Source organism: Paraburkholderia sp. BR14312 (assembly GCF_040948675.1).
GTDB classification, from domain to species: domain Bacteria; phylum Pseudomonadota; class Gammaproteobacteria; order Burkholderiales; family Burkholderiaceae; genus Paraburkholderia; species Paraburkholderia nodosa_A.
Genome location: NZ_JBFPKI010000008.1, coordinates 111,129 through 168,799 on the forward strand (window position 1 = coordinate 111,129; position 57,671 = coordinate 168,799).

General features: G+C 64.8%; 46 protein-coding genes (2 of these 46 cut by a window edge). 29 read left to right on the top strand and 17 right to left on the bottom strand.

The genetic code is table 11. The features are described 5' to 3' along the window. On the top strand, nucleotides 1–1,203 hold the end of the coding sequence (locus tag AB3X98_RS23075; RefSeq protein WP_368603602.1) for an efflux RND transporter permease subunit. Its footprint begins 1,962 nt before the window's first position; only the last 1,203 of its 3,165 coding nucleotides appear in the window; the start codon falls outside the window, past its left edge; it ends in the stop codon at nucleotides 1,201–1,203. Nucleotides 1,204–1,206: 3 nt separating this feature from the next. Then, nucleotides 1,207–2,658, top strand: coding sequence for an efflux transporter outer membrane subunit (locus AB3X98_RS23080; RefSeq protein ID WP_069269305.1), 1,452 nt, complete (start codon nucleotides 1,207–1,209; stop codon nucleotides 2,656–2,658). Between the two features lie 67 nt (nucleotides 2,659–2,725). On the opposite strand, the gene AB3X98_RS23085 is transcribed toward AB3X98_RS23080, so the two are convergent. From AB3X98_RS23085 to AB3X98_RS23100, 4 genes are all read right to left on the bottom strand, one after another. Beyond that, on the bottom strand, nucleotides 2,726–2,950 hold the full coding sequence (locus AB3X98_RS23085) for a hypothetical protein (RefSeq protein WP_368603601.1): 225 nt from the start codon (nucleotides 2,948–2,950) through the stop codon (nucleotides 2,726–2,728). 157 nt (nucleotides 2,951–3,107) lie between these two features. Continuing rightward, nucleotides 3,108–3,473, bottom strand: a complete 366-nt coding sequence (locus AB3X98_RS23090; RefSeq protein WP_028205078.1) for a hypothetical protein — start codon at nucleotides 3,471–3,473, stop codon at nucleotides 3,108–3,110. A gap of 256 nt (nucleotides 3,474–3,729) precedes the next feature. After that, complete coding sequence (locus AB3X98_RS23095) at nucleotides 3,730–4,305, bottom strand: ankyrin repeat domain-containing protein (protein ID WP_368603600.1); 576 nt, start codon at nucleotides 4,303–4,305, stop codon at nucleotides 3,730–3,732. A 190-nt stretch (nucleotides 4,306–4,495) separates the two neighbouring features. Beyond that, a complete protein-coding gene (locus AB3X98_RS23100) occupies nucleotides 4,496–5,887 on the bottom strand; it encodes a short-chain fatty acid transporter (protein ID WP_368603599.1) in 1,392 nt (463 codons plus the stop codon). A gap of 511 nt (nucleotides 5,888–6,398) precedes the next feature. On the opposite strand from AB3X98_RS23100, the gene AB3X98_RS23105 reads away from it, so the two are divergent. Then, a complete protein-coding gene (locus AB3X98_RS23105; protein WP_069269301.1) occupies nucleotides 6,399–7,055 on the top strand; it encodes a peroxiredoxin in 657 nt (218 codons plus the stop codon). Nucleotides 7,056–7,162: 107 nt separating this feature from the next. Here AB3X98_RS23105 and AB3X98_RS23110 read toward each other — a convergent pair whose 3' ends face one another. The 3 genes from AB3X98_RS23110 to AB3X98_RS23120 are packed head-to-tail and all read right to left on the bottom strand — an operon-like array spanning nucleotide 7,163 to nucleotide 9,893. Beyond that, a complete protein-coding gene (locus AB3X98_RS23110; RefSeq protein WP_069269300.1) occupies nucleotides 7,163–8,026 on the bottom strand; it encodes an ABC transporter permease in 864 nt (287 codons plus the stop codon). A 17-nt stretch (nucleotides 8,027–8,043) separates the two neighbouring features. Next, entirely contained in the window at nucleotides 8,044–8,838 is a 795-nt protein-coding gene (locus tag AB3X98_RS23115; RefSeq protein WP_069269299.1) for an ABC transporter ATP-binding protein, read from the bottom strand. Nucleotides 8,839–8,873: 35 nt separating this feature from the next. Continuing rightward, a complete protein-coding gene (locus AB3X98_RS23120) occupies nucleotides 8,874–9,893 on the bottom strand; it encodes an ABC transporter substrate-binding protein (protein WP_069269298.1) in 1,020 nt (339 codons plus the stop codon). A gap of 197 nt (nucleotides 9,894–10,090) precedes the next feature. Here AB3X98_RS23120 and AB3X98_RS23125 point away from each other — a divergent pair, with 197 nt between their 5' ends. The 8 genes from AB3X98_RS23125 (at nucleotide 10,091) to hutG (ending at nucleotide 19,296) form a co-directional block, all read left to right on the top strand. Continuing rightward, nucleotides 10,091–10,768 carry a response regulator gene (locus tag AB3X98_RS23125; RefSeq protein WP_069269297.1) on the top strand — a complete coding sequence of 226 codons (678 nt, stop codon included), beginning with the start codon at nucleotides 10,091–10,093 and terminating at the stop codon, nucleotides 10,766–10,768. A gap of 18 nt (nucleotides 10,769–10,786) precedes the next feature. Beyond that, nucleotides 10,787–12,208: a sensor histidine kinase gene (locus AB3X98_RS23130; RefSeq protein ID WP_342946306.1), complete on the top strand. Its 1,422-nt coding sequence runs from the start codon at nucleotides 10,787–10,789 to the stop codon at nucleotides 12,206–12,208. A gap of 95 nt (nucleotides 12,209–12,303) precedes the next feature. Further along, the gene (gene hutC / locus AB3X98_RS23135) at nucleotides 12,304–13,017 is read left to right on the top strand and encodes a histidine utilization repressor (RefSeq protein WP_069269295.1); all 714 of its coding nucleotides are present in this window, start codon (nucleotides 12,304–12,306) and stop codon (nucleotides 13,015–13,017) included. Nucleotides 13,018–13,415: 398 nt separating this feature from the next. Further along, entirely contained in the window at nucleotides 13,416–15,104 is a 1,689-nt protein-coding gene (gene hutU / locus AB3X98_RS23140; protein WP_368603598.1) for a urocanate hydratase, read from the top strand. Further along, nucleotides 15,101–15,790, top strand: coding sequence for a HutD family protein (locus tag AB3X98_RS23145; protein ID WP_342946304.1), 690 nt, complete (start codon nucleotides 15,101–15,103; stop codon nucleotides 15,788–15,790). Before hutU ends, AB3X98_RS23145 begins: the two co-directional genes overlap by 4 nt. Then, nucleotides 15,790–17,022, top strand: a complete 1,233-nt coding sequence (gene hutI, locus AB3X98_RS23150) for an imidazolonepropionase (protein WP_368603597.1) — start codon at nucleotides 15,790–15,792, stop codon at nucleotides 17,020–17,022. The genes AB3X98_RS23145 and hutI overlap by 1 nt, the downstream gene beginning before the upstream one ends. Before the next feature lie 14 nt (nucleotides 17,023–17,036). After that, complete coding sequence (locus AB3X98_RS23155; RefSeq protein ID WP_368603596.1) at nucleotides 17,037–18,455, top strand: formimidoylglutamate deiminase; 1,419 nt, start codon at nucleotides 17,037–17,039, stop codon at nucleotides 18,453–18,455. A 31-nt stretch (nucleotides 18,456–18,486) separates the two neighbouring features. Continuing rightward, nucleotides 18,487–19,296 carry an N-formylglutamate deformylase gene (gene hutG / locus AB3X98_RS23160; RefSeq protein WP_368603595.1) on the top strand — a complete coding sequence of 270 codons (810 nt, stop codon included), beginning with the start codon at nucleotides 18,487–18,489 and terminating at the stop codon, nucleotides 19,294–19,296. Nucleotides 19,297–19,370: 74 nt separating this feature from the next. On the opposite strand, the gene AB3X98_RS23165 is transcribed toward hutG, so the two are convergent. The 5 genes from AB3X98_RS23165 to AB3X98_RS23185 all read right to left on the bottom strand — a co-directional run bounded on the left by AB3X98_RS23165 (nucleotide 19,371) and on the right by AB3X98_RS23185 (nucleotide 25,282). Beyond that, the gene (locus AB3X98_RS23165; RefSeq protein ID WP_368603594.1) at nucleotides 19,371–20,429 is read right to left on the bottom strand and encodes a porin; all 1,059 of its coding nucleotides are present in this window, start codon (nucleotides 20,427–20,429) and stop codon (nucleotides 19,371–19,373) included. Between the two features lie 107 nt (nucleotides 20,430–20,536). Continuing rightward, nucleotides 20,537–21,964, bottom strand: coding sequence for a cytosine permease (locus AB3X98_RS23170; RefSeq protein ID WP_342946299.1), 1,428 nt, complete (start codon nucleotides 21,962–21,964; stop codon nucleotides 20,537–20,539). A gap of 127 nt (nucleotides 21,965–22,091) precedes the next feature. Then, nucleotides 22,092–23,654 (bottom strand): phospholipase D family protein, encoded by a 1,563-nt coding sequence (locus tag AB3X98_RS23175; protein ID WP_342946640.1) that lies wholly within the window; start codon nucleotides 23,652–23,654, stop codon nucleotides 22,092–22,094. A 205-nt stretch (nucleotides 23,655–23,859) separates the two neighbouring features. Then, nucleotides 23,860–24,165, bottom strand: coding sequence for a hypothetical protein (locus tag AB3X98_RS23180; protein ID WP_069267167.1), 306 nt, complete (start codon nucleotides 24,163–24,165; stop codon nucleotides 23,860–23,862). A 253-nt stretch (nucleotides 24,166–24,418) separates the two neighbouring features. Continuing rightward, nucleotides 24,419–25,282: a LysR family transcriptional regulator gene (locus AB3X98_RS23185; RefSeq protein ID WP_069267166.1), complete on the bottom strand. Its 864-nt coding sequence runs from the start codon at nucleotides 25,280–25,282 to the stop codon at nucleotides 24,419–24,421. A 154-nt stretch (nucleotides 25,283–25,436) separates the two neighbouring features. Between AB3X98_RS23185 and AB3X98_RS23190 the strand changes: the two genes are divergently transcribed. The 3 genes from AB3X98_RS23190 (at nucleotide 25,437) to AB3X98_RS23200 (ending at nucleotide 28,960) form a co-directional block, all read left to right on the top strand. Beyond that, nucleotides 25,437–27,074 carry a gamma-glutamyltransferase family protein gene (locus AB3X98_RS23190; protein WP_368603698.1) on the top strand — a complete coding sequence of 546 codons (1,638 nt, stop codon included), beginning with the start codon at nucleotides 25,437–25,439 and terminating at the stop codon, nucleotides 27,072–27,074. Between the two features lie 99 nt (nucleotides 27,075–27,173). Beyond that, nucleotides 27,174–28,502 (top strand): MFS transporter, encoded by a 1,329-nt coding sequence (locus AB3X98_RS23195; RefSeq protein WP_368603593.1) that lies wholly within the window; start codon nucleotides 27,174–27,176, stop codon nucleotides 28,500–28,502. A 209-nt stretch (nucleotides 28,503–28,711) separates the two neighbouring features. Beyond that, a complete protein-coding gene (locus AB3X98_RS23200; protein ID WP_069267164.1) occupies nucleotides 28,712–28,960 on the top strand; it encodes a hypothetical protein in 249 nt (82 codons plus the stop codon). 45 nt (nucleotides 28,961–29,005) lie between these two features. Here AB3X98_RS23200 and AB3X98_RS23205 read toward each other — a convergent pair whose 3' ends face one another. Then, the gene (locus tag AB3X98_RS23205; RefSeq protein WP_368603697.1) at nucleotides 29,006–29,965 is read right to left on the bottom strand and encodes a D-2-hydroxyacid dehydrogenase; all 960 of its coding nucleotides are present in this window, start codon (nucleotides 29,963–29,965) and stop codon (nucleotides 29,006–29,008) included. A 270-nt stretch (nucleotides 29,966–30,235) separates the two neighbouring features. On the opposite strand from AB3X98_RS23205, the gene AB3X98_RS23210 reads away from it, so the two are divergent. From AB3X98_RS23210 to AB3X98_RS23225, 4 genes are all read left to right on the top strand, one after another. Further along, nucleotides 30,236–31,426, top strand: coding sequence for a CaiB/BaiF CoA-transferase family protein (locus tag AB3X98_RS23210; protein ID WP_069267162.1), 1,191 nt, complete (start codon nucleotides 30,236–30,238; stop codon nucleotides 31,424–31,426). A gap of 15 nt (nucleotides 31,427–31,441) precedes the next feature. After that, on the top strand, nucleotides 31,442–32,419 hold the full coding sequence (locus AB3X98_RS23215) for a hydroxymethylglutaryl-CoA lyase (protein WP_368603592.1): 978 nt from the start codon (nucleotides 31,442–31,444) through the stop codon (nucleotides 32,417–32,419). 13 nt (nucleotides 32,420–32,432) lie between these two features. Then, a complete protein-coding gene (locus AB3X98_RS23220; protein ID WP_069267160.1) occupies nucleotides 32,433–32,825 on the top strand; it encodes a VOC family protein in 393 nt (130 codons plus the stop codon). 185 nt (nucleotides 32,826–33,010) lie between these two features. Beyond that, nucleotides 33,011–33,916, top strand: coding sequence for a LysR family transcriptional regulator (locus AB3X98_RS23225; protein WP_069267159.1), 906 nt, complete (start codon nucleotides 33,011–33,013; stop codon nucleotides 33,914–33,916). Nucleotides 33,917–33,985: 69 nt separating this feature from the next. Here AB3X98_RS23225 and AB3X98_RS23230 read toward each other — a convergent pair whose 3' ends face one another. Together AB3X98_RS23230 and AB3X98_RS23235 are read right to left on the bottom strand one after the other, a co-directional pair. Beyond that, nucleotides 33,986–35,431, bottom strand: a complete 1,446-nt coding sequence (locus AB3X98_RS23230; RefSeq protein ID WP_368603591.1) for an MFS transporter — start codon at nucleotides 35,429–35,431, stop codon at nucleotides 33,986–33,988. Between the two features lie 243 nt (nucleotides 35,432–35,674). Continuing rightward, complete coding sequence (locus tag AB3X98_RS23235; RefSeq protein WP_368603590.1) at nucleotides 35,675–36,526, bottom strand: hypothetical protein; 852 nt, start codon at nucleotides 36,524–36,526, stop codon at nucleotides 35,675–35,677. Between the two features lie 516 nt (nucleotides 36,527–37,042). Between AB3X98_RS23235 and AB3X98_RS23240 the strand changes: the two genes are divergently transcribed. The 8 genes from AB3X98_RS23240 to AB3X98_RS23275 all read left to right on the top strand — a co-directional run bounded on the left by AB3X98_RS23240 (nucleotide 37,043) and on the right by AB3X98_RS23275 (nucleotide 53,216). After that, nucleotides 37,043–38,611 (top strand): multicopper oxidase domain-containing protein, encoded by a 1,569-nt coding sequence (locus AB3X98_RS23240; protein ID WP_069267156.1) that lies wholly within the window; start codon nucleotides 37,043–37,045, stop codon nucleotides 38,609–38,611. A 180-nt stretch (nucleotides 38,612–38,791) separates the two neighbouring features. Continuing rightward, nucleotides 38,792–40,312, top strand: a complete 1,521-nt coding sequence (locus tag AB3X98_RS23245; protein ID WP_256094931.1) for a multicopper oxidase domain-containing protein — start codon at nucleotides 38,792–38,794, stop codon at nucleotides 40,310–40,312. 17 nt (nucleotides 40,313–40,329) lie between these two features. Further along, nucleotides 40,330–48,597 (top strand): Ig-like domain-containing protein, encoded by an 8,268-nt coding sequence (locus AB3X98_RS23250; protein WP_368603589.1) that lies wholly within the window; start codon nucleotides 40,330–40,332, stop codon nucleotides 48,595–48,597. Continuing rightward, on the top strand, nucleotides 48,594–49,088 hold the full coding sequence (locus tag AB3X98_RS23255; RefSeq protein WP_069267155.1) for a hypothetical protein: 495 nt from the start codon (nucleotides 48,594–48,596) through the stop codon (nucleotides 49,086–49,088). Before AB3X98_RS23250 ends, AB3X98_RS23255 begins: the two co-directional genes overlap by 4 nt. Nucleotides 49,089–49,131: 43 nt before the next feature. Next, nucleotides 49,132–50,058, top strand: coding sequence for an outer membrane lipoprotein-sorting protein (locus tag AB3X98_RS23260; protein WP_342946289.1), 927 nt, complete (start codon nucleotides 49,132–49,134; stop codon nucleotides 50,056–50,058). Between the two features lie 30 nt (nucleotides 50,059–50,088). Continuing rightward, complete coding sequence (locus AB3X98_RS23265) at nucleotides 50,089–50,925, top strand: hypothetical protein (protein WP_342946288.1); 837 nt, start codon at nucleotides 50,089–50,091, stop codon at nucleotides 50,923–50,925. Nucleotides 50,926–50,927: 2 nt separating this feature from the next. After that, on the top strand, nucleotides 50,928–52,640 hold the full coding sequence (locus AB3X98_RS23270) for a c-type cytochrome (protein WP_368603588.1): 1,713 nt from the start codon (nucleotides 50,928–50,930) through the stop codon (nucleotides 52,638–52,640). Nucleotides 52,641–52,706: 66 nt separating this feature from the next. Further along, entirely contained in the window at nucleotides 52,707–53,216 is a 510-nt protein-coding gene (locus AB3X98_RS23275) for a DUF1269 domain-containing protein (protein ID WP_368603587.1), read from the top strand. 149 nt (nucleotides 53,217–53,365) lie between these two features. Here the strand turns inward: AB3X98_RS23275 and AB3X98_RS23280 are convergent, their stop codons facing one another. Further along, nucleotides 53,366–53,998: a lytic transglycosylase domain-containing protein gene (locus AB3X98_RS23280; RefSeq protein ID WP_368603586.1), complete on the bottom strand. Its 633-nt coding sequence runs from the start codon at nucleotides 53,996–53,998 to the stop codon at nucleotides 53,366–53,368. 553 nt (nucleotides 53,999–54,551) lie between these two features. On the opposite strand from AB3X98_RS23280, the gene AB3X98_RS23285 reads away from it, so the two are divergent. Beyond that, nucleotides 54,552–55,331, top strand: a complete 780-nt coding sequence (locus tag AB3X98_RS23285; protein WP_083245472.1) for a response regulator transcription factor — start codon at nucleotides 54,552–54,554, stop codon at nucleotides 55,329–55,331. Between the two features lie 17 nt (nucleotides 55,332–55,348). Here AB3X98_RS23285 and AB3X98_RS23290 read toward each other — a convergent pair whose 3' ends face one another. Then, nucleotides 55,349–56,479: an ATP-binding protein gene (locus AB3X98_RS23290; protein WP_069267150.1), complete on the bottom strand. Its 1,131-nt coding sequence runs from the start codon at nucleotides 56,477–56,479 to the stop codon at nucleotides 55,349–55,351. 328 nt (nucleotides 56,480–56,807) lie between these two features. On the opposite strand from AB3X98_RS23290, the gene AB3X98_RS23295 reads away from it, so the two are divergent. Together AB3X98_RS23295 and AB3X98_RS23300 are read left to right on the top strand one after the other, a co-directional pair. Further along, nucleotides 56,808–57,389, top strand: coding sequence for an SCO family protein (locus AB3X98_RS23295; RefSeq protein WP_342946639.1), 582 nt, complete (start codon nucleotides 56,808–56,810; stop codon nucleotides 57,387–57,389). Between the two features lie 30 nt (nucleotides 57,390–57,419). Further along, nucleotides 57,420–57,671: the start of a response regulator transcription factor gene (locus AB3X98_RS23300; protein WP_342946286.1), read on the top strand. The gene runs 417 nt beyond the window's last position; 252 of the gene's 669 nt are visible here — the first part of the coding sequence; the start codon lies at nucleotides 57,420–57,422; the stop codon falls past the right edge of the window.

Sequence of the window (57,671 nt, forward strand, 5' to 3'; positions counted from 1 at the left end):
ACGTTCAAGGACGGCGTGGTCGTACCGCTCAATCCACCGTCGATTCCAGGCCTCGGCACAACGGGCGGCTTCGAGTTCTGGCTGCAGAGCACCGGCGACGGCAGCTATCAGCAGCTCGAAGAAAAGGTGCGCCAGGTGATTGCGAAGGCACGCCAGAATCCGGCGCTGCGCGGCGTGAATTCGACCATCAACACGAATTCGCGCCAATTGCTCGTGGAAGTGGACCGGGAGCGGGCGGAAACGCTCGGCGTTCCGGTTCAGGACATCTATTCTGCACTCCAGACGATGTTCGGTTCCTTGTACGTGAGCCAGTTCCCGAAGGGCAGTCGTCTCTTCCAGGTGATCATCCAGGCCGAGCCGCAATACCGCTTGAGCCCGGACGATATCCAGCAGCTCTATGTGCGCAACCGCAACAACGACATGGTGCCGATCAAGGCCGTGACGACATCGCGTTTCGTGCCCGGGCCTGACATCGTCAACCGCTTCAACAACTTTCCGGCGGCGAAGATCACCGGCGACGCGGCGCCGGGCCACAGCTCGGGCGAGGCGATCGCGGCGATGGAGCAGATTGCCAACGAAGTGCTGGGCGAAGGCTACAGCTTTGAATGGAGCGGCCAGGCGTACGAAGAGAAGAAGGCCGGCTCGACGGCCGCGCTCGTGTTCGGCTTCGCACTGCTGATGGTGTTCCTCATTCTCGCGGCGCAGTACGAGAAGTGGTCGCTGCCGGTCGGCGTGCTGCTGGCCGTGCCGTTCGCGATCTTCGGGGCATTAGTGGGCATCTTGTTGCGCGGCATGGAGAACGACGTGTACTTCCAGATCGGCTTGACGGTGCTGATCGCGCTCGCGGCGAAGAACGCCATCCTGATCTTCGAGTTCGCCGTTGAAATGCGCGAGAAAGAGAACATGTCGCCGTACGCCGCCGCGCTGCACGCCGCCAAGCTGCGTCTGCGGCCGATCATCATGACTTCGCTCGCGTTCATCCTCGGATGCGTGCCGCTCGCCATCGCCAGCGGCGCATCGGCCGCGAGCCGGCGCTCGCTCGGCACCGGCGTGATCGCGGGCATGCTCGGCGCCACAGTGATCGCGCTCTTCTTCATTCCGATGTTCTTCTGGGGACTCGAAACGCTCTCGTCGCGCAAGAAAGCGAACGCCGCGCCGCATCCCGGCACGCCCCCCGTGGCGCCGCCTTCGCAGGAGGGCTGAGCGATGAAGACCCGTTCGAATTTGACGAATCGCGCGCTGCGTCCGCTTGGGCTCGCCATCGCGACGGCTTGCCTTGGCGCCTGCGCGGTCGGGCCCGACTATCATCGTCCGGCGGTGGAGACGCCGTCGACGTTTCGCTACGCCTCGCCGCAGGCGGAAGCCGTCGATACGACGCTCGACTGGTGGACGCAGTTCAACGACCCGGTGCTCAACGACCTCGTCGCCAGGGCGCTTACGCAGAATAAGGATCTGCGGATTGCTGCGGCACGCGTCGAGGAGTTCTACGGACGCTACGTCGTGACGCGCGCGGGCCTGTTCCCGCAGGTTTCGGCGAACTTCGGTGCGTCGCGTAGCCGTGGTGTGCCGGCGCCCGGCTTCCCGCCTGTGGTCGGCAACCAGGTGGAGCTGAACGGCACGGTATCCTGGGAACTCGATTTATTCGGCCACTTGCGCAGGCTCACCGAAGCCGCGCGTGCCGATTATCTGAGTACGCAGTCTGCGCAGCAGGCCACGCGCATCGCCATCATCGCGAACGTGGCCACGTCGTATCTGCAGCTGCGCGACTTCGACAATCAGCTCGTCATCGCGCAGGACACGCTCGAAAGCCGCAAGGGCGCGCTCGATCTCTTCAACGAGCGTTATGCGGGCGGTGTCGTTTCGCGGTTGCAGGTGAGCCAGGCGCAGTCGGAGTACCAATCGGCGCAGACCTCCGTGTACTCGATCCAGCAGCAGATCGCAACGCAGGAAGACGCCATCTCGCTGCTGCTGGGGCAGAATCCGGGGCCGATTGCGCGCGGCAAGTCGATCACCGAGCTCACGGCGCCCGCCATTCCCGCCGGCCTGCCGTCGACGCTGCTGGAGCGCCGGCCCGATATTCTGCAGGCCGAACAAACGCTCATTTCGGCGAATGCATCGATCGGCGCAGCGCGTGCGTTGTATTTCCCGCAGATTTCGCTCACGGGACTGTTCGGCGCCGCGAGCACGGCGCTTTCGGGGCTCTGGACTGGCCCCGCGCGCGTTTGGTCATTCGCGGGCGCGGTCACGCAGCCGATTTTCGAGGGCGGTGCGATCGCGGGTGGCGTGCATCAGGCCGAAGCCGTGCAGCAGGAAGCGCTTTTCACTTACGAGCAGACGATCCAGCAGGCGTTCGCCGATGTCGAAAATGCGCTCGTGGGCGTCGCGCGCACACGCGATCAACTGGATTCGACGACGCGCCAGGTGGCCGCGCTCACGGAATACACATCAGTCGCGCGCGATCTGTATGAAGGCGGCTATACGAGCTATCTGGAGGTGCTAGACGCCGAGCGCAGTCTCTTCAACGCGCAGTTGCAGCAGTCGTCGCTGCAGGACCAGGAACTCGCGCAGATCGTGAGCCTGTACAAGGCGCTCGGCTATGGCTGGACGCCGGCAGCGCCGCCGCCGGCGGCAGACAGCGCGAAGCCGTCGCAGTCCTGAGCCGCGACGGCTGCGCTTCGAGGCGGGGTGGCGAAGCGCGAACCCGGCGCGGGCGCGCCGGTTCGTTTCATGGAGATTCAGACATCAGCCAGCGCAGCGATTGCGGAGCGGGCTTGGTGGCTTTGGCGGTTTGCGGGGCTTTGGACGCCGGCTTCGCGACTTTTTGCAGCTGGATGGGTCGGGCGGCGTTGACGGCGGTTGCGTGGCCGCTGGTTTGCGCGAGCGCAGCGGGGCTCGCCGACGCCAACGCGAAGAGCGCGGCGGCGAATATCGGGGCGAGGGGGCGAGTCATTTGGGTTCTCCCGCGTGGGCGAGCGGCCGGCGAAGGGGAAAGGGCCGACGCTGCAAGCGGGAGTATGTTCTGAGGATAACCACCACGCGTCCATCATTTGATGGAGAAACGCGTGGCCTGTGTGGGGAACCCCGCTTATGGAGTTCCGGTTTGATCCCTAGTCGGCGGGGCGACGGTCGGCGAGCGCTCGTTCGCAGTCCTTGAGCACTTGCAGGACGAGCTTGGCCTGGTAGTTCAGGTCGTCGGTGTCGAGAATTTCCTCGACGGCGTCGCGCGCCCAGACCGCGTCCACGAACCACGCGTGCTGCTGCGCGATATCCTGCGCCATGGCGGCGAGGCGCGCGATCGCGAGCCAGTCGGCCTCGCGCGCGTGACGGTCGAGCCACTTGTGCGCCGCCTGGACGTGAAAGGCCGCATTGGGCCAGGATTCGTTGAGATAGTAGGCCCCGAGGCTCCCGCAGGTGAGCCAGCAGAGCAGCTCCACGCGATCGCGCGGACTCAGATGGTGGCGTACATCACTCATGGCGACGCTCGCGAAAGTAACAGAGTTCGATTGACGGGTGCGTGCAGACTTCGAATCCGATGACAAAACGATATCACGGCTCGTGGAAAATCGCCTGCCCCGCACTGGCGCTGCACGCACGGGTGTTACATGGATAGCGTCGCCTGGCGGCGCGTTGTATGCAAACCAGGAGTGACACCAGGGCGCTGCGTGCCGTTATGCGCTTTGCAGCGTTTCGCGTGCCTGCCCATCGCGCCCCATGATTCACGCGTTCTTTTCACGCGCTTTTGCCGCCGGCTTTCCCGGCGAGCAGGGTGGCCGCGTCCACCGCGCCCATCGCGTTCGCCACGTCGAGCGCGGTGTTGCCCGCGGCGTCGTGCGCCGCCGGGTTCGCGCCGCGCGCGAGCAGCAGGTCGACGATATCGGAGCGGTTGAACATGGCGGCGATCATCAGCGCCGTGCGGCCGTCGGGAGAGGCACCTTCCACGTCGGCGCCGTTTTCCAGCAGGGCGCTGATCACGTCGGCAAAGCCCTTGAAGGCCGCGCCCGCGATCGGCGTTTGCCCGTTGTCGTTGCGCAGGTTGGGGTCGGCGCCGTGCTGCACGAGCGTGCGCACGGCGGCGGCGTGGCCGTGATAGCTCGCGAGCATCACGAGGCTGTCGCCTTTTTCGTTGCGCAGATTCGGCGGCAGGCCCTGTTCGATGAGCGTGGCGAGCGTGTTGGATTCGCCGCGGCGCGCGGTGTCGAATACCTGGCGCGCGAACTCGACGAAACGCGGATCGAGCTCGCCGCCGTCTTCGCCGGAGCCTGACGAAGACGATGAGGGTGGGGTAGGCGGCGCGCTGGCGGTCATGGCAGTCTCCTGGTTCGGATCGCAGATCGATTCGGGGCGGCGTGCCGCCGTCGAGGCTTGCCCATTGTCGCCGATCTTAGCGCGCCGCGAGGCCAGCGCGGCTCACGCGCGCCGCATGAAAAAAGGCGCTGCCGAACCGCTGTAAAGCGGCCGGCGCAGCGCCTTCCTTCGCGGCGGAACCGCTCGACGCTCAGGGCACGAGCCAGAGCGCCCCGGCGTAGATCACGAGCGACACGGCGAACGTCACGGCGGTATAGCCCATCACGCGCTGGATGCGAATGCCCGCGATCGCGACGATCGGCACGGCCCAGAACGGCTGCAGCATGTTCGAGACGTTTTCGGCCATCGCCACGCCCATGGCAGTGCGCGGCACCGAGGCGTGCAGGCTCAGCGCGGCGGGCAGCACGAACGGCCCTTGCACGGCCCAGTGGCCGCCCGCGCTCGGCACGAGCAGCGTGATGATGAGCGAGCTCAGATAGCTCCAGAGCGGCAGCGAAAGCGGCGTGGCGATCGTGACGAAGGCCTTGGCGATCATCGAGGCGAGGCCGGTGCCCTTCATCACGCCCATGATGCCGCCGTACACGGGGTACTGCAGCAGCATGGAGCCGGTCTGGCGCGCGGCGCGGCGAATGGCGTTCGCGTAGGCGATAGGCGTGCGCTGCAGTGCGAGGCCGATCAGCAGGAAGATCAGGATTGTCGTGTTGATGTCGAGATCGAAACCTTTTTCGCTCCATTCCATCGCCAGATAACCTGCGCCGAGCACGATCAGCAGCAGCGTGCCGAGCATCGACTGCTCGAGGCGCGACGCGAACGAAGGCGTGCCGTTGCCGACGCGCGCGTGCGGGTCGTCGCTGGCGCCGGCGTCGTTCGCTTCGGCTTCGGCCGCCTCGCTGAACGGCGCCACGTGCTCGGGCTTCGGATGCATGCGGATGAAGATGAACGTCATCACGACCACCACGAGCACGGTGGGAATGAAGACGAACGGCGCGAAGACGGTCTGGCTGAGCGGAATCACGTGGCCGGTCGCCTTTTCCACGAGATTGAGCGCGTTGCCGTGCGAGGCCTGCGAAAGGGCGATCGAGCTGGAGAGCCCGCTATTGCAGATCGACCATGCGGAATAGCTGCCGGCTACGAGCCACGCGAAATCCACGTTCACGCGCTTCGCGATTTCACGCGAGAGCAGCGCGCCCACGATCAGGCCCAGGCCCCAGTTCAGCCACGCGGCGATGGCCACCACCGGAAACACCAGCAGCGCGGCGCGCGCCGGCGTTTGCGCCCTGGCCGCGAGCGCGCGCAGGACGCGCTGGATCACGGGCGCTTCGGCAATGGCGTAGCCCGTGGCGAGGATCAGGATCATCTGCAGCGCGAAGCCGAGAATGCCGAACGTACCTTCGTACCAGGCGCTGAGCAGCGTGGGGAGATCGCCGTGCGGCGCGATGACGAGCGCGAGCACGGCGACAAAGAAGGTGAGGCAGATGGACAGAACGAAGGGGTCGGGCATGACCCGCTCGAAAACATACACGAGGGCGGCGACGACACCCTGGCGGGAATCGCGCGTTTCAGTCTGGAGGTCTCTTTTCATGCTCTTTGCGCTAGTTCGTAGCGTGTCGCTACTGGCTGGCCGGAGCGGACAGGAGGCGTTGCTTGCGGGTAGTCCCGGCACCGTGCGGCTGGCGGGGCCAGGCGCGTAGGGGGCGGGGAGGCAGGTGCGGCTCCTCCATCAGCGAGAGGCGATGCCGCCCCGGCGCAGCGGGTTCATATCACGCCTTGCACGCGGGTATTTGCACGGCAAGACGACCAGCCCGTTATTGTTGTTCTCGTGTTCGCAACTCGAACACGGTTTCGATTATCGAACGACGCATTATTCGCTTCATGCCAAGTGGATGTCAAGGCTGCGATAGCGCGCCGATGCAGGTTTTAGCGCTAAATGATGGATAAATGTATGGCGTATGTAATGCTAATGAAATAGCAAAGATTTTCATAAGCGTCACGGAGACTACCTAAAATGCAAAAGCGGGAGGCACTTTCGCACGCACGCAGACCCCTCACGATCACCTCACGAGCTGTAAATCACTGCATTCAGGAGACAGAAGATGACGATTCGTCTTGGAGAAGATGCACCCGATTTCACCGCGGAGACCACCGAAGGCAAGATCCGTTTCCACGAATGGATCGGCGACCAATGGGCCATTCTGTTTTCGCATCCGAAAGACTTCACGCCCGTTTGTACGACGGAACTCGGCTATATGGCGAAGCTCAAGCCGGAGTTCGACAAGCGCAACACGAAGATCATCGGTCTGAGCATCGACCCGGTGGACGACCATGCGAGGTGGGCGAAGGACATCGAGGAAACGCAGGGGAGCGCCGTCAATTATCCGATGATCGGCGACCCGGATCTGCACGTCGCGAAGCTCTACGACATGATCCACCCGAACGCGAGCGGCGCCAGCCCGCGCACGGCGGCCGACAACGCCACGATACGCGCGGTGTTTCTCATCGGGCCGGACAAGAAAGTGAAGGCGATGTTTGTCTACCCGATGAGCTCGGGCCGTAATTTCGACGAGGTGCTGCGCCTGCTCGATTCGCTGCAGCTCACCGCGAAGCATTCGGTGGCGACGCCGGTGAACTGGAAGCCGGGCGACGACGTCATCATCCCGACTTCGGTTTCCGACGATGCGGCCAGGCAGAAGTATCCGCAGGGCTTCAAGACGCTCAAGCCGTATCTGCGTACCGTTGCGCAGCCCAAGTAGCGTTTGGCAGGCCCAAAAAAAACGCGGCGCACTGGCAGTGCGCCGCGGATCACGGACCAGGCAAGCTCTCGCGTCTTACGCGGTCCGGACAGGGGAAGCTGACTGAATCAGTTCGAAGGCGTGGGCCGCCACTTGAGCAAACGATGCTCGAGCGCGGTGAGCACATAGTCGGCGGCCAGCGCGACTACGGCGAGCACGATCATCGCGGCGAACACGCCGCTTGCGTTGAACGCGCCCTGCGCCGTCGAGATCAGCAAACCGATGCCTTGCTTCGAACCCAGGAATTCACCCACCACGGCGCCGACCAGCGCGAAGCCGAAGCTCACGTGCAGGCTCGCGAGAATCCACGAAAGCGCTGAGGGAATCACGACCGAGGTCGTCACCTGGCGGCGCGACGCGCCGAGAATCTGCGCATTGGCGATCATGTAGCGGTCCGCTTCGCGCACGCCCTGGAACGCATTGGCGAACACGACGAAGAACACCATCACCACGGCGAGCGCCACTTTCGACGCCATCCCGAGCCCCAGCGCGATTACGAACACCGAGCCGAGCACCACGCGCGGAATCGAGTTGGCGATCTTGATGTAGAGGCTGAATACGTCGGAGAGCAGCTTGTTGCGGCCAAGCACGATGCCGCAGAACACGCCGGCCACCGAGCCGATGATGAAGCCAAGGCCCGTCTCTTCCAGCGTGACCCAGACCTGCGTGAGCAGGGGCCCTTGCGAGGTGCCGTTCACGAACCAGTCGATGATCTGATCAAAGATGGCCGTGGGCATCGAGAAGAAGAACGGGTCGATCCATTTGAGGCGCGCGGCGAGTTCCCAGCCGCCGAGCACGACGACGAGCACGAGAATACGCAGCGAAATGACGAGCAGATTGCGCTGACGAATGCGCTTTTGCGCAGCGCGCTCGACGGCGTCGAGCGAGGCGGCATCGAGGCCTTGCGGCAGGGTTTGTTGCGGGGTGGACATAGTGAACGGCTCCGGTGTTAGGCGATCTGCACTTCTTCGCGCAGGTCGTGCCAGATCTGGCGCGACAGTTCGACGAAGTGCGGCGCGTAGCGGATTTCGGACGTCACGCGCGGGCGCGGCAGATCGATCTCGTAGACCTTCTTGAGCGTGGCCGGGCGCGCGGTGAGCACGAACACGCGGTCGGCGAGCGCAATGGCTTCTTCGAGGTCGTGCGTGACGAATACGACCGACCCCGTGCCGCCCCACAGCTGCAGCAGCTCGTCCTGCATGAGCGTGCGCGTTTGCATGTCGAGCGCCGAGAACGGCTCGTCCATCAGCAGGATTTCGGGCTTGTTGATGAACGTCTGCGCAAGCGCCACGCGCTTGCGCATGCCGCCCGAAAGCTGATGAGGATAGTGCTTGCCGAAGTTGGCGAGGCCCACGCGGCGCAGCCATTCGTTGGCTTCGTCGTAGGCGGCCGATTTCGAGCGGCCGCGATAGAGCGGACCGGCCGCCACGTTGTCGAGCACCGAGCGCCACGGGAACACCGCGTCGGCCTGGAACACGAAGCCGATGCGCGGATCGATGCCGTTCACGGGCGCGCCCATCACGCGCACTTCGCCCGTGGTGGGTTTGAGCAGGCCCGTGATCATGCTGAGCGTGGTGGACTTGCCGCAGCCCGTGGGCCCGACGATCGCGACGAACTCGCCGCGCGCGACCGACATGCTGAAGTCGCGCAGGGCGACCGTCGCCTTGCCGTCCGGTGAAATGAAGCGGCACGAAACATTGCGCAGCTCGATGGCCGGCGTGCCTTGGGAATGGGAGGAAGTCATTATTTCAGTGGGCTGAACGTGGGGCCGATTGCGTTTTACTTCGACGCCGTGGCGGTCGGAGCCGGCAGATAGTCGTTCGAGTAAGTCTTCGCGAGGTCGATGTGCTTGCCCTTCACCGAAGGATTGAACGCCGAGAGCACCTTGAGCACCGTATCCGGGCCGTCGGCGGGCATGCGGCCGTCCTTCGTGAACATCGGCAGCGAGGACTTCAGCGCGGCCACGTAGAGATCCTGGCTGTTGCCGTAGTAGTCCTTCGGCATCTTCGCGGCGATTTCATCGGCGCTATGCGTGGCGATGAAGTTGAGCGTGCGCGAGAACGCGTGCGCGAGCTTCGTCGCTTCTTCCTTGTGCGACTGCGCCCAGGCGCGCTGCACGTAGAAGCTCGAAGCGGGGTAGGTGCCGCCGAGCGCAGCGCGCGTGCCTTCGAGCGTGCGCATGTCGACGAGCACCTTGGCGTCGCCGGTTTGCAGCAGACGCGAGACGGTGGGTTCCGTCGTCATGCCCGCGTCGATGCGGTTCTGCTTGATCGCCGCGATGAAGGTGTTGTCTGCGCCCACCGGCAGCAGCGTGTACTGGTTGGAGGGCACGCCCGAGCGCTGTGCGAGGTACTGCGTGAGGAAGCTCGTGGAGGAGCCAAGGCCCGTCACGCCGAGCGTCTTGCCCTTCACGTCGGCCATGCTCTTGACCGTGCCGGCTGCCGCGTTCGACACCATTTCCACTTCGCCGGGCACCTGGCCGAACACTACGAGCGTTTGCACTTCCTTGCCCTTGCTCTGCAGGTCGATCGTGTGATCGTAGAAGCCCACCACGCCTTGCACCGCACCCGCGAGCAGTTCGTTCTCCGCGTCCACGCCGGCCGGCTGCGACTGCAGTTCGACGTCGAGGCCTTCGTCCTTGAAGTAGCCGAGCTGCTCGGTCAGTTTGGCGGGGAGATAGATGATCTTGGTTGCGCCGCCAACCATGATCGTGATCTTTTCCGCGTGGGCAGCCGTGGAACCGGCGGCGAGGGCGAACGCGACACTCGATACGGCGGCGATCTGGCGCAAGGTAGGCATCGTGGAGTCTCCTGAGGGTGGTGCGCCGTGCATGCGGCGCTTTTTGGTGGATGGAGCCGATTATAAAAACCGTAAGCCTTCTGCCAGCCTTCGGGCGCCGTGCAAAATCGTCCGTGTTAACCCGCAGGGCGGCGATGCGCCGGCAACGGCACAATCGATTCCCCTGAAACGGCCTTCGCCTTTGCCCGTACCCGCCCATGAAGTTGCTGCTGATCGAAGACAATCCGACGCTTGCACACTGGCTCGTCAAGACGCTGGAGGAGCAGGCGTTCGCCTTCGACGCCGTGCAGGACGGCGAAGCCGCCGACCATTTGCTGCGGTCCAATCACTACGATGTGGTGCTGCTCGACCTCAATTTGCCGAAGCTCTCGGGCAAGAACGTGCTGCGGCGGCTGCGCCAGCGCGGCGACGCGACACCCGTGATGGTGCTTACGGCAAGCGGCTCGATCGACGAAAAGGTGGAGCTGCTCGGCGCCGGCGCCGACGACTATCTCGTCAAGCCCTTCGAGGTGCGCGAACTGGTGGCGCGCATCAAGGTGCTGATTCGCCGGCAAACGCCCGCGCGCGCGAATGAAATCGGCTGTGGGGACCTCGTGTTCGACCTCAACACGCGCCAGTTCACGCTGAAGGGCGCGCCGCTGAACGTCACGCCGCGCGAGCGCACGGTGCTCGAAACGCTGGCACTGCGCCTCGGCCAGACCGTGTCGAAGGCCGCGCTCGTCGACGCGATCTTCACGCTCGCCGACGAACCCAGCGAGGACGCCATCGAAATCTACGTGTCGCGGCTGCGCAAGAAGCTCGAAGGCAGCTCGGCCGTGATCGTGACACTGCGCGGCCTGGGCTATTTGCTGCGCAGGAAGGATGAGACGCTATGACGACTTGCGCGTGCCGACATGACGGGTAGCCTGCGCGTTCGCCTGCTTTGGTGGATGCTCGTGCCGCTCGCGCTCTACGTGAGTTTTACGGCGACCTCCGAGTATCGCGCTGCGCGCCATACTGCCGATCTGGTGCAGGACGGCGGGCTGCTGTCGTCCGCACGCATGATCGCCGGTTCCGTGCAATGGGCCGATGGCGCGTTGCGCGCCGACGTGCCGCCCGCGGCGCTCGAACTCTTCGCCTCGCCGCAGCAGGACCAGGTGTTCTACAACGTGCACGTGGAGGGCGGCTCGCTGCTCGCGGGCATGCCCGACTTTCCGCATGCGGCCTCGGCGCCCGCCGTCGATTCGCCCGTCGCGTACGACGCCGGCCTGCGCGGCCAGGCCGTGCGCGCCGTGAGCGTGGTGCGCTCCATGTACGACAACGGCCACGTATGGCGCGTGCGCGTCTCGGTGGGCAAAACCGAGCGCTCGCGCGACGCGATGGTGGAGGCGCTCTGGCGTCCCCAGCTCTATCGCCAGATCGGCATGGTGATGCTGGCCGTGGCGCTCGCCTGCATCGGTCTCACGTTCGAGCTGCGGCCGCTCATGAAGCTCAAGAACGACGTGGCGGACCGCGATCCTTCGCACCTCGAACCCATTCGCGCCGAAGGGCTGCATGCCGAACTGCGGCCCGTCGTGGACGCCATCAATCAATGCATTGCGCGCCTTTCGGCACAGACGGCGGCGCAGCGCCGCTTCATCGCCGATGCCGCGCACCAGCTGCGCACGCCGCTCACGCTGCTCGGCACGCAGTTGCAGTACGCGCGCCAGCAAAAAGCCGTCGATCCCGCGCTCGACGAAGTGCTGGCGGCCATGCACGTGAGCAACCGCTCGATGGTCGCGCTCACGAACCAGTTGCTGCTGCTCGCGCAGGCCGAGGCGCTCGACCCCGCGCAATTGCCGGCCGCGCCCGTCGACATGGCGCAGCTCGCGCGCGAAGTGGTCGAGGCGCTCGCGCTGCTCGCGCAGACGCGCGGCATCGATCTCGGCGCGGAGTTGCCGCGCGAGACGGGCGAGGCGGTGGTGCAGGGGCATCGCGAGCTGTTGCGCGCGATGGTCAGCAATCTCGTGGACAACGCGCTGCGCTACACGCCGGCTGGCGGGCACGTCACGGTGTCGGTGCGGGCGAGCGGCGAGATGGTCGCGCTCGAAGTGCTCGACGACGGCCGCGGCATTCCCGCGGAAGCGCGGGCGCGCGTTTTCGAGCCTTTCTTCCGCGCCGCCGTCGGGACCGAAGGCACGGGCCTTGGTCTTGCGATCGTGCGCGAGATCGCGCAGTCGCATCGTGGCGCGGTGAGCCTGAGTCCGGGCGCGGACGGGCGGGGCGTGCGCGCCTGCGTGGTGCTCGCGCGCTGGCAGCCCGCGCTCGTGGCGGAGCCGGAAAAGGAGCCGCTTTAAGGGGCGGTACAATGTGGCCGCCTGAAGCTGCAAGCCCGCGCCGCGCCCGGCGGCCATCGCTGCGGCGACCTCCCGTTCATTCGAAGATCGAGACCATGCAAAAGAAGACGGTCAGCAGTGCCCCGTTGCCCGCCTATGAGCAGATCAAGCGCCATGTGCTCGCGCAGATCGAAAGCGGCGCCTTGCGGCCCGGCGACGTGGTGCCTTCCGAAACGGAACTGGTGAAAGAGTTCGGTGTGGCGCGCATGACGGTGTCGCGCGCGCTACGAGAACTGATGGCCGAAGGCGTGCTGAACCGGGTGCGCGGCTCGGGCACGTACGTCGCGCCGCGCCAGTACGAATCGACGGTGCTGCAGATCCGCAATATCGCCGACGAAATCGCGGCGCGCGGCCATCGGCATGCGGCGCGTGTGCTGGGGCTGGAGGCGAGCGACGATCCGAACGCGATCGCCGCGCTCGAACTCGACGCCGGGCCGGTGTTCCACTCGCGCATCGTGCACAGTGAAGAGGGCGAGCCGATCCAGTACGAGGACCGTTACGTGAACCCCGAGGTGTTCCCCGACTACCTCGCCCAGGACTTCACGGTCGAAACGCCGAATCACTACATGGTGCGCCTCGCGCCGATCCAGCGCGCGGAGTTCCGCATTTACGCGCAGAAGCCCGATGCACGCGTGCGGCAGTATCTGGAGATGGAAATCGGCGAGCCTTGCCTGCTGTTGCTGCGGCGCACGTGGGTGGGGCGTCATGTGGCGACTTCCGTGCGCCTGTGGCATCCGGCTTCGCGGTTTCATCTGGCGGGTACTGTTTGAGCCTGGGCGGCGAGGCCGCTCACTTCCTGCTTACTTGCTGAACTGCAGTCCACCGGACGCTCGAGCGCTCCGTCCCTCTTGATCCCTGCCCGCATCAAGCCCGCCACTTTCGTTTGCGTGGGCGGTCTGGCCGCGTCTACAGACCATGCACTGTGTCGGGCTGTTTGCAGACATCTTGTCTAGACAAAGCTTCACGGCTCGCCTGCCCGTTTCTTCGCTCCGATAGGCCGAACTCGGCGAGTTTTGTCAGGGTAACTACTAACCCACGTTTTTTTGAAACGAGTTGTATATACAACTTGGCGGCGGTAGACTTAACCCACGTTGCAGCGCTCATTGCATCTCCGCGGGCGCAGCCCTCCACCTCCAGCTTGCTATCCAGACTCGACGGACTCGAACAAATGAACCAACCGAACTTCACCGACCCGCGCCTCGACCCGACCCGCACGATCCGCGCGCCGCGCGGCAGCGAGAAGGTCTGCAAGACCTGGCTGGCGGAAGCCGCCTACCGGATGCTCCAGAATAATCTGGACCCCGAGGTCGCCGAGCATCCGCATGCGCTCGTGGTGTACGGCGGCATCGGCCGCGCGGCGCGCAACTGGGAGTGTTTCGACCAGATCCTCGCGTCGCTCAAGGACCTGAACGAGGACGAGACGCTGCTGATCCAGTCGGGCAAGCCCGTGGGCGTGTTCCGCACCCATGCCGACGCTCCGCGCGTGCTGCTCGCGAACTCGAACCTCGTGCCGCACTGGGCCACGTGGGAACACTTCCACGAACTGGACCGCAAGGGCCTGATGATGTACGGCCAGATGACCGCGGGCAGCTGGATCTACATCGGCTCGCAGGGCATCGTGCAGGGCACCTACGAAACGTTCTATTCGGTCGCGAACCAGCACTTCAACGGCGACCCGAAGGGCCGCTGGATTCTCACGGGCGGCCTCGGCGGCATGGGCGGCGCACAGCCGCTCGCGGCGACGATGGCGGGCTTCTCGATGATCGCGGTGGAATGCGACGAGACGCGCATCGACTTCCGCCTGAAGACGCGCTACGTGGACCGCAAGGCGAAGACCATCGACGAGGCGCTGGCCATCGTCGAGGAAGCGAAGCGCACGGGCAAGCCGGTTTCGGTGGGCCTGCTCGGCAACGCCGCCGATGTCTTCGCCGAGTTCGTGAAGCGCGGCATCACGCCCGACTGCGTGACCGACCAGACGAGCGCGCACGACCCGATCAACGGCTACCTGCCGCAGGGCTGGACCGTGGAGCAGTGGCGTGAAGCGCAGAAGGTCGCGCCGGAAAGCATCGTGAAGGTCGCGAAGGAATCGATGGCCCACCAGGTGCGCGCGATGCTCACGCTGCAGGAGCGCGGCGCGGCCACGCTCGACTACGGCAACAACATCCGCCAGATGGCGCTCGAAATGGGCGTGGAAAACGCGTTCGATTTCCCGGGCTTCGTGCCGGCATATATCCGTCCGCTGTTCTGCGAGGGCAAGGGCCCGTTCCGCTGGGTGGCGCTTTCGGGCGATCCTGAGGACATCTACAAGACGGACGCCAAGGTCAAGGAGCTGATCCCCGACGATCCGCACCTGCACAACTGGCTCGACATGGCGCGCGAGCGCATCGCGTTCCAGGGCCTGCCCGCGCGTATCTGCTGGGTGGGCGTGAAGGATCGCTATCGTCTCGGCCAGGCGTTCAACGAAATGGTCAAGAACGGCGAGCTGAAGGCGCCGATCGTGATTGGCCGCGACCACCTCGACACCGGCTCGGTGGCGAGCCCGAACCGCGAAACGGAATCGATGAAGGACGGCTCGGACGCGGTGAGCGACTGGCCGCTGCTCAATGCGCTGCTGAACACGGCGGGCGGCGCGTCGTGGGTGTCGCTGCACCACGGCGGCGGCGTGGGCATGGGCTTCTCGCAGCACTCGGGGGTGGTGATCGTGGCGGACGGCACGCAGGCGGCGCACGAGCGTCTGGGCCGCGTGCTGCTCAACGATCCGGCCACGGGCGTGATGCGCCACGCGGACGCCGGCTACGAACTCGCGCAGCAGACCGCGCGCGAGGCGGGTCTCAAGCTGCCGATGCTCGGCCGATGAGCGGCGCGAAAGCGATAGGGGGCGCGGTGCAGGCTGCCAGGCTCACGCTGCTGCGTGGCGCGGCGCTCGTGGCGTCGCCGTGGAAGAACGGCGGCGGCGTCACGCGCGAAATCGCGGTGGCGCACGTGGCATCGCGTGCCGACGCGTCACTGGACGCGTTCGCGTGGCGCGTGAGCGTGGCCGATGTCGCGCAGGCGGGGCCGTTCTCGCGCTTCGAGGGCGTCGATCGGACGCTGGTGCTGCTCGACGGCGCGGGCATGCTGCTCGACGAAGCGGGGCGTACGCATGTGCTCACGCAGCCCCTCGACGTCGCGCATTTCGCGGGAGAAGCCGCGATCGACGCGCGCCTCGTGAACGGCGCCACGCGCGACTTCAACCTGATGGTGCGCCGCGATGCGGCGCGCGGCACGCTCGAAGTGTGGCGCGCAAACGAGCGGCGCAGCATGCATGCGCAAACGGTATTGCTCTACTGCGCGCAGGGCGGGCAGGATGTGCGCGTGGATAACGAACGTCACGTGCGCCTCGAAGCGGGTGACACGCTGCGCATCGATACGCTCGATGCGCAACGCTCCTTGAACATCGACACGCGCGGCGCGGGCGCCTTGCTCGCCGTTGCGCTAGATGTGCTGCAAGAGCCGCCGCAAGACACTACGGAAACGGCATCGCGCGATGCTGTGCATACCTGATGAAACGCACACTCTGGCAAAACCTCAACCTGTGCCCGCATGGCGATCCGGGCCACGTCGTCGAGAACGCGGCGATTGCTGTGGAAGACGGCAAGATCGCGTGGCTCGGCGCCGCTGCCGAATTGCCCGCGCCATTCACCGATTGGCCGTGCGAGGACCTGGGCGGCGCCTGGGTCACGCCAGGCCTCGTGGATTGCCACACACACCTCGTCTATGGCGGACAGCGCGCCGATGAATTCGCGCAGCGCCTTGCGGGCGTGAGCTACGAAGAAATCGCGCGGCAGGGCGGCGGCATCGTCTCGACGGTGCGCGCCACGCGCGCGGCCGACGAAGCCGCGCTGTTCGCGCAGTCGGCAACGCGCCTCGAAGCGTTGCTCGCCGAAGGCGTAACGGCAGTCGAGATCAAATCGGGCTATGGCCTCGATCTGGCGAGCGAGCGCAAGATGCTGCGCGTCGCGCGTCAGCTTGGCGAGCGTTATCCGGTCACGGTGCGGACGACGTTTCTCGGCGCACATGCGTTGCCGCCCGAGTTCGCCGGCCGTGCCGACGACTATATCGACGAAGTGTGCGAACGTATGCTTCCTGCGCTGGCCGACGAGGGGCTCGTGGACGCTGTCGATGTGTTCTGCGAACGAATCGGCTTTTCGCTCGCGCAGAGCGAGCGCGTGTTCGAGGCGGCCGCGCGGCGCAAGCTTGCGGTCAAGATGCACGCCGAGCAGCTTTCCAATAGCGGCGGCGCAGCGCTCGCGGCGCGTTACAACGCGTTGTCCGCCGACCATCTCGAGTTTCTCGACGAAGCGGGCGTCGCCGCCATGAAGCAGGCGGGCACGGTGGCGGTGCTGCTGCCGGGCGCCTACTACTTCATCCGCGAAACGCAGCTGCCGCCGCTCGACTTGCTGCGGCGCTACGAGGTGCCGATCGCCATTTCGACCGACAGCAATCCGGGCACGTCGCCCGCCACTTCGCTGCTGCTCATGATGAACATGGCGACCACGCTGTTTCGCATGACCGTGCCCGAGGTGTTGCAGGGCGTGACGCGGCATGCCGCGCAGGCTTTCGGCGACGCAGAGCGTCATGGCACGCTCACGGCTGGCCGTCCCGCAGACTTTGCCGTTTGGTCGGTGCAGTCACTCGCGGAGCTGGCTTACTGGATTGGCCGTCCGCTCTGCGCGCGCGTGGCGCGCGGCGGCGAGACCGTCTTTGAGCGTCGCGCATTTGAGCGTCGCGTTTGAGCGCAATTTTCAGCATGAATCACACCATCGAAACGAATCCGACTTCGCGCGCGCTCTTCGCCGAGTACGCTTACTTGACTGACGGCTGGCGCCGCAACGTGCTGCTCGAATGGGACGCCGCGGGAACGCTGCGCAACGTGACGCCCGATCTGGCGCAAGCGCCTGAAGGCGTCGCGCGTGCGTCGGGCCCGATCACGCCTGGCATGCCTAACCTTCATTCGCATGCGTTTCAGCGCGCCATGGCGGGCCTCACCGAATATCGCGCGAACCCCACCGACAGCTTCTGGAGCTGGCGCGACCTCATGTACCGCTTCGCGGCGCGCATCACACCCGACGATCTCGGGGCGATTGCGCGCTGGCTGTATGTCGAGATGTTGAAGGCGGGCTACACCTCTGTTTGCGAATTCCACTACGTGCATCACGGCAAGGATGGCCAGCGGTATGCGAGCCCCGCCGAACTGGCGCAACGCGTGGTGGACGCAGCGAACGTGACCGGCATCGGCATGACGATGCTGCCCGTGCTCTATCAATACAGCGGCTTCGGCGCGCAAGCGCCGCGCGACGATCAGCGGCGCTTCATCAATACGCCGGAACAGTTGCTCGGCATCGTCGAAGCGCTGCGTGCGTGGCAGCCCGAGCACGGCGCGTTGCGCTACGGCGTCGCGCCCCATTCGCTGCGCGCCGTCTCGCACGACTCCTTGCGCGCGCTGCTGGAAGGCCTGGATCGAGCGCTTCCCGGTGCACCGGTGCATATTCACATCGCCGAACAAACGGCCGAAGTCGAGGCATGCATGGCGATCGAAGGCGCGCGGCCGGTGCAATGGTTGCTCGACCGCTTCAACGTCAACTCGCGCTGGTGCCTCGTCCATGCCACGCATATCGATGCGAGGGAGACCGCCGCGCTTGCGCAGAGCGGTGCGATTGCGGGTCTGTGCCTCACGACCGAGGCGAATCTTGGCGACGGCATTTTCCCCACGCGCGAGTATCTCGATGCGGGCGGCGCGTTCGGCGTGGGCTCGGACAGTCACATCGGCGTGGACTGGCGCGCGGAGCTTCGCTTGCTCGAATACGGTCAGCGGCTCGCACGGCGCGAGCGCAACGTGTTGGCCTCGACGCATCAGGCACACGTTGCGGACCGCCTGTTCGACGCAGCGCTCGCCGGAGGCGCCAGTGCTACGGGGCGCAAGGTTGGCGCATTGAAGGAAGGCGCGCGCGCCGACTGGATCGTGCTCGACGCTCAACATCCGAACCTCGCCGAGCAAAAGCCGCTCACGTGGCTCTCGTCGGTCGTCTTTTGCGAACATGGCGAAACGCCCGTGCTCGACGTCTATACCGGTGGCGTCAAGGTCGTGGAAGCGCGCCGCCATCGCGACGAAGCCCGCCTTTACGCCGACTACCGCGCGGCGCTCGCCAGACTGCTGGCTGGTGATTGAACGCAGGCGCCAATTCACGAGGCAACTTTCGATGACCGATATCTTTTCGCTGGAACGCGGCACCGCGCCGCTCATCATTTCGATCCCGCACCTGGGCACGCACATTCCGGCCGCGATGCACGGCGAGTACACGGACGTGGCGCTAACCGTCGCCGATACGGACTGGCATCTCGATCGCCTTTACGCGTTTGCGAAGGAGCTGGGCGCGACCGTGTTCGGCGCGCGCGTTTCGCGCTATGTGATCGACCTGAACCGCCCGCCGAACGACGAGAGCCTCTATCCCGGCCAGACCACCACGTCGCTGTGTCCGACCGAAACGTTTCGCGGCGAGCCGGTCTACCGCGACGGCTGCGTGCCCGACGCGCCTGAACGCCAGCGCCGCGTGAAGACATTCTGGCAGCCGTATCACGACACGCTCGCCGCCGAACTCGAGCGCCTGCGCGCGGCGCATGCGAATGTGCTGCTGTGGGAAGCGCATTCGATCGCGAGCGTTCTGCCGCGTCTGTTCGACGACAAGTTGCCCGACCTGAACATCGGCACCCAGGACGGCCGCACGGTGAACCCGGCGGTGCAGGCGCGCGCGGAACGCGCGGCGGCGGCAAGCGGCTATTCGTGGATCGCGAACGGACGTTTCAAGGGCGGCTACATCACGCGCCATTTCGGCGCGCCGCAGGACGGCGTGCATGCGATCCAGCTGGAGATGTGCCAGTCGGTTTACGTGAACGAAACGGCGCCGTTCGACTACGTTCCCGCGCTTGCGGAGAAAGTCCAGCCGGTGCTGCGCGAAATGGTGGGCGGCGCGCTTGCGGAAATCGAGGCGATGAACGCCGCTGCGGCCTGAGCATTCCCGACGGCCGTCCAGGCTGGGCGTGGGCACAACGGCTCTCGATCGACGATCGAGAGCCGTTGTTGCGTTTAGAAGCGGTGAACGATGCCGATCTGCACGCCGCGCGCGTCCGCGCCGGGGTAGGCGAGCGGCAGGCCCGGATTCGCCGCGCCGGCGAGCGTGTAACTTGCCTGGTTACGGTTGCGCAAGAACGAAAGTGCGCCGTAGAAGTTCGTGGTTTTCGACAGGTCGTATTCGTACATCAAACCGATCTGATCGGCATTGTCCCCTTGCGACGTGCGATCGTGCAGGGTGGCGTAGCCGAGCGACACGGCATTGTTCACGTTGAACTGATACTTCGCGGAAAGGCCCGCGGTATAGGCGTTCAACGCCAGGTCGGGCCATTTCATGTCCGAATAGCCGCCGAAGATCGTGACGCGCCCGATCGCGTACGAGGCGCCCGCCATGATCGTGCGGTCTGTTGCGCTGCCCTCGCTGTTCTTGAGCCACTGTCCCGCCACGAACGTGGCGAATGGGCCGTGCGCATAGGTCACGTCGAACTGTTGACTCGAGCCCGCGGAGCGCAGGCCGCCTGCTTCGCCGAAGCCCACGTAGATGCCGGCCTGAAGGCCCGCGAATTCCGGCGTGACATAGGAGACGGTGTTGCTCGTGCGGAACGTGAACACCGTGAGGTTGTCCATGGCCGAAGCCTGTGTCACGCCGCCAAAAGCGTCCTGGCCGCCTTGATCGTTGAAGAGCGGCGAATTTTGCCGGCCCACGCGCACCTGGCCCCAGCCGCCCGAGAGGCCGACCCATGCCTGGCGATCGAACAGCGAGCCCTTGGTGGCCAGCGTGCCGTCCGTGGGGTTGAAGCCGTTTTCGAGGGCGAACGACAGCGTCTGCCCGCCGCCCAGGTCTTCCTTGCCTTTGAGGCCGAAGCGGCTGCCCCATTGACCGCTCGAACCGAGCGCGGCCGTGTAGCCATTGCCGGTGTTGACGTATTGGGCGAATTCGTCGATGAGCCCATAGAGCGTCACGCCGTCCTGGGCAAGCGCGTTGTGCGCGAAGAGGCCGAGTGCGGTGGCGCAAAGTGAGTTTCTCGTGGCGCGAGCGGAAGGGCGAACAGCTGTAGCGGGGTGCTTTTTCATTATCAGTACAACTATTTTTCGGAGGAATGAAACGAACGCGCGGGTGGTGAGGCCCGCGCGAATGGGAACTATGTGGATCAGCGAAGCGGCGCGCTGCGCCGCACGGGTCAATCCTGCTCGACCGGCAGGATCAGGCGTTCCGGAATGACCGGCGGCGTGAGGCGCATGGCGGCGTAGTAGAGCACGCCCGGCACGATCAGGCCGAGAATCCACGAGATGTCCGTGCCGCCGAGTGCGTCGACGAAGGGGCCCGTATAGAAGCTCGTCGAGATGAACGGCATTTGCACCAGCACGCCGAGCACGTAGATGCCAATGGCCTTGGCGTTCCAGCGGCCGTAGCGGCCATCGGGATTCGAGAGCGCCGGCACGTCGTAGCGCGAGCGCGTGAAGCAGTAGAAGTCCACCAGGTTGATCGCGCTCCACGGTGTGAAGAACGCCAGCAGAAACAGGATGAACGCCGTGAATTCCTTGAGGAACGAGTGGCGCCCCGCAAGCGCGACGAGCGTCGAGATGCCCACCATGCCGATGATGTAGAGGAAGCGGTGGCGCGTGGAAATTGCACGCTTCGCGCGAAACGCGCTCACGATCGTCGCCATCGACATGAAGCTGCCGTAGGCGTTGAGCGTGGTGACGGTGAGCTTGCCGAACGCAATGCTGAAGTAGAGCATCGCGGCGACTGCGCCGCTCGCGCCGAGGCTCACGATATACGCCACCTCATGGTGCGCGAACGCGTGGCCCGCGAGCGCGGCCGCAAACACGCCGAACACCATCGCTGCCTGCGCGCCGACCACCGAGCCGAGCCCGACGGCGAGGAACGTGCGCACGGGCGAAGTCGAGCGCGGCAAGTAGCGCGAATAGTCGGCAACATAGGGGCCGAATGCGATCTGCCACGAAGCCGAAAGCGACATGGAAAGCAGGAAGCTCGCGATCGAAAAATGGCGATTGGCCAACAGTGCGCCGATATCGTGGTGCGCAAAGAGCTGCGCGAACATGAACACGAACGCGAGCACGCCGATCACGCTGGCAATGCGGCCGACGAAGTGAATCGAGCGATAGCCGAGCAGCGTCAGCACGACGATGAGTGCCGCGAAGAGGCAGATGCCCGCGGTATCGGAAACGTCGAGTAGTTGCGCCGTGGCCTGGCCGGCAAGCACCGTGCCGCTCGCGGAAAAGCCGACGTACATGATGCAGACGAGCACGATTGGAATGGCCGCGCCGTAGACGCCGAACTGCACGCGGCTGGAGATCATCTGCGGCAGGCCGAGCTGCGGGCCTTGCGCGCCGTGCAGCGCCATGACCGTGCCGCCTATGAGTTGGCCAGCCAATAGCGCGATGAGCGACCAGAAGACGTCTCCGCCAAGCACGACGGCGAGCGCGCCGGTAATGATCGCGGTGACCTGCAGGTTCGCGGAAAGCCAGAGCGTGAACTGGCTGAACAGGCTGCCGTGGCGCTCAGAATCGGGGATGTAGTCGATCGAACGCGTTTCCAGGATCTTGCGGCCATCGGTTTCGAGGTTGGCGACGGATTCAGGCATGGCCACGGACGGCTCCGAACATTGGGGTGAGTGCAGGGCGTCCGCGAGCCGCGGACGATGGGAATGTCCGCATGATGTTGTATAGACAACTTAGGAGAAATTGGGGATTACCCTGTCGATGCGTGGCTTACAAAAGCCACTCGATAGGCAGGGTGGAGAAGAACCAGACGCTCAGGCGCTGGTTCCATGTGGTGTTCGGCTCGGTGTCGTAGCGGATGACCGTGTCATCGGAAAGGCGCGTCCAGTAGAGCTTGCCGTTCTCGTCGAGGTGCGCCTGATACGCGAGCTGCGGCACGCGCGTCCAGAACGCTTTTTCGATCTGGGTGGCGAGCACGGGGCTGTCGATCACGAGCCCGAGTTCGGTGTTGAGGTTGGCTGAGCGCGGGTCGAAATTCACCGAGCCGACGAAGACGCGCTCTGCATCCACAGCGAAGGTCTTGGCGTGCAGGCTCGAGCCCGTGCTGCCGAACGGGCCACTGCCTGCGCCTTTGCCCGCGGCTTTGTCTGAACCCTTGCTCGTGCCCGCCGCGCGCCGCAGTTCGAACAGCTCCACGCCGCCTTTGAGCAGCGCCACGCGGCGCCGCGCGTAGCCGGAATGGACGGCGGACACATCGGTGGCTTCGAGCGAGTTCGTCAGTACTCGCACGGTCACACCCTGGGCGGCGAGCTGGGTGAAGTATTGCGTGCCCACCTCGCCCGGCACGAAGTACGGCGAAACCAGATCGAGTTCGCGGTGCGGATCGCCGACGATCTCGTGGAGCTGGCTGAGGATGAGCGTCTCCTTGGGCGCCGTGCCCAGCGCTTTGGCCGGATCGTCGCTGACCAGCTGCGTCTTCGCCCATTCGAGCGGCAGCGTGCCGTCCAGCAGACGGCGCACGTCGGTGGTCTTGCGCAATGATTCGATGTATTCCGCCGCGGCCGGATCGGTGCGCGCGGCAAGCGCTTCGCGATCGAGTGTAGCGAGTGCATCGGGCGCCACGTAGGGCAGGATTTGGGACGCGGGGAATGACGAAGCGCTGGCCCAGTAGCGGTCGAAGTCGTTCGCGACATCGGTGGCGGCGGGGCCGATGGCGAGCACGTCGAGGTCGGCGAATACGACGCCGTCGGTCGCGCCAAAATATTCGTCGCCGATATTGCGGCCGCCAAGGATGGTCGCCACGCCGTCAGCCGTGAGCGACTTGTTGTGCATGCGCCGGTTCAGCCGCGAGAAGTCGGTGATAAAGCCGATGGCTTTGGGCTTGCGGGTGACGAACGGGTTGAACAGCCGAACCTCGATGTTGGGATGCCCATTGAGCGCCGCGAGCGTGGGATCGAGCGAGGACGGAATGCCGTTGTCGTCGAGCAGCAGGCGCACGCGCACGCCGCGGTCGGCGGCTTCGCGCAGTTCTTCGAGCAGCAGCGTACCCGTGAGATCGTTGCGCCAGATGTAGTACTGGACGTCCAGCGTACGCTGGGCGTTGCGCACGAGCGCCACGCGCGAGGCGAACGCGTCGAGCGGGTTCGCGAGCGGGTCGATGCCGGTGGAGTCGGGATGGGTGGCGAGTTCGGCCGCTACGGCTTTGCCAAGTTGAGTCGATCGCGCTTCGGCTGACGTGAGCGCAGTCGTTTGCGTGCGCTCGCCGATAGGAGGTAACTGCTGACACGCGGCAAGACCTGTGGCGAGCGCGATTGCGCACAGCGGCAACGCCATGGCGCGCAGTTTTTGCAACCCGTTTGCAGTCAGCGCGATGAGCGATCTTTGCATGGAGCGTCCGCTTTTCCGTGTCGATCCCGCTTCGAGGCGCGAAGCGCGGGGCTTCGCGAGTGAGCGTGCAACGACGTTAGCTTACGCGATTGGCGTGGCGGGCACCACGACGGGCGTACAGCCCAGGAGCGAACGCGTGGGTGTTGCGAGCTTAGTGCGCGTCGAGCGCCGCTTGCGCGCGGGCGCGGGAGTCTTGCGCCGACTGGTTGCGCTCGGCCCGGGCGTCACGTGCTTCCTGCTTGAAGGTCTGGCGCGCTTCCGCCGTGCGGGCGCGCTGTTGCCGGTTGGCCTCGCGAACTTCCATGCGCTTCTGAACGATCGGGTCGTTATGCGTCACCGTGGTGGCGGGCTGGCCTTCCTGGCTTGCCGGTGCGGGGGTCTGTGCAAACACCTGGCCCGCAAACAGGGCGCTGGCCACGATCGCGACGACGGCAACGGTGCGAGTTCTGATTTTCATGAGTTTCTCTCCGGAAAATAAGTTTGGGTTGCTAATTAATTCTCGTGCTCAGGTAAAGCCGAGAGCGGGGCCTGACGAGCGATCAGAGGCGGGTGGCCTCGTCCGCTCTTGTTTTCTGAGCTTTCATTTTACTTTCGAGTTGAGGCAGGTCAACCCTAGAGAGGCTCTAGCGACATGGCCGTGCGGCCGCGATGCGCCTGTTCATAGGCCATTGAGGAATTCGCATGACAGATGGTCGCAGTTGCGCGTTCTGTCACCGACGCAGCATGTCTGCAATCGTTTGTGTGAGCAACGTCTGCTTGTGTGCTTTCCGGTGAATCATCCCCACCGTGCGGATGAGTGGCCGCCCAGGCAGCGGCACGAGTCGCAGATTCGGATCGCTCTGCCATTTGCCGCCTTGCAGGACGGGTAACACACTCACGCCCACGTCGTTGCGCACCAGCGAGACGATCGTTTCGATCGAGTTCAGCTCCAGGTATTCGAGCGGTTCGATGCCTAGCTCGCGCAGGGCGCGGTCGATCACGACGCCCGTCGGCACGCGCCGGTCGAAGCGCAGAAAGCTGCGCTCGCGCAGGATGCGTCGCGCATCGTCGCCGGGCGTCGCGCAGCTCGTCACGAGCATGAGGGGCTCTTCGTAGAGCGGCGTCCAGGCGAGCGACTCGTGAAGCGAACCATCTGCACTGCCAACTACGACGGCGAGGTCCACGTCGCCGTCCTCCACCATGCGCGCCAGTTCGTTCGAGCGCGCGGAGGTGAGGCGCACTTCGAGTTCCGGGTGGCCCGTTTTCAGATGCGCGACGGCCAGCGAAAGCGCGCCGATCACCGACACCACCGCGCCGATGATGATCGAGCCGCGCATCGTGTCGCCGGCGCTGGCGGGCAACTCGTCGATCAGCGCGAGAATGTGATCGACCTTCGCGCAGATTTCGCGGCCTTCGCGCGTGAGCGCGACCTGGCGCGCGCGGCGGTCGAAGATCTGCCGGCCGAGCGCTTCTTCGAGCCCGCGCATTTGCAGGCTCACGGCCGCCTGGGTGAGCGCCGATTTTTCCGCCGCCGTGGCGAACGACCCGCTGCGTGCGACGGCCTGCAAGGTGCGGAGCATGCGTAGGGTTAGCATGTAAATAAAACTTAAGTGTCGACAATAAAATATTAGTATTTTTTTGCTTGATCCTTCAAGATAATCGACAGATCGGCGTGAGCCGTGCGCCCCGCAATTGAGTGCGGCACTGCGCGTGCCGCTGCTTTCGTTCATTACCGAAATCCGGACTTCCATGACGCGCTTCAACTGGCAAAACCCCTATCCGACGCCGCGCCTGCCGGTGTTCGCCCGCAATATCGTTTCGACATCGCATCCGCTTGCCGCGCAGGCCGGGCTGCGCATGCTCTGGAAAGGCGGAAATGCCGTCGACGCCGCCATCGCCGCCGCGGCCGCCATCACCGTGGTCGAGCCGGTATCGAACGGCCTGGGCAGCGATTGCTTTGCGCTCGTGTGGGATGGCGCGAAGCTGCACGGCCTGAACGCGTCGGGCAACGCGCCGGCGGCGTGGAGCGTCGACTATTTCCGCCGCAAATACGGCGAGGAAAACGGTCTCGCGAAGCAGCCGAAACGCGGCTGGGACACGGTGACCGTGCCTGGCGTGATCGCGGGCTGGGAAGCGCTGCATGCGAAGTTCGGCAAGCTGCCATTCGCGGACCTGATGGAACCGGCCATCGAGATCGCGGAGCGCGGCCATGCGGTAGCGACTATCGTCACGCGCAAGTGGCAGGCGGCGATTCCCGAGCTGCACAATCAGCCGGGCTTTGCCGAAACGTTCATGCCGCGCGGCCGCGCGCCCGAAGTGAGCGAGCGCGTGTGCTTCCCCGGCCACGCCGCCACGCTGCGGCGTCTTGCGGAACGCGGTCCGCGCGACTACTACGAGGGCGAGCTCGCCGAGCGCATCGCCGCGTTTGCGCGCGAAGGCGGCGCGGCGCTCACGCTGGACGACCTGCGCAACTATCGCCCGGAATGGGTCGAGCCGATCGGCAAGAACTATCGCGGCTACACGGTCCACGAGATTCCGCCGAACGGACAGGGCATCGCCGCGCTGATCGCGCTCGGCATTCTCGAGCAGTTCGACATGGGCTCGCTCGCGCTCGACAGCCTCGAATCGCAGCATCTGCAGATCGAGGCCATGAAGCTCGCGTTCGCCGACGTCTATCGCTACGTTGCCGATCCGCGTTCGATGGAAGTCACGCCCGAGCAGATGCTCGACGACGCCTATCTGAAAGCGCGCGCGAAGCTGATCGACCCGAAGCGCGCCACGCATTTCGATTTCGGCATGCCGCGTTCGGGCGGCACGATCTATCTCTGCGCCGTGGACGAGCGCGGCATGATGGTCAGCTTCATCCAGTCGAACTACATGGGCTTCGGTTCGGGCGTGGTCGTGCCGGGCACGGGCATCGCGCTGCAGAACCGCGGCTGCGGCTTTTCGATGGACCCGGCATCGCCCAACGTCGTGGCAGGCGGTAAGCGCCCGTTTCACACCATCATTCCGGCGTTCCTCACGCAGCAGGTGGACGGCCGCCAGGAAGCGGTGATGAGCTTCGGCGTAATGGGCGGCGACATGCAGCCGCAAGGGCATTTGCAGTCGGTCGTGCGCATGCTCGACTACGGCCAGCAGCCGCAGGCCGCGTGCGATGCGCCGCGCTGGAAGGTCAACCGCGACTTCACGCTCGACATCGAATCGACCTTCAATCCGAAGACGGCGCGCGCGCTGCAAGGGCTCGGCCACGAGATCAAGGGCATCGACGATCCGTACATGGACTTCGGCTCGGGCCAGTTCATCTGGAAGCTCGATCGCAACGATCCCGAGCGCGGCTATGTGGCCGCGAGCGACACGCGCCGCGACGGGCTCGCAGCGGGTTTCTAGGCGGCAAACCGGCAAGCAGTATTTGAGGCGAGCGGGAATACCTCGCTCGCGGTTCACGACGATCAATGAGTAGACCAAATAAAAACGGAGGAGACTGACATGGAGACCGGTTCATCGGTAACGGGTGCGCCGCTCAGCCGCGGCATGGTGCGCCGCATCGTGTTCTCCTCGTCGATCGGCAATGCGCTGGAGTGGTTCGACTTTCTCGTGTACGGCTACTTCGCGCCGATCATCGCGAAGCAGTTCTTTCCCGTGCACGACGAATGGCTGTCCACGCTGCTGGCGGTCGGCACCTTCGGCATCTCTTTCCTCATGCGGCCGCTCGGCGCGATCGTGCTGGGCGTCTACGGCGACCGCAAGGGACGCAAGGCAGCGCTCACGCTCGCCATTGCGCTCATGATGGCGGGCACGCTCGCCATGGCGGTCATGCCTCCGTATGCGTCGATCGGCATCGCCGCGCCGCTCCTGATCCTGCTCGCCCGCCTCGTGCAGGGCTTTGCCGTAGGCGGTGAATTCGGCAGCGCGACGGCGTTCATGGTCGAACACAGCCCCTCGAAGCGAGGCTACTACGCGAGCTGGCAGTTCGCGAGCCAGGGCGCGGCCGCGATTCTCGCAGCGTCGTTCGGCGGCGTGCTCGCATGGTGGCTGCCGCCCGAGCAGTTGCAGGCGTGGGGCTGGCGCGTGCCGTTCTTCTTCGGGCTCGTGCTCGGGCCCGTGGGCTGGTACATTCGCTCGCATCTGGACGAGACGCCCGAATTCGTCGCGAACCAGCAAGCGCACAGCGAACAGGATGCGCGCGCAACGAGTGAGCCGGGGCTCGGGCGCCAGTGGGTGAACCTGGTGCTCGCGGTGGGTATCGTTGCGCAGTCCACCGTCGGCGTGTACATCCTCCAGCTCTACATGCCGATGTACGCGGTGAAGCAGCTCCACATGGCGGCGGCAACCTCGTTCGGCGTGGTCGTGCTCAACGGCGGCCTGCAGTTCGCGCTTTCGCCGGTGATGGGCGCGCTCTCGGACCGCATCGGCCGCATCCGCATCATGCTGACCACGTCGATCCTGCTCGCGGCGCTCACGTATCCCATGTTCGCGCTGCTGCAGCGACACCCCACGCTCGGCTGGCTGCTCGTGCTCCAGGGCGCGGCGGGCATCTTCAAGGCCGCCTATTCGGGCCCGATGCCCGCGCTGATGTCGGAGATCTTTCCCGTGCGCGTGCGCTCTGCGGGGCTTTCCATCGCGTATAGCCTTGGCGTGACGCTCTTCGGGGGCTTCGCGCCGACGATTGCCGAAGTGCTGATTCACGTGACGGGCGATACGCTCGCTCCCGCGTATTACGTCTCGCTTGCCGCCGTGATCTCGGGCGTTTCGCTCGCGATCGTCGGCTGGCGGACGATGCGGAAGGCTTCGATGCGCACCACGCTCGCGAGCTGAAATTCGGAAGTCCGAACTGACCCGATTGTTCTTGCGCCCGCAGAATCGCTCCTTAAACAGGGCGTGAATGCGGGCGCGGTGTTTTTGCACGACTTCTTCGCGACTTCGTGCGGACCTCGCTGAAGCGTCACGAAAGTGGTGATATAGTCGCCCCCTCACCGCCGTCCGGCGGGGCGAGCATTACGTTTTGTCAGGTTTCGGGAGAGTATATGGCAGTCGAATATCGTGGCTTTCGAGTCACTGTCGATGCGAAAGCAGACGCGACGGACACGCAATGGCTGTGCCGCGCGGTTATGGAAGGTGTCGACGCACAGGTGGAAACGGCGAAGCTGCCTTCCGTGGAGCTTGCCATTCCCAAGCTGAAGATCGATGTGCTGATGGCGCTGAGCGTGGTCGAGCAAACGGCGAAGCAGGCCGTCGACGAATGGTGGCACGCCAGGCAGCCGGAAATGGCCTGATGTTTCAGGCGCAGGCAACCCCGCTGCGGTTGCCGCGCCTCGCGCTCAACGCGCACTGACCCGATTGCGCGGCGTGCCTTCGCAAAACGCCGCGATGTTTTCCACGAGTTGATCCGCAAGCGCCTGCATGGCTTCATCGCTCGCCCACGCAACGTGGGGTGTGAGGATGAACGCCGGATGCGAGACGATGGCCTGAAACGGGTGATCGGCAGGCAACGGTTCCTGCGTCACGACATCGAATCCCGCGCCTGAAATCGCTCCGCTTTGCAGGGCGTCCACCAACGCCGCTTCGTTCACGAGTCCCCCACGCGCCGTATTGATCAGCAAGGGCCGCCGCTTCATGCGCGCGAATGCCGTGGCGTCGATCAGATCCCGCGTTTCCACGGTGAGCGGACAATGCAGCGTAATGATGTCGCTTTCTTCTAGCAGCGCTTCGAGCGGCACGTAGCCCGCTTGCGCGTCGTTGCGCGTCTTGCGCGCGGCGAACAGCACGCGCAGGCCGAGCGCGCGTCCCATTTGCGCGACGGCCTGTCCCAGTGCGCCGTCCCCGATGACGCCGAGCGTCGAACCCGCGAGATTGCGGATCGGATGATCAAAGAAGCAGAACTGCCCCGATTCGAGCCAGCGCCCTGCGCGCACGGCGTCGCGATACGCGGCCAGGCTGCGGCGCAGCGCAAATATCAATGCGAACGTATGTTCCGGCACGCTGTTGCCGGCGTAGTCGCGCACGTTGCTCACGACGATGCCGCGCGTCGCGCAGGCGGCCAGATCGACGTTGTCTGTACCCGTGGCGGCGACGGCGACCATGCGCAGGCGGGTCGCGCCAGCCAGCGCTTCGGCGCTGATGCGCGCCTTGTTCGTGATGACGATATCGGCGTGGCGAATGCGGGCGACGACCTCTTCGGGCGCGGTGCGCTCGAAGGTTTCCAGGGTGTGGTCGAACGGCAGCGGACGCAGCCGCGTCTGGGGCGCGAGCGTCGCGCGATCGAGAAAAACGACGTGCATGATGTCTGGCCTGAGCGAAAGAGGGGGCAGTCCGCGATTGTCGCGCACCGGGTGCGCGGCTGGCTTGCTCGATCCGCCAACTGGGTTTCCGGTGAGGAAATGCGCAGCGACGCCGCGCCACAGGCCTTCGCTGCCTTTCCATTTGCTCAAGCCAGATTGCGCAAGCATCGATTATCAAAGGGTGCGGTCCGGTTCATCATGTCTCCCATAGTCAGTCGCAGACAGTCCGAAATAACCCCTTTCATGTGACCAGAGTCAGGAGACACAGCCATGCCACGACCACTCGAAGGCATCCGCGTTCTGGAGCTCGGACAGCTCATCGCGGGTCCGTTTGCTGGCCGCATGCTCGCCGAGTTCGGCGCGAGCGTCATCAAGGTGGAGCCGCCCGGCGTGGGCGATCCGTTGCGTAAGTGGCGCCTGCTGCACGACGGCACGTCGGTCTGGTGGGCCGCCCAGTCGCGCAACAAGGAATCCATCACGCTCGATCTGCGCACGCCCGAAGGGCAGGACGTGATTCGCCGTCTCGTAGCGGAAACCGACGTGCTGATCGAAAACTTCCGCCCCGGCACGCTCGAAGGCTGGGGCCTCGGCTGGGACGAACTCAGCGCGATCAACCCCGGCCTCATCATGCTGCGCGTGTCGGGCTACGGGCAGACCGGCCCGTATCGCGACCGGCCCGGTTTCGGCGTGGTCGCCGAAGCGATGGGCGGCCTGCGTCACCTGAGCGGCGAGCCTGAGCGCACACCGGTGCGCGTCGGTATCTCGATCGGCGATTCGCTCTCTGCGCTACATGGCGTCATCGGCGTCCTGCTGGCGCTGCGGCATCGCGAGCAGCAGGGCGGACGGGGCCAGGTCGTCGACGTCGCGCTCTACGAGTCGGTCTTCAACATGATGGAAAGCCTGCTGCCCGAGTATTCGGTGTTCGGCGCCGTGCGCCAGCCGGCAGGCAGCAGCCTGCCCGGCATCGCGCCGAGCAACGCCTACCGCTGCAGCGACGGCAAGTACGCGCTGATCGCAGGTAATGGCGACAGCATCTATCGCCGCCTGATGGAACTGATCGGCCGCCCGGACCTGGGCAACGATCCGGCGCTCGCGCAGAACGACGGACGCGTCGCGCAGGTCGAGCGCATCGACGCCGCCATCGGCGAATGGACCGCGCGGCACACGCTCGACCAGGTGCTCGCGGCGCTCAACGAGGCGCGTATTCCAGCGGGCCGCATCTACGATATCGCAGACATTGCGGCCGATCCGCATTACCACGCCCGCGAGATGATCGTGGACGATACCTTGCCCGACGGCACGGCGGTGCAAGTGCCGGGCGTGGTGCCCAAACTGTGCGGCACACCCGGCACGATCGAGCGTAGCGCGCCGACGCTCGGCGAGCATACCGAAACGGTGCTGGAATCGATAGGCGTAGACGCCGCTACGCGCGAAACATGGCGCGCGCGCGGTGTGATCTGAACGGAGAGCGGCAAGATGACAACCGGAAATAAGGACAACTTCAAGGGCAAGGTGCTGTATCTGAACGAAGTCGCGACGCGCGACGGTTTCCAGAACGAAGCCGCCTTCATCGACACTGACGACAAGATCGCGCTGATCGACCGCCTGAGCGCCTGCGGCTACGCGAAGATCGAAGTGACCTCGTTCACGTCGCCCAAGGCGATTCCCGCACTGCGCGACGCCGAGGCGGTGATGCACGGCATCGAGCGCGTGCCGGGCGTCGTCTATACGGTGCTCGTGCCGAACGTGCGCGGCGCGGAGCGCGCGCTGTCGTGCAACGTCAATGAAGTGAATCTCGTGATGTCGGTGAGCGAGACTCACAATCGCACCAACCTGCGCATGACGCGCGAGCAGTCGTTCGCGCAGTTGCGCGACGTGATCGACGCCGTGCGCGGCACGGGCGTCGCGATCAATGTTTCGCTCTCCACAGCAATGGGCTGCCCGATGGAAGGCGACGTGCCCGTGCAGGACGTGCTCGGCTGGATGCAGCGTTTTGCCGAACTGGGCGTGCAGGGCGTGACGCTTTGCGATACCACCGGCATGGCGCATCCCGCACAGGTACGGACGTTGTGCGAAAGCGCTGCGCAGGCGTTCGGCACACTCGAACTGACGCTGCACTTCCACAACACGCGCGGCATGGCGCTCGCTAACACGCTTGCGGCGCTCGATGCGGGCATCGTGCGCTTCGACGCTTCGCTTGGCGGTCTTGGCGGCTGTCCGTACGCGCCGGGTGCGAGCGGCAATGTGTGCACCGAAGAACTCGTGCACATGCTCGAACTCGACGGCTACGACACCGGCGTCGATCTCGCCGCCGTGCTCGACGCCGCCGCGCTGTTGCCCGGCCTGATCGGTCATGACGTGCCCAGCCAGATTCTGAAGACCGGCCGCCGCCTCGACCTGCATCCGGTGCCTGAGCAGGCGCAAGGCATGCCCCCACAACGCGCGTACTCATGACAAGGAGCGAAGCATGGCGTTGATCGACCACCTCGACCACCTGGTGCTGACCTGCGTGGACCCTGAGGCCACGAAGCACTTCTATACGGAAGTGTTGCAGATGCAACTGGAGACCTTCGGTGCGGGGCGGCTCGCGTTTCGCTTCGGCAACCAGAAGATCAATCTGCATGTGCGTGGCGCGGAATTCGAGCCCAAGGCGCATGTGCCGGTGCCGGGCGCGCTCGATCTGTGCTTCATCGCCGCGGTGCCGCTCGATGTGGTGATCGCGCATCTCGCCGGGAAGAACTGGCCGATCGTCGAAGGTCCGGTCGAGCGCACGGGTGCGACGCAGAAGATTCGCTCCGTTTATGTGCGTGACCCCGATCTGAACCTCATCGAAATTTCCGAGCCGATCCAGGCCGGTTGATCCCTCTCGCCAGTTTTTGCCGTCGAGCCGGGGGGCGCCGGTTGGGCGGCGAGCACGCCGGCCCGCATGGCCGGCACGCGGACGTGCATCGCAGCACGTCCGCCTCTCCATTCGCACATCTGCACTTCCTCCCGAGCCCGCGATGCAGGACAATCGTCTCTCGCGCCGGCTTTGCCCCATTCATCATGGTCAATCCACTTCACTTCGATCTGCAGTCGCTGCGGGTCTTTCTGCTCGTCGCGGAACATGGCAGCCTCACCAAGGCCGCCGAGCACGGGCAGCTCACGCTTTCGGCCGTCAGCAAGCGCATTGCCGAACTCGAAAGCGTGACCGACTGCGCCTTGTTCATCCGTCGCGCGCGCGGCGTGGATCTGACGCCCGCTGGCCATGCGCTGCTGGAGCACGCCACGCGCGTGGTCGATCAGGTCAATCGCATGGCCACCGAAATGAGCGACTACGCCGCCGGCGTGCGCGGGCACGTGCGCATGTGGGCGAATACGTCGGCGATCGTGCAGTTTCTGCCCGTCGATCTCGCCTGCTTCCTGAATGAGCATCCAGGCATCAAGGTCAGTCTCGAAGAGCGGCTGAGCCACGAAATCGTGGAAGCGCTCGGCGCAGGCAAGGCCGACCTCGGCGTGTTCGCCGACAACGTGCCCGCACCCGGCATCGAGCGGCGCCTCTATCGCCGCGACGAACTCGTGTTGCTCGTGCCGCGCAGTCATCACTTTGCGCAACTCGAGGTGATCCGCTTCGCCGATACGCTCGACGAAGACTACGTGGGCCTGAGCGATGGCAGCTCGCTGCTCGCGCGCATGACGGACGCGGCATTCGCCGTCGAGCGATCGCTGAAGCTGCGCATCCAGGCCTCGAACTTCGACGGCGTGTTTCGCATGATCGAAGCAGGACTGGGCATCGGCGTGCTGCCGCGCGACGCGGTGAGCGACGAGCGCGGCAAAGCCGGCGTCGTCAAGGTGAAGCTGGCGGACACGTGGGCGACGCGCACGCTCTGGATCGGCATGAAGGCGGATAGCGCGCCAAGCTCGGACATCGTGAGCCTGTTCGACTACATGTCGGCGCGCGCAGAGCAATGAAAAGCGGGGCGGCCCCGCAAGACGCGGCAGCCGCCCCGGTGACGCTGGGACGCTTGAGGTATCGGACGCTCAGACGGGATTGATCTCATCCTGGCTGCGCCGCGTGGTGAGGGGCCCGAACGCACGCAAGGTCACGGCAACGATGGCCAGCGCGGCGGAGATCACCCCGAACATCGCAATCGGGCCGTGCTGCGTGAGCACCGGCAACAGGATGAAGGGCAGGGCGCTGCTCATGATGCGCGAGAGCGAATAGGTGCTGCCGATCGCTGTCGAGCGCACGCTGGCGGGGAAAATCTCGGCCTGGTACACGTGGTAAGCGTTGCTGAACACATTCGATGCGCATGTCGTCAGTACGCCGAAGCAAACGATCAGCACGGCCTGCCCCGAGTACGCGAAACCAAGGCCAAAAATACCGATGGAGATCAGCGAGGCGATCACGAGCGTGCGGCGCTCGATCCAGTTGAGCAGCGGCACGGAGAGCAGCGAGCCGATCGGGTAGCCGAGGAACGAGAGGGCCACGAACAGCGTGCTGCCCGTCACGTCGATGCCGCGGCTCTTCACGACGACGCCCGCAAGCGTACCGAAGCCGTAGTAGCCGAAGGCCTGGAACAGGTGAAACACGACGAGCATGACATAGCGCTTGTCATAGGGCGCGCGCCGCAGCAGGGCAATGCGTTCGGCGAGGCTCAGCGGATGCTGGCGCGTTTTCGGCTCGGCAAAGCGCTTCGGCATCGGCGCGCCGGCGCTTTGCGCGAAGCGGCCCAGCATCGCATAGGCCTCGTCGGCGCGGCCTTGCGCCAGCAGCCAGCGTGGGCTTTCCGGCAGGCGATGCTGCACGGCCAGCACGAACAGGGCGCCAAGGCTGCCGATGGCGAGGATGATGCGCCATCCCGCAATGCCGGCAGGATGGATCGGATTGAGCCAAACCGCGAGGAAGCCGACCAGCGGCACCGCGACGTACGAGGTGGTATTGGCCCACGCGGCCATCCGGCCGCGTTTCTCCTTCGGCAGGATCTCCGAAAGGAAGCTATCGGCCACGGGATAGATCGCGCCGACGCCCACGCCGGTCAGAAAGCGGCAGACCACGAGCATGGTGGCGTCCACGGAGAACGCTGCGAGCAGCGAGAACGCGCTGTACCACACGAGCGTGAACAGGAAGGCGCGCCGGCGGCCGATGCGGTCGGCGAGACTGCCGAGGAAGAGCGAGCCGAAGAACATGCCGACGAAGGCCGAGGCCAGCAAGAGCTTGAACGCGAGGCTGTGCGCATCGAGTCCGTATTCGTTCTGCAGCGCGGCGCCGATCGAACTGACGAGGAAGATCTCGTACATGTCGAAGAAGAGGCCAATGCCGATCACCCACACCACGAAGCGGTGCAGCGCGCCCACGGGCATGTCGTCCATGAAGCTGCTGAGCGTGACGCCCTGGTGGCCTGGCAATGGGGCTTCCGCGGTGAGCGGGCGGCGTGGCGCTTCGCCCGGCGCGCTGCCGCCCAGGTCGAGGGGATGGCTGTTCATGCTGTCTCCGGTATTTTCGATGCCGCGTTACGAGCCGCGGTCGGGGCGCAAATCCGTACGAACGGTACGGAGAAGGCGTGATGGAAAGTGTGGGAGATTTTCGCGAGCGCGAAAATTGAGGAAGGGTGAAGCGTGCTTTCCCGCGGGGAAAGGCTGGGGCGGGGCGGAGCGTTATAGCCGCGCCGTTGCGCCCGAAATGCGTCTGGCTTTGCTTGCTTATGCGATCGCGAGGCAGATGCCGGTTCAGATCTGCAGCCGCTCGAGAACTTCAAGGAAGAGCAGCACGGCAATGAGGATGCCGATCCACCTTACCGTCAGTCTGAGGTTGAGGAGCGTCGGTCCCAGCGAGCTCACGGCTTCCGCGACGACCTTCGCCGCCCCCGCCGGGTCGCTGCTCGCCGCCGAGCCGCGCAATGAAGCCGTCGCAAAGTCGATGCGCAGATGGGTGACATAGCCAGTCGCTATGTTCGGCCATTCGACCGTGTCGTCCCCTTCATTGGGCCGCAGAAAGAGCCGGGGCTGGCGTGACGGCTCGGCCGCGGGATCTTCGGACGTATAGAGGTGTCGCATGGCCAGACCCAGCTCTACCGCGCCAAGCTGGCCGTCCGAGATCGCCTTCGCCAGCACCTGCAGGCAGGAAGGGGGAATGTGGCACGCGAGCCACCACTGATCGGGCTCTCCGGTCTCGTCATCGGCGGCATTGAAGCCCAGCCGGGCGGTGCCGAGCGCCACATCGGACATCGAGTTGCCCAGTTCGTCTTCCAGTGCGCGCAGGCCAAGCCGGTCGGCCGTGCTGACGTCGCGGGCTTCGAAGCTTACCTGAAGCACGCGCGTCGCCAGCTGCGGAAAGCCAATGATCGCAAGCTCCTGGCCGTCGAGATGCGCCACGCCGTGGAGCGACGTGGACAGAACCGGCTGCCGGTCCTGATCCAGCGGCTCGACGAGTTGCTGCGCCACCTGAAGCTGTTCCAGCTTCAACCACATCGACGTGGTGGGGTAGTACGTCCGCTTCGCGCTTGCCAGCTCGACGAGTTCAAGAGCGTGATCGTTGCGTTCGACGAGATTCACCGCCGCTCTCTTTTCCAGAAAATCCATGTTCCCCCCCACGCCGCCAGGTCCCTCGCCGGCATGAGACCAGGCAGGAGGTGAGTGCCGTCCGTCTGACCGCGTGATCGACAAGCGTCCGCGGTATTCGGGTTTGCGCGTGATGTGAATAGGGGGGATTGTACCCATCGGAAAGTTCGCCGCTATATGCCACAGGGCACATAAGAACGACATTTCAATCCTCAGATTGATTCGAAGAATCACGTCGATTCGAAATGAAAATGAAAGCCATGACGCTGCGCGAGCGTTCCCCTTGCAGACCGGAATCGAGGCATGAGGCGCCGCTTGTGTTGGCCAGGACACACTCCATCGCCCGTCAGGACCACGGCCGCGCAACGCGATGGGTTTGCCCTACTGCAAGTGTAGGGAGGTAACCCATCGCAGGCTCCGCTGCCGGTATCCAGAATCCACATACGGGTCAGTGTGACGAATGCATCAGCCCGCAACTGCAGTCGAGCGTGACGTTCAGCGCCTGACGCGCTGCTTGACCCCAAGGACGGAGGTCATATGTTCAGCATCCGCATGTGTCGCAATAGCGTGGCAGCCCTGCTATGCATGATGTTTGCGATCCCCTCATTTTCCCAATCGTTCATGGTTCAATGCCCGCCGACCACGCCGTCTCATCCGTCGGCGCTGCCCGCGGGCGCCGGCGAACCGCCGTACACGGGACCGTCCTTCACGGGCCAGACCTCGGCATCGACCGGTGTCGTCAACGGCGCCATCAAGTGCCAGCAGATCTCGGGTGGCGACGGCTATGCGACGATGGCCAACGGCGTGCAGACCTATCTGTTCGCGTTCGGGCCGTTGTCCGGTCTTGCCGACATCAAGGCCGGATTGCCCGGCACGCAGTTCGCCTCGGTGTTCAACACCGTCGGCGACCCGAGAACGGATCCGACCTACAACGGCGCGGTCGGTCTCACGCCCGATCCGGAATCGACGCCGCCTGGCCAGCTCACGGGCCATGTCGACCCGCGGCCGATCATGGACATCGGCGTGATGAACGGCAACGAGCCCGCGCCGATGATGGCGATCGACGAGGATGACGAGTTCTTCCTCACGCTCACGAACGTCGGCATGATCATGCGCCCCGACCTGTTCGAGAAGCACACGGTGCACTTTCACGGCTATCCGAATGCCTCCTCGTTCTACGACGGCGTGCCCGACGCGTCGGTCGCGATCAACATCGGCGCGAGCTTCACGTACTACTACCTCGCGCCGGATGCGGGCACCTACTTCTGGCACTGCCACATCACGCCCCCGGAGCACCTGCAGATGGGCATGGTCGGCCAGATCTTCGTGCGTCCGCGTCAGAACCGCGTGCCCGCCGGCAAGTCGCTGTATCAGTCGCTGGTGTTGCAGCAGCAGGATCTGCGCACACGGTGCGGCACCGACATTCTCTGCACGACGCCGCTGCCGCCACAGAACGGCGTGCTGCACGTGAACAATTTGAGCGGGACGCCCACGCTCTACGCATACAACGACGGCGATGGCTCGACCGCCTATGACGTCGAGTATCCGGTGCAGATCCATGGCTTCGATCCGAACTTCCACTTCGTCGGCATGACGTTCAATCCGGAGCCCTTCACCGACATGAAAGACAAGTTCTTCATGCTGAATGGCCGCAGCTATCCGGACACCGTCAATCCGAATGCGCTTTCGACGCCCGCGTCGGACGGCGTGCCGCGCTTCTCGCAACCGCTGCCGTCGCTGATCAATATCCCCGTCGGCGGCAAGGTGCTGCTGCGCATCTCGGACCTCGACGTCACCGAATATCAGACGCTCGCCTCGCTCGGTATTCCGATGCACGTGGTCGCGCTCAATGCGCGGCTGCTGCGCGACATGGCCGGCAACGACATGACCTACTACACGAACTCGATCACGCTCGGCGGCGGGGAGTCGCTCGACCTGATCCTCGACGCCACCGACACGACGAAGTATCAGTCAGGGCAGGTCTTCTACCTGTACACGCCGAATCTGGACCATCTGGCGAACGACCAGGAAAACTTCGGTGGACTGATGACCGAGGTGCACATCTGCAGGTCGGTGGATCCGAAGACGAAGGTCTGCACGCTATGAGACACATCATGCACGCGATAAAGACGGTTCATGGCTGCCCTGCCATGGACCCGGCCAGGAAGTCCTGCACTTAGGAGAAGAGCCGTGGGACACATCACTTACCGCATAGCGATCGCGACCCTCGCGCGCCTCGGACGGCTTGCACGGTTCGGCGTGGCGGCGCTCGCGGCGCTCTTCTGCATGCAGGTGCATGCGGCCGCGCCTGGCATCACGGGCACGCATTTCGACCTGCGCGCCGAGGCGAGCCGCATCACCCAGCCGGACGGCAATAGCGTCTATTCATGGGGCTACGGCTGCAATACGGCGCCGGCCGGATTTTCGCCGCCCAATATCGCCGGTGCGAATTGTCCGACCATGCAGATTCCCGGCCCGACGCTGATCGTCAACCAGGGCGACATCGTCACGGTGACGCTCACCAACAATCTGCCGGCGGCGGCGGGCAACACGTCGATTCTCTTTCCCGGGTTTGACGTATGCATGGGGACGATCGACCCGACGACGAGGCTCTGCTCCGGCACGCCGACGGGCGTGCAGGGCCTGCTCACGCGCGAGGCGTCCCACACCGTCACGGTCACCTACAGCTTCATCGCCGCTACGCCGGGCACGCACGCGTACTACAGCGGCACGCAGGGCGATCTGCAGATCGAAATGGGCATGTATGGCGCGGTCATCGTCCTGCCGACGTCGTCGCCCGGTACGCTCGCCGTGCCGACCGGCTGCAACCCGATCCAGGGGACGCGCAAGCTGCTGGATGGCCAGCCCGACTTCCGCAATGCCGCGGCGGCCTACAACCACAGCGCAGCGTGCTACGACCGCGAGTATCTGTTTCAGTTCTCCGAAATGGATCCGCGCATTCATGCACAGGCGGAGCAACAGGCCAGCAACGCTTGCACGAGTCCGACCGGCTGCATGACGGTCGAGACGGAGCCGTATCATCCAGCGTACTTCATGGTCAACGGACGCTCGATGCCCGACGACATGGACCCGAACTACGCGGCGCAATATCCGAATCAGCCATACAACGGCAACCCGCACATGCACCCCGGCGAAATGGTGCTGCTGCGGATCATCGGCACGGGGCGCTGGCAGCATCCGTTCCATGAGCACGGCAATCACGTGCGCGTGCTCGCGCGCGACGGCAACATGCTGCTCGCCAGGTCCGACGCGACCAAGGTCGCCGGCCCGCTGCTGTTCACGACCACGACGACACCGGGCCTTGCGATGGACGGGATCTTCTACTGGACGGGCAAAGGGCTCAACTGGGACGTCTATGGGCACTATCCCGGCGACGGCAGCGTCTGTATCCCGGATGCAAACGGCTACTACACGCAGGATCCGACGGCACCGAACTATTACGAGTGGTGCGCGGACCACAACAAGGCGCTCGAAACCCATCCGTTCGGCAAGGTGGGAAGCGGCGGCCCGGTGACGCTGCCCGACTCGCACGTGCTGACCAACGGCTTCTGGTACGGCGGCAGCCCCTATCTCGGCCCCGATGCGACCATGCGCGCGACTTCGCCCACGGGCACGACGCCGCCAAGCGGCACGTCGGTGAATCCACCGCAAACGGAAGCCGGCTTTGCATTCATGTGGCACTCGCACAATGAACGTGAGATCACCACGAACAACATCTTCCCTGGCGGAATGATGATGATGATGCTCGTTGATCCGCAAGCATTCCTGATCGACGAATCGAACTAGAGGCGGGGAGAACGGCGATGAGATCCACCACACTCAAGGCAAATCTGTTAGGTATGCTTAAGGCGTCGATTGCCGCTTCCGTTTTGCTGGGCGCGAGCGGGATGGCATTCGCCCAGGCATCCGTCAATCTCACTGCGAAGGCCACTACGGCCGTGATGCCCGACGGGCAGGCCGTGCCGATGTGGGGTTACAGCTGCACGGCGGCCGCTGCGCCTGCCACGTGTACGGCGGCGAACCCCGGGGCAGGGGCGAACTGGTCGCCCGTCGTCATCACGGTGCCGCCTGGGCCGCTCACGATCAATCTCAACAACAGCCTGCCCGGCTCCGTGCCGACCTCGCTCGTGATCGTCGGGCAACTGGGCGGCGGTCTGGGCACGACGGCGACGAGCATGCCGAGCCCGACGCACCCCACCCAGACCGCGACCACGTGGCCGACCGCCGCCGCCGCGCCCGGCGGGGCGACGTTCACGCCGCCGACGCAAGCGGCCCGCGTGCAGTCGTTCGCGACCGAAGTCGCGCACGGCAGCACCACTGCACTCACGTGGAGCAACCTGAACCCCGGCACCTATCTGATCGAGTCGGGCACGCACCCATCGATCCAGGGGCCGATGGGGCTCTATGGCGTGCTGGTGGTGAGAACGGCGGCCAACGGTACGACGCCTGCACAGGCGTATCCGGGCATCAGCTACGACACCGACGTGCCGCTCGTGCTGAGCGAAATCGATCCGGTGCAGAACACCGCGGTCGCCTCCGCGGTCGCGACCCCGGGCTTCAGCGAAACCCTGTCCTGGTCCGGGCAGCCGGGCGGCTGCGGCGATTCGAAGTCGACCTCGTTCGGCACCTGCTATCCGCCCACGGTGAACTACGATCCGCGCTACTACCTGATCAACGGCGTCTCGTTCGACCGCACCAATCCGGGCGCTTCGACGTTCGCCGCGACGAGCGCAGCGACCACCGGGCCGGTGATGCTTCGCTTCGTCAACGCGGGTCTGCGCATGCACGTGCCGGCCGTGGTCGGCGCGCAAACCGGCACGACCCCGGTCTCCGGCTTCGCGTTGATCGCCGAAGACGGCAACGTGCTGCCCGGCAATCCGCGGATCCAGTCGGAAGTGTTCATGGCGGCCGGCAAGACCTATGACGCGCTGGTCAACATGCCGGCCGCAGCCGCTTCCGCGCTGCCGGTGTTCGATCGCGAACTGAGCCTGTCGACGAACAACGCGCGTGACGGCGGCATGCAGGGTTACATCAGCGTGAACAACTCCACCGCGGCGTCCGCGGCCGCCGTGGCGAACGCTTCGGTCACCGGTTCCACGTATTTCTTCGTACCCGGCAAGACGCTGACCGTGTCCGACCCGGCTAGAGGCGTGGCGGCGAAGGACGCCAACGTCTACGGCGTGCAGGTGAAGACGCCACCGACTGGCGGCTCGCTCACGCTGAACCCGGACGGCACGTTCGTCTACACGCCGAGTCAAGGCACGACGGCCGACAGCTTCGTGTACCAGGCGAACGGCAATCCGAACGCGGCGGCGACGGTGACGCTCACTGCGTGCACGACGGGCAACGGGTGTCAGTCCGGACCGCCCACGGCCGGTAATGCCGCTTATACGAGCAACGTCGCCTCGCGGCTGCAGATCTCCGAGCCCGGTGTGCTCACGTACGCCAGCGATCCGAATGGCCTGCAGCTCACCGCGACGCTGGTCGGCACCCCTTCGGGCGGCTCTGTCACGCTGAATCCGGACGGCTCCTTCACGGCGAGCCCGGCAACGGCGCCAATGGGCAGCGCGGCGTCCGCGAGCGTGACGTTCCAGTACAAGGCGGTGAATGCGCAGAATACGGCGAGCAACACGGCGAGCGTGACGGTGACGTTCAAGGGCGGCAGCGGACTCGTCGTCAACGTACTCGATGCGCCCAGCACGCAGCCGGGCAAGACGCCGGTGAAGATCAGCGACTACCGCTGGATCATCGAGGAAGACCGCACGTTCCAGATCGATCCGGCGTGCCAGGTGAATTCGCCCACGCGTCCGGCGACGTGTCCGCCGCTGCCTGTGCCGAGTCTCGGTGCGAACTTCCATACGAGTTACATGCCGGTGGTGGCGGCAGGCTGTGTCGGCGTCGCCGCGTGCGAAGCGGGGCAGACGGTCTACGACCCGGTCAGCCAGACCCACCTGCCGGCGGTGTGCGACGTCGGCAACGGCGTGTGCCGGACCACGGCGGCGCAGCAGGTGCCGGTGGATCCGTCGCAGGTGGCGCTCGATCCGAAGAAGCGCTATTACATTTCGATCCTGCCGGGCAACGCGTACAACTCGTTCACGAACGGCGGCGGCGTTCCGCAGCCGGTCGACCCGACCAACCCCTCGGGCGCGCAGCGGCAGTTCGACATTTCCAAAGACTGTCCGGGCGTCGCGAACTTCGCGCCGGGCACGGGCAAATGCGGCAACGGCATGGGCGGCGCGCCCATCGCGGCCGGGCAGACTTCGGTCAATGTGTTGCTCGAGGAATCGCCATTCCCGACTGCGAAGGTTTCCGTGTTCGTGTTCGAGGACGACGCACCGCTGAACGGCGAAGTGGACGTGAGCGGCGGCACCGACACCTTCGGCTCGGCGCGCGAACCGGGCCTCGGCGGCTTTGAGATCAAGCTGTGGGACGACGCGGGCGGCAGCGGCCAGCCGACCGGACAGATGACCTACGACATGTTCAACATGCCGCTGTCCAACTCGCTGCAAGGCACGATCGATCCGGTCAGCGGGCTCAACGCGTGCCCGATTTCGACATCGACCGATGGCCTCGTCGGCATGATCCCGACCTGCCCGAAATACGAGTCGGATGGCAAGACGCTGTCGCCGCTCGTTGGTCAGGCCATCATCGCGAACCTGATGCCGGGCCGGTACGGCATCATCGCGACGCCCGCTGCTGACCGCATCGCGCGAGGCGAGGAATGGCTGCAGACGAACACGCTGGACGGCGAGAAGGCCCACGACTCGTTCATCAAGATCGGCGGCCCGGCGTACTTCCAGGAATTCGGTCCGGCGGGCTTCCACGTGTCGATCGGCTTTGCGAATCCGAAGATCATCAACGCGCGGCTGCCTTTGCTGTGCGCCACCTCGAGCTGCAACAACGGGCTCAAGGGCCGGGTGACGAACCTGCACTACAGCCGTCCGCCCGACGAGCACCTCTATGGCAGCCAGTCGCGCAAGCCGTTGAGCTTCACGCAATGCTACGTGAGCGTGGGCGATCCGGACGGTGAAGACTACGCGTTCACCAAATGCAACGCGGACGGCACGTTCAGCTTCACGGGCCTGCCTGCCGGCATAACCCGAATCACGGTGTTCGACCAGTGGAACGACCAGATCGTCGACGGGCTCGCATCGGCCGTGACGCTCGGCGGCGGTACGGTGACGGACGCGGGAGATATCGCGGTGCTTCAGTGGCAGACGAATCTCTATACGCGGACCTTCCTCGACACGAACGGCAACGGCGTGGGGGACCCGAGCAAGCCAGGTCTCGCGCTATTGTCGACCAACATTCGCTTCCGCGACGGCAGCTATTCGGATTTCAACGTCACGGACGGGAGCGGCTATGCGTCGTTCAACGAAGAGTTCCCGTTGTTCAACTGGTACGTCGTCGATACCGACCTGACGCGCTTCAAGCAGAGCGGCGTGCACGTCGTCTATGACGCGGGCGGTCCGCCGGACGGCACGCCGGGCGGCGGCAAGTCGACGATCGCCGCGAACTTCGCGAACACGCTGGAATCGGTCCATCTGCCCACGAACCTGCGGGTGCCGGGCGCGGTGTACTGCAACGACGCGGACTGCAACGACCGCTCGGGCTCGAATCCCTCGACCGGCCGGGTCGATCCGCCGTGGGTGACCACGATGGGCTGGCAGGGCTTCTCGGGCCAGAGCTCGTTCGTCGAGTTCGGCAAGACGCCCTACGCGGCGAATGAGAACGGCGGGATCCACGGCGAAGTCGTCTATGCCTCCACGCGCCCGTTCGACGATCCCACGTTGCTGATTCACACGAAGTGGACGCCCAACGTGCCGAACGTCACGGTGAACCTGTATCAGGAAGGCGTTGCGGCGGACGGCTCCACGAGCCTGAAGCTCGTCGATACGACGAAGACCGCGAGTTGGGACGACTGGGCCCAGGGGTTCCGTTCGGACGGCGTGCCGAACATGAACTGTCCGGGCCAGAGCACCAGCGATCCGTACTTCTACACGCTGCGGAACACGCCGAACTGGCTCGACCCGCAGCAGCGTGCGCTGCCGAACAACTCGCAGTTCAAGTGCTATGACGGCATGCACGTGTTCAACCAGGTGCAGCCGGCGCCGTTCGACGGCATGTACCAGTTCCCGAGCGTGACGGGCCGCGATCCGCATAGCGGCCTGCCCACCGGCACCAACTGCACGATCTGCAGCGCCAATCCCACGAAGGACGGCACGCAGATGCTGCCGCCCGGCAAGTATGTGGTCGAGATCATCGTGCCGCCGGGCTACGAACTGGTGAAGGAGGAGGACAAGAACATCCTGATCGGCGACAACTACATCGCACCGGTTACGCAGCAGTTCGGCGGCATCGGCGACATCTTCATCCTGCCCGACCAGGCGGCGATGAACTCCACTTACAACCGGAACAACCCGCAGAATCCGACCTCGAATCTCGGCTCCACCCCGCATGCCGAAGGCGACACCGGCTCCGTCGAACGCTTCTGGCCGTGTGTCGGCGAACTGCGGATCGTGCCGGACTACATCAGTCTGTTCCCGGGTTCGCAGGAAGTCTCGCCGTTCGCGGGGGCTTCGCGGAATCTGTGCGACCGCAAGGAGGTGGAGCTCACCGACCAAAGCGCGGTGCTGGCGAAGTTCTGGATCTTCAGCTCGACGCACGTCGCCGCACACTACACCGGCTTCATGCTGGACGATTTCTCGTCGGAGTTCGATCCTTATTCGCCGCAGTTCGGCGAGAAGTTCGCAGTGCCAAACGTGCCGGTGTCGTTCAAGGACTTCGCGGGCAACGAAATCTCGCGCACCTATTCCGACCAGTGGGGCATCTTCAACGGGCTGACCTACTCGACCTGGCAAGTCAACCCGCCGAACCCGACGGGCTACGCGCCGACGATGATGGTCGCCTGCATGAACGATCCGTACAAGCCCGACCCGGCGCATTCCGGCCAGACCATCAAGGACCCGCTCTATAACCCGGCATATAGCCAGTTCTGCTACGAGATTCCGTTCATGCCCGGACAGACCCAGTACATGGATACGCCGGTGGTGCCCGTCCAGGCCTTCGCGGACGGGTATAACCAGGTGGACTGCGCCTATCCGGACGGCACGCCGGGCATTGCCTCCGTGACGGGCGACGCGATTGCCGGCAATACGTCCGCGGGCAGCAACGGCGGCGCGGGCCCGTGGGTCAGTGGACCCTTGAAGACACTGACGATCACGTCGGTCGGCAGGCAGCAGGTGCCGAACCATGCGTACACAGGTCCAGCTGCCACTGCCGCGCCGTTCAACCAGAAGTTCATCACGCGCAACTACGGTTTCGGCCAGCAACGGGGCGTCGTGACGATCGCGGGCATCCCGGCGCCGGTGACGTCGTGGAGCGACGCGAAGATCACCGTGGTCGTGCCGCCTCTGCTCGGTCCCGATGCGGCCTGCACGATGCAGCAGCGCGGTGTGACGACGCCGACCCAGTGCGGCCAGCTTGTCGTCACCGCAGCGAGCGGCAAGCGCTCGATCGATGCGGTCACCGTGACGATCGGCGGCAAGGCGCCCACCTACGTGGGGGGCGAGAACACGGCGGGCAATGCAATCCAGACCGCAATCGACCATGCCGCCGCCGGCGACATGATCGTCGTCGGTCCCGGGACTTACAAGGAGATGCTGCTCATGTGGAAGCCGGTGCGGCTGCAAGGCGTGGGGGCGACGTCCGTGACGGTCGACGCCAATCCGCATCCGTCGGGCAAGCTCGACCCGTGGCGCAGGCAGATAGGGTGCCTGTTCGGCGATGCGCTGAACGGCGGCCTGATCTCCGCGAGCAATCCGTACGATCCGACCGGCGCGTACAGTTGCCTCGCCTCGATGCAGCGCAAGATCGACGGGATTCCGTTCGAGCCGACTTCCGGCTGGGATTTCAACCTCAACGGCAACCTCGCGGAGACGCTGATCGAGCCGACGCTGATGGGCGCGTACGAAGGCGCGGCCATTACCGTGCTCGGCAAGGGTGTGAAGGACGTGCTGGTGGGCGGGGTGCTGACCCAGGACCAGAACTGCGTCGCGAACGGCATCTGCACGCCGCTCACCAACAGCGCCGCGGACTGCAATACCTATCAGAGCAACTTCCTGTGCAACCCGTCGCGCATCGACGGCATGTCGTTCACGAACAGCTCGCAAGGCGGCGGCGGTATCTACCTGCATGGCTGGAACCACTACACGGAGGTATCGAACAACCGCGTCTTCTCCAACGCGGGAACGCTCACGGGCGGCATCATCGTCGGCCAGGTCGAGGTGCCCGACGGCAACATCGCGGCGAATAACGTGACCCAGTTGCCGTTCCAGTACAACGTCCACGTGAACGTGCACAACAACCAGGTCACGTCGAACGCTTCGTACGGCGACGAAATCAACTCGACCACGCCGTCTTCGGCAGGAGGAGTGACGTTCTGTTCGGGCGCCGACTACTACAAGTTCAACTACAACTGGGTATGCGGCAACATCAGCAGCGGTGACGGCGGCGGCGTCGCGCACTTCGGCTTCAGCTACAACGGCGACCTGTCGCACAACTGGATCCTGTTCAATCAGAGCAACAACCCGACGCTGCCGACGTACGGCGGCGGGCTGATCGTTCAGGGTGTGCCGCCCGACGGCACCTTCTGCGAGAACGCGGCCACCGACGTCGACTGCGCGCCGCAGCTCTCGGACGGCGCGGGCCCGGACATCACGATCGACGGCAACCTGATCGTCGGCAACACGGCGGAAAGCGGCAAGGGCGGCGGCCTGCGGCTGCAGAACGTCAACGGCACCGACGTGCAACGCAGTCCGAACGACAGCTCCAGGTGGTATCGCGTGAAGGTGACGAACAACATCATCGCGAACAACGTGGCGGGCTGGGCGGGCGGCGGCGTGTCGCTGCAGGATGCCGTGGCGGTGAGCTTCATCAACAACACGGTCGTCTCGAACGACTCGACGGCGACGGCCGGCGTGCTGTTCAACACGTCCGCTGCGTCACAGGCCAACGTCGGGCCGCCGAACTGCACGACCTCGGGTTCGGAAACGACGTGCCAGCCGACCACGACGTCGCAGTACGAGCCGGCCGGCCTCGAGACCGCGCGCCACACGCAGAACCTGGTGGCGGCATTCACGAGGCCGAACGTGAAATGCCCGGCGGGCCACCCGGACTGCACGACGTTCTCGAACCCGGTGCTCACGAACGACCTGTTCTGGCAGAACCGCACGTTCTACATCACGGTGGGAGGACTGGATCCGGGCATTGCGGGGCTGCAGAACGTGGTCACGCTCAATCCGTCGCTGAATCAGGCCGGGCACGCCACGGGCTATTGCGATCCGAAGGCGGTCTACTGGGACATCGGCGCGTTCGGCGACACCGGCGCCGCCAACCATGGGTCCGGTCTGACGATGAACCCGCAGTACTCGATCCTGACCGACGCCGGCGACTATCCGAACGCAAACAACAGCGGATCGAATCCGGACGTCGTGCATCAGTACTGCAATGGTGCGCGCGTGCCGCCGGAGGCGGGTGGCATCGGCATCACGGTGCCCCCGGGCATTGCGGACACGGTGCTGCCGAATCCGTTGTTCAGCCTGCTGCCTTCGGCGACGCCGGACGAGGGCAACAACTGGATCAACATGTCGTACGGTCCGCTGTCGCTGTTCAACGAGGCGCGCACGGGCGCGCAACGCAACACGCTGCTTGGCAACTACACGATCCCCGGGACCTCGCCGGCGGTCAACCATGCCACGGCAGCGGGTGCGCCGAATCGTGACATCTTCGGCACGCCGCGGCCGCAGCTGGGTGGCTACGACATCGGCGCAGTCGAGTTCGTGAGGCCCGGCGTATTCGCCTCGCAGCCGTATCCGCTCGCGCTTGGCGTCAACGATCCGGTGACGCTGCTCGGATTGTTGCAGGGGATCCTGCCAAACGCCGCGAACAGCGGAGGGCTGCCCGGCATCGGAGGCGCACAGGGCAATCAAGGCCAGCCTGCGCTGCCGGTAGGCACGCCGCCCGCAGTCACGACGCCGGCGGGTCTGAAGACACTGGGAGCGTTGCCATGAGCCAGCGTCTGCGCCGGACGCCGCGGGTCGTGCTGCTGGCCGGCAGTATCTGTCTCGTCGCCGCCTCGCTTCAGCCGGCGGTCGGCGAGGCCGGTGCGAGCGCGGCGGCGAAGCAGTCGCCGTACTCGCCGGCGAGCCTGCCGCAGCGCGCGCGGGGCTATTACGAACTGATGCAGGGCATCGACCACCTGAGCGTGCGCCGCACGGCGTCGGGCAACCTGATCCGCTTCAGCTATCGTGTGACGGACCCGGTGGCCGCGCGGCCGCTCGGCGAAAAGACCGCGACAGCCGTGATGTTCGGACGCACGAGCCATGCATTGCTCGAAATCCCGGTGATGGACAAGGTTGGGGCGCTGCGCCAGAGCGGTCCGCTGGAAACCGGTCAGGAGTACTGGATGGTGTTCTCGAACAAGGGCGGTCTGATCAAGGCCGGGGAGCGCGTCGACGTATTCGTGGGGTCGTTCCACATCGACGGGCTGATAGTCGAATGAATGCACAAACGCTTTTCACGCGCAGACGAAGAGGAGATGACTCATGAACCGCTTTCTTTCGCTGGCGATCCGGACCGCGTCGGTGGTGACGCTCGCGGCAAGTGCTCCCATCGCGCTCGCGGGGTCTTCCGCGGCGAGCGCCCAGACTGCGGGCGCGGCGCACATGAGTGCCGCGCAGATCGTCGAGCGCAACGTCGCCGCGCGCGGCGGCCTGCAGGCGTGGCACGCGGTCAACACGATGACGATGTCGGGGCAGCTCGAGGCGGGCGGCACGAAGAACACCAAACTTCCTTTCACGATGACGCTCAAGCGCCCGCGCAAGAGCCGTATCGAGGTCCGCTTCAACGACCAGACGGCATTCCAGGTCTACGACGGCGCGCAAGGGTGGAAGGTCAGGCCGTTCCTCGGCCGCAATGAAGTGGAGCCCTACACGCCCGCGGAGGCCAAGGCGGCCGCGTCATGGGCCGAACTGGATGGGCCGCTCATGGACTATGCGGCGAAAGGCACGCGCATCGACGTGCTCGGCATGGAAATGGTCGAGGGCCACCGCGCGTATGTGCTCAAGTTGACGATGAAAGACGGCACGTCGCGCCGCGTATGGATCGATGCGGCCAGCTTTCTCGAACTGAAGGTCGACGGCGATGCGCGCAAGCTCGACGGCAAGATGCACAACGTTGCGATCTTCTATCGCGACTATCGCAAGGAGGGCGGCCTCGTCATGCCGCATACGCTCGAAACGGTTGTCGTCGGCGCAAGAGGCACGCACAAGCTGATCATCGATAAGGTTGCGCTGAACCCGCAGGTGGACGACACCGCGTTTGCCAAGCCGCAGGTCACGGTGGCGAAAGTCACGCACCCCGCACCGGTCGTCAGCGCGAACCCGGCGCCGAGCCCGCGTCCGGCGGCGAGTGCGAACCCAGGCGCAAATGCAGGGGCGCACCCGGGCCCGCGCCAGAGCGCAAGCCATTAGCCGCTGGGTGCCCCCATGAGGTTGACGGCCATGAAACCAGTCGCAGTATGGGTGCTCGCCGGCAGTGTCGCCGCGGTCGTGTTCGCGGGAGAGCAGATCCCCGCGCACGATCTGAGTGCCGATGAGATCGTCCAGAAGAACGTCGACGCGAGAGGCGGCCTCGACGCATGGCGCAAAGTCCAGACCATGATCTGGTCCGGCCACGTGGATAGCGCCAATGCGCCCGCGCCGGACCTGCCGTTTGTCCTCGCCATGAAACGCCCGAACAAGACACGCTTCGAGGTCACTGTGTACAACCAGAAGTCCGTGCGCGTATTCGACGGTAGACAAGGCTGGAAACTGGGTCCGAACGGCATGGGCAGCGCGACGCCGCGGCCGTACTCGATGGACGAGGCGACGTCCGCGCGCGACGAGCAGGTGATCGACGGGCTCCTGATCGACCATGAAGCGAAGGGCGTCACCGTTACGCTCGAGGGCAAGGATCAGGTGGGCGGGCGCGATGCGTATCGCCTTGCCGCAAAGCTGCCTTCCGGTGTGATCCGCCATGTGTGGATCGACGCTCAAACGTTTCTCGACGTGCAGGTCGACCGCCAGGTGCGCACGCCGCGTGGGCAGACGGTCGTCGTGGACGTGAACTACAGCGACTTCAGGAGCGTCGAGGGGCTGCAGATACCGCTCGAGATCGAGAGTGGGGCACCGGCGTCCGACAAAAAGGACAAGCTCACGATCGACAAGGTGTCGCTCAATCCGGCGCTGGACGATGGCATCTTCACGAGACCCGCACCGCCGCAGATGCACCGCAAATCGGTTTCGATCGACGTCGATGCCTCGCCGGCGCTGCCCGGCGCGGGACATCCGTCGCCCTGATCATGAAGCGCACGGCAAGCGGGCCGAGAGGCCGCACACGGGCACCGTCGCGGGCCACGCGATGGTTGGCTCCATGCGCGTTGCTCGCCGCGCTGATCGTGCCTGTGCACGAGGCGCGTTGCGCGCCTGCCGCCCCACCGGTCGCGACGGCGAGCGCCGGGCAGGCGCTCTATCAGCAGGGCGTACTGGGTTCGGGCGACGCGCTCGAAGCGATGCACGACGGGGGCGTGCACCTGCAAGGCGCAGCCGCGGCCTGTGTGAACTGTCATCGACGCAGTGGCCTCGGCTCGCGGGAGGGCAACAGCAGCATTCCGCCAATCAGCTGGCGCTACCTCGTCGAGCCGCGCACGCAAACTCCGGAGGATCGCGACTTGCCGTACGTTCCCGGGATGCGCGCCGAACGTGAACCGTACACCGAGGCGACGGTCGCCCGCGCGATTCGCGAAGGCATCGACTCCGAAGGCAAGCCGCTCAGCAGCCTGATGCCGCAGTACGCGCTGAACGACGCCGATATGCAGGCGCTGATCGGCTATCTGAAGCAGCTCGATCGGCGCAGGCCGACGGGTGTCACCGATACCGTGCTGCACTTCGCGACCATCATCACCCCCGATGCCGACCCGGTGAAACGCGCGGGCATGCTCGATGTGCTCACGCATTACTTCGCCGACAAGAACGTCTTTCCGCTCGGTGCGGTGCCGCCGTTGCGTTCGTCGCGCAAGATGATGTTCATGGTCAATCGCCGCTGGGAACTGCACGTGTGGGAGCTAAAAGGTCCGCCGGACACCTGGCGCGGGCAACTCACGCAGTTTCTGGCCCGGCAGCCGGTGTTCGCGGTGTTGTCGGGTCTCGGCGGCAAAAACTGGGCGCCGATTCACGACTTCTGCGAGCAGGAGGCCGTGCCGTGTCTCTTTCCCAACGTCGAGGTGCCGATCGAAAACGATCGCGACTTCTATTCCGTGTACTTCTCGAAGGGCGTGCTGCTCGAGTCGGAGCTGATTGCGGCGCGCATCGTCGATGAAACCGGCGCGCCGCAGGCGCAGGGCACGAAAGAGGCGAAGGCGCCGACACACGTCTGGCAGGTCTATCGTACCGGCGACAACGGCGAACGCGGAGCGCAGTCGCTCGCCACGGCGCTGGCGGCTCGCGGCATTGCGGTATCGAATCACGCACTCGCCCCGGGCGAGGGCATTGCAGGTGCGCTGCACGGCATACCGCGCTCGGATGTGCTTGTGTTGTGGCTGCGTCCGCCCGATATTGCGGCGCTCGCGCGGATCCCTCCAGCGACGCATACGGTGTTCATGTCGGGCCTCATGGGTGGGCTGGATAGTATCCCCTTGCCGACGAGTTGGCGCGGCGTCACGCGCCTTGCGTACCCGTTCGATTTGCCGGAAGGGCGGCGCGTGCGCGTCGACTACGCGTTCGGCTGGTTCTCGATCAGACAGATACCGATGGTGGCTCCCCAGGTGCAGGCGGACACCTACCTCGCCTGCGGTCTGCTCGCCGAGACCCTGAGCCATATGGTCGATGCGTTCGTGAGGGACTATCTGGTGGAGCGGGTTCAGGACATGCTCGAACGCCGCATCCTGACGGGCTACTATCCGCGCCTGACGCTGGCGCCGGGGCAGACATTCGCGTCCAAGGGCGGCTATATCGTTCGCTTTGCCGGGCCGGACCACATCAAGCTCGTCGCCGATGGGGACTGGATCGTGCCGTGAGATCGATGGCGCTTTGCGGGGCGTGTCGTGCATCTGCACACTTTCGACGGAAAGCGGGAAGCTCAAATGCGACGCGTCTATCTTTTGCTGCCTACCGCACAGCGCGCGCGCGCGGTCGCCGGCGAACTGCTTTTGCATCGGGTCGAGTGGCGGCATATGCATGTCATCGCCAACGAGAATGTGTCGCTCGACGGCTTGCCGCAGGCATCGCTCGCGCAACGCAGCGATCTGCTTGCTTCGCTGGCTCGAGGCGCAGCAGTGGGCTGTGCGATCGGGCTGCTGGTGGCGCTGATTGCGCTTGTGTGCCCGCCCGAAGACGTACGGATTGCCGGCGGCACAGTGGTGATCCTCGCACTTTCGGGCGCAGGATTCGGCGCCGGGGTAGCGGCCGTGGTCGGCGTCGAGGTGCGCAATACGCGCTTGAAGCGCTTCGAAGAATCGATCCTCCGCGGCGAGCTTTTGATGATGATCGACGTCCCGAAGGAGCGCGTGGAGGAGATCGAGGACATGATCGAGCTTCACCATGTACAGGCGCACGGCGAGGGCTCGGACAAGACCATCGCCTTGTTTCGGTGACGTGTGCCCGCACGCGGTAGACAACGGAGGGAGAGCGTAGGACGCAGCACCGCTGCAAGTGTTCGCGTTCTACGTCGCAGAGGGCGTCCGGCCGGCTGAACTGGTCCCCAGTCGGCCGGTTCGCTATGCTCCGGGGCGTGCAATCAGGCTCAACTGGACGCGAGGAGCTGCTTGTAGCGCGTCAGCACGCGCGGAACGTACAGACGCGTTTCCGGCAGCGACGGCACGCGATAGCCGGCGCGAATCACCGCGTTTTCACCGGCGTTGTAGGCGGCCAGCGCGAGTTCCACATCGTCCTTGAACAGGTCGAGAAGAAAGCGAAGATAGCGGGCGCCGGCCAGCACGTTGTCTCGTGGATTGAACATGTCGCCGTGCGAGAATCGCGCAGCGGTATCGGGCATCAACTGCATCAGTCCCAGCGCGCCTTTGTCCGAAACCGCCTTCGGGTTGTATCCCGACTCGATGTCGATCACCGCGCGAAGCAGTTCGGGTTGAACGCGAAAGGAGCGGCTCGCTTCGTCGATCACGTCCGCGTACAGGGGGGAGTCGGCGCCGCCCGATGACTTGCGCGACCGGCGCCTGGCGCCGGGTTCGCCTGGCGGTTCGCCCGCAACGATCACCTTCAATCCCGGCTTGCCGCGCACGTTCGTCAGAACGATGGCGCCGTTGCTGTCGACGGTGCCGAAAATTTGTGCGCACGCCGGTCCCGGCAACACCGCACCGAGCATCGCGAATGCGGCAATGATCGCGTTTCCGAAGCTGGATGACGGGTGGCAATGCATCGTTGTTTTCTCCTGCACCTGAATTGTGGTGGAAGAAAAAACGGCTCGGCAATGGGGCACCTCCCTACACTTTGTGACGCGAAAGCGCGCTCAAAAAGCGCATTGCAGAAACTTAACATTCGAAATAAATGGTAATGGACGGTAATCAACGGCAGCCGCTCCGCAGTCATGCCTGGCGCCTTGATTCTTCTCGCCGGATGCAAATATCATCGATCAATTTTCACGCAATGATAAAAATGAACCGGCTTCCTGCCATCCATTGCGGCAGCTAATCTTCTGGGGATTTAAAAAGGATTCGAAAATGAAACATTTTTCGGCACTCGACGCGCGGCCGGAATGTCCCAACAAGTGGAGATGCGCGCCGTTGCTTGCTCTGCGCGAAGTGGCGTGAACCTTGCGAAGGGCAGGTACACACACAGTAACCCGAAAATAACACAAAGCTAACAGTTAGGAATTCGAATGTAAAGAGTGAAAGCTGTGTGGAAGGGAAGATTTTCGTCGAAGCGTTAATGCGGTGAAGACGGCCGAGGGCACGGGTACCGGGAGACAAGACGTGAACATGAAATGTCGCGTTGTAATCGCAGAGGATCACGATCTGCTGCGAAATGGTCTACGTTCGATGCTGTGTGCGCAAGCCGACTACGACGTCGTCGGCGAAGCGCGTGACGGCAAAGAGGCCTGCCAGCAGGCGATGACACTCGCCCCCCAACTGATCCTGATGGATCTGTCGATGCGGGGGATGAACGGCATCGACGCCAGCGCGACAATCAAACGGCGATCGCCGGGCATCCGGATCATCGCGCTCACGGTGCATCAAAACGAGGAGTACGTGCGGGAAGCGCTGCGTGCCGGCGTCGACGGTTACGTGCTGAAGGACGTCTCGTTCGAGGAACTGCTGGTCGCGATGCGCTCTGTCATGCAGGGCAAGAAGCATCTGAGTGCGGACGTCTACGGGTTTATGGTCGACTCGTTCGTCAGCGGCCGCGAAGCGCCCGCACCGAAGCATGCGTGGGACGTGCTGACGGCGCGCGAGCGCAGCGTGCTGAAGCTGATCGCGGAAGGACGCACCAACCGTCAGGTGGGACAATATCTGAACCTGAGTCCCAAGACGATCGAGAAGTATCGCGCGAGCATGATGCACAAGCTCCATATCGCCAACCTGACCGAACTGGTTCTCGTTGCGATGAGCATGGGTTTGCTGACGTCGCTCGCCGCCAAATGCGCTGAGCCGGATGTGGACGACGAGCATTTGCCGGAACGCGCCGATCCGGCGCCGGGGCCGGGGCCAGGCGGCGAAGAGCCCGAATGCAGGCTGGGCGAGACGGGAACCTGAATGCGGCGAGGGCGGCGCTAGCGCGTCCAGGTCGCGCAGACGAGGGTCCCGGTTGCGGCGGACGACTCGATCGAAAACGCGCCGCCGTGCATCTCTACACGGTGCTGCATGCCGACGAGTCCCAACCCTGTTGTATACGCTTCGTCCGTGGCGAATGGATGGTTCTCGTAGCCAATGCCGTTGTCCCGAATCGTCAACATCAGGCGGGCCGCATCGCTGCGCAGGCTGAGCGAGATTTCGGTCGCCGCGGCATGCTTGACGGCGTTATTCAGCGCCTCCTGAGCCACCCTGAACATGTCGGCTTTCAGATGCTCGGGCACGTCCTTATCCGCGACATCGCAGTCGAACACGACCGACATCGCCCCCGTGCCGCGTTCGATGCGCCGGCACAGCGAACCCAATGCCGCGGGCAGCCCCAGTTTGTCGAGCATGAGCGGCCTTAGTTCACCGCATATCTGCCGCACGTCGCCAATCGTTTCGCGGATCCTGAATACGGTCGAATCCAGCAGCTGCACCGCATCGTCGACCTGACCGCGGCGTATGCGCATCAGCGCGTCCTCTGTCATCAGCTTGACGAGGGTGAGCGCCTGGCCGAGGCCGTCGTGCAACTCCGAAGCGAGCCGCTGGCGCTCTTTCTGCTGACCTATCATCAGATACGTCTGGCACAACCGCTCGCTTGCGTCGAGCAACTCCGAGTCGGCAGACCCGGGCTCGATGATCAGCGGTTCTTCGAAAAGCGTCAGCAAGACGCCCGAATTCATCGTCTTCGCGGGCACCCATTGCTGATGCAGTGCAAGCCGCGTTGGGTGACCGGTTCGGCCAGTGAGCAGGGCCTTGAACGAATGAAACTCGCGAGCCGCGCTGGCGGACAATTCGTCTGTCAACGCCGCATGAGCGTCGTCGGGCGCAAGATCGACGAGACGCTTGCCGACGAGTTCGGCGCTCGAGTAGCCGAGCAGTGCGGCCGCGCTGCGGTTTGCCGACACGAAGATTCCAGCGGGCGTGAGAATCGCAAGCGCTGCGCCGCGCGCATCGGTGACGACGCCGGCTTCGGGCTGACTGGCGCAGGCTGCACGACGAAGCTTGCGCATTGCTTCGATCAGATCGAGCAATCTTACCTGCGGTCCTCCAGGCTGAATCGCATCCATTGGAGCTCCCCCCGATGCGTCGATATAAGCAGATCGTAAGAATATCGGGATTTTAGGCCGTGATCGGTGCGGGCCGCAACGGGTAATGTGCGGGCTCGTAGTATGGGGACCCCCCCATTGCACGGTGCGGGTTTTCCATCAAGCGGGCATACCCTACCGTCGTTTGGGGTCCCTCCACCCATGACGCTCGTTGGCAAATTCATGACACTGGGCTCGCAAGGGAGTGAAAGCGCCGCGACCTGCGCATCGCGAGAAGCGACCTTTCTCCTCATTTCTGGAGACCGGTATGAACAGGACTGCAAAATTAAGGCTTGGGGTGCTGGCTGGCATGGCACTCGCGGCAACCGCGGCATGGAGCGCACCGGCCGATGACGCCGCCGCCGATCCTCACATGCACCATCACATGATGGCGGGTATGACGACGCGCACGACCGGGCAATACACGCTGCCTTCGGTGGACCTCGTGCGCGACGACGGCAAGACCGTTTCGCTCGTCGACGAGTTGAACGACGGCCGTCCGGTGATCGTCACGTTCATCTATACCACCTGCACGACGATCTGCCCGATGACCAGCCAGACGCTCGAGCAATTTCAGAACGATCTGGGCGACGATCGCAACAAAGTCCATATCGTCTCGATCTCGATCGACCCGGAACAGGACACGCCCGCACGCCTGAAGGCCTATGCGGCCAGGTTCGAAGCCGGCCCCGAGTGGCAGCACTATACCGGCACGGTCGAGGCGAGCATTGCGGCGCAGCGCGCGTTCAACGTCTATCGGGGCGACAAGATGAATCACACGCCGGTTGCCTTCCTGCGCGCCGCACCGGGCAAGCCCTGGCTGCGCATCGACGGCTTTGCCACGCCTTCTGAACTGCTCGCCGCCTATCACGATGTCGTCGCTTCCAACTAGGCCTGCAGTGTCCCGCAAGGAGCGACGAAATTGGAAAAAAGACATCGTGTGCTGATTGCCGAGGACCAGCATTTATTGCGCAGCGGACTTTGCCGCATGGTTTCCGAACTGGACGACTATTGCATCGTCGGCGAGGCGAGCGGCGGGCTCGAAGCCCATCGCCTCGCGAGAGAGACGCTGCCCGATCTGGTCCTGATGGATCTGACGATGCCCGGCGGCAGTGGCTTCGAAGCGATCACCGCGATCAAGCGCGAGTTCCCGCGCGTCCGGATCATCGTCCTC

Bases quoted from the DNA above. Each gene is read 5' to 3' on its own strand.
- AB3X98_RS23080 (WP_069269305.1), top strand. From the start codon at position 1,207: ATGAAGACCCGTTCGAATTTGACGAATCGCGCGCTGCGTCCGCTTGGG.
- AB3X98_RS23085 (WP_368603601.1), bottom strand. From the start codon at position 2,950: ATGACTCGCCCCCTCGCCCCGATATTCGCCGCCGCGCTCTTCGCGTTG.
- AB3X98_RS23090 (WP_028205078.1), bottom strand. From the start codon at position 3,473: ATGAGTGATGTACGCCACCATCTGAGTCCGCGCGATCGCGTGGAGCTG.
- AB3X98_RS23095 (WP_368603600.1), bottom strand. From the start codon at position 4,305: ATGACCGCCAGCGCGCCGCCTACCCCACCCTCATCGTCTTCGTCAGGC.
- AB3X98_RS23100 (WP_368603599.1), bottom strand. From the start codon at position 5,887: ATGAAAAGAGACCTCCAGACTGAAACGCGCGATTCCCGCCAGGGTGTC.
- AB3X98_RS23105 (WP_069269301.1), top strand. From the start codon at position 6,399: ATGACGATTCGTCTTGGAGAAGATGCACCCGATTTCACCGCGGAGACC.
- AB3X98_RS23110 (WP_069269300.1), bottom strand. From the start codon at position 8,026: ATGTCCACCCCGCAACAAACCCTGCCGCAAGGCCTCGATGCCGCCTCG.
- AB3X98_RS23115 (WP_069269299.1), bottom strand. From the start codon at position 8,838: ATGACTTCCTCCCATTCCCAAGGCACGCCGGCCATCGAGCTGCGCAAT.
- AB3X98_RS23120 (WP_069269298.1), bottom strand. From the start codon at position 9,893: ATGCCTACCTTGCGCCAGATCGCCGCCGTATCGAGTGTCGCGTTCGCC.
- AB3X98_RS23125 (WP_069269297.1), top strand. From the start codon at position 10,091: ATGAAGTTGCTGCTGATCGAAGACAATCCGACGCTTGCACACTGGCTC.
- AB3X98_RS23130 (WP_342946306.1), top strand. From the start codon at position 10,787: ATGACGGGTAGCCTGCGCGTTCGCCTGCTTTGGTGGATGCTCGTGCCG.
- hutC (WP_069269295.1), top strand. From the start codon at position 12,304: ATGCAAAAGAAGACGGTCAGCAGTGCCCCGTTGCCCGCCTATGAGCAG.
- hutU (WP_368603598.1), top strand. From the start codon at position 13,416: ATGAACCAACCGAACTTCACCGACCCGCGCCTCGACCCGACCCGCACG.
- AB3X98_RS23145 (WP_342946304.1), top strand. From the start codon at position 15,101: ATGAGCGGCGCGAAAGCGATAGGGGGCGCGGTGCAGGCTGCCAGGCTC.
- hutI (WP_368603597.1), top strand. From the start codon at position 15,790: ATGAAACGCACACTCTGGCAAAACCTCAACCTGTGCCCGCATGGCGAT.
- AB3X98_RS23155 (WP_368603596.1), top strand. From the start codon at position 17,037: ATGAATCACACCATCGAAACGAATCCGACTTCGCGCGCGCTCTTCGCC.
- hutG (WP_368603595.1), top strand. From the start codon at position 18,487: ATGACCGATATCTTTTCGCTGGAACGCGGCACCGCGCCGCTCATCATT.
- AB3X98_RS23165 (WP_368603594.1), bottom strand. From the start codon at position 20,429: ATGAAAAAGCACCCCGCTACAGCTGTTCGCCCTTCCGCTCGCGCCACG.
- AB3X98_RS23170 (WP_342946299.1), bottom strand. From the start codon at position 21,964: ATGCCTGAATCCGTCGCCAACCTCGAAACCGATGGCCGCAAGATCCTG.
- AB3X98_RS23175 (WP_342946640.1), bottom strand. From the start codon at position 23,654: ATGGCGTTGCCGCTGTGCGCAATCGCGCTCGCCACAGGTCTTGCCGCG.
- AB3X98_RS23180 (WP_069267167.1), bottom strand. From the start codon at position 24,165: ATGAAAATCAGAACTCGCACCGTTGCCGTCGTCGCGATCGTGGCCAGC.
- AB3X98_RS23185 (WP_069267166.1), bottom strand. From the start codon at position 25,282: ATGCTAACCCTACGCATGCTCCGCACCTTGCAGGCCGTCGCACGCAGC.
- AB3X98_RS23190 (WP_368603698.1), top strand. From the start codon at position 25,437: ATGACGCGCTTCAACTGGCAAAACCCCTATCCGACGCCGCGCCTGCCG.
- AB3X98_RS23195 (WP_368603593.1), top strand. From the start codon at position 27,174: ATGGAGACCGGTTCATCGGTAACGGGTGCGCCGCTCAGCCGCGGCATG.
- AB3X98_RS23200 (WP_069267164.1), top strand. From the start codon at position 28,712: ATGGCAGTCGAATATCGTGGCTTTCGAGTCACTGTCGATGCGAAAGCA.
- AB3X98_RS23205 (WP_368603697.1), bottom strand. From the start codon at position 29,965: ATGCACGTCGTTTTTCTCGATCGCGCGACGCTCGCGCCCCAGACGCGG.
- AB3X98_RS23210 (WP_069267162.1), top strand. From the start codon at position 30,236: ATGCCACGACCACTCGAAGGCATCCGCGTTCTGGAGCTCGGACAGCTC.
- AB3X98_RS23215 (WP_368603592.1), top strand. From the start codon at position 31,442: ATGACAACCGGAAATAAGGACAACTTCAAGGGCAAGGTGCTGTATCTG.
- AB3X98_RS23220 (WP_069267160.1), top strand. From the start codon at position 32,433: ATGGCGTTGATCGACCACCTCGACCACCTGGTGCTGACCTGCGTGGAC.
- AB3X98_RS23225 (WP_069267159.1), top strand. From the start codon at position 33,011: ATGGTCAATCCACTTCACTTCGATCTGCAGTCGCTGCGGGTCTTTCTG.
- AB3X98_RS23230 (WP_368603591.1), bottom strand. From the start codon at position 35,431: ATGAACAGCCATCCCCTCGACCTGGGCGGCAGCGCGCCGGGCGAAGCG.
- AB3X98_RS23235 (WP_368603590.1), bottom strand. From the start codon at position 36,526: ATGGATTTTCTGGAAAAGAGAGCGGCGGTGAATCTCGTCGAACGCAAC.
- AB3X98_RS23240 (WP_069267156.1), top strand. From the start codon at position 37,043: ATGTTCAGCATCCGCATGTGTCGCAATAGCGTGGCAGCCCTGCTATGC.
- AB3X98_RS23245 (WP_256094931.1), top strand. From the start codon at position 38,792: ATGCAGGTGCATGCGGCCGCGCCTGGCATCACGGGCACGCATTTCGAC.
- AB3X98_RS23250 (WP_368603589.1), top strand. From the start codon at position 40,330: ATGAGATCCACCACACTCAAGGCAAATCTGTTAGGTATGCTTAAGGCG.
- AB3X98_RS23255 (WP_069267155.1), top strand. From the start codon at position 48,594: ATGAGCCAGCGTCTGCGCCGGACGCCGCGGGTCGTGCTGCTGGCCGGC.
- AB3X98_RS23260 (WP_342946289.1), top strand. From the start codon at position 49,132: ATGAACCGCTTTCTTTCGCTGGCGATCCGGACCGCGTCGGTGGTGACG.
- AB3X98_RS23265 (WP_342946288.1), top strand. From the start codon at position 50,089: ATGAAACCAGTCGCAGTATGGGTGCTCGCCGGCAGTGTCGCCGCGGTC.
- AB3X98_RS23270 (WP_368603588.1), top strand. From the start codon at position 50,928: ATGAAGCGCACGGCAAGCGGGCCGAGAGGCCGCACACGGGCACCGTCG.
- AB3X98_RS23275 (WP_368603587.1), top strand. From the start codon at position 52,707: ATGCGACGCGTCTATCTTTTGCTGCCTACCGCACAGCGCGCGCGCGCG.
- AB3X98_RS23280 (WP_368603586.1), bottom strand. From the start codon at position 53,998: ATGCATTGCCACCCGTCATCCAGCTTCGGAAACGCGATCATTGCCGCA.
- AB3X98_RS23290 (WP_069267150.1), bottom strand. From the start codon at position 56,479: ATGGATGCGATTCAGCCTGGAGGACCGCAGGTAAGATTGCTCGATCTG.
- AB3X98_RS23295 (WP_342946639.1), top strand. From the start codon at position 56,808: ATGGCACTCGCGGCAACCGCGGCATGGAGCGCACCGGCCGATGACGCC.